Source organism: Spirosoma radiotolerans (assembly GCF_000974425.1).
In the GTDB taxonomy this organism is placed as follows: Bacteria; Bacteroidota; Bacteroidia; order Cytophagales; family Spirosomataceae; genus Spirosoma; species Spirosoma radiotolerans.
In genome coordinates this window covers 6,186,199-6,241,348 of sequence record NZ_CP010429.1, presented here as the reverse complement: position 1 = coordinate 6,241,348, position 55,150 = coordinate 6,186,199, and the positions used below count along the sequence as shown (strand labels likewise).

General features: G+C 49.4%; 66 protein-coding genes, 1 pseudogene and 1 riboswitch (2 of these 68 running past the window's edge). Of the genes and pseudogenes, 34 read left to right on the top strand and 33 right to left on the bottom strand.

Annotated features, from left to right (window positions below):
- From rpsE to rplC, 18 genes are all read right to left on the bottom strand, one after another.
- Positions 1–117 carry the beginning of a 30S ribosomal protein S5 gene (rpsE, locus tag SD10_RS25330; protein WP_012930225.1) on the bottom strand. 402 nt of this gene lie to the left of the window's left edge, so 117 of the gene's 519 nt are visible here — the first part of the coding sequence; its start codon is at positions 115–117; its stop codon lies off the left edge, out of view.
- Between the two features lie 3 nt (positions 118–120).
- Entirely contained in the window at positions 121–474 is a 354-nt protein-coding gene (gene rplR / locus SD10_RS25325) for a 50S ribosomal protein L18 (protein ID WP_046577838.1), read from the bottom strand.
- 105 nt (positions 475–579) lie between these two features.
- Positions 580–1,137, bottom strand: coding sequence for a 50S ribosomal protein L6 (gene rplF, locus SD10_RS25320; RefSeq protein WP_046577836.1), 558 nt, complete (start codon positions 1,135–1,137; stop codon positions 580–582).
- A 13-nt stretch (positions 1,138–1,150) separates the two neighbouring features.
- Complete coding sequence (rpsH, locus tag SD10_RS25315; RefSeq protein WP_046577835.1) at positions 1,151–1,549, bottom strand: 30S ribosomal protein S8; 399 nt, start codon at positions 1,547–1,549, stop codon at positions 1,151–1,153.
- Positions 1,550–1,639: 90 nt separating this feature from the next.
- On the bottom strand, positions 1,640–1,909 hold the full coding sequence (rpsN, locus tag SD10_RS25310; protein ID WP_046577832.1) for a 30S ribosomal protein S14: 270 nt from the start codon (positions 1,907–1,909) through the stop codon (positions 1,640–1,642).
- A gap of 23 nt (positions 1,910–1,932) precedes the next feature.
- Complete coding sequence (gene rplE, locus SD10_RS25305) at positions 1,933–2,487, bottom strand: 50S ribosomal protein L5 (RefSeq protein ID WP_046577830.1); 555 nt, start codon at positions 2,485–2,487, stop codon at positions 1,933–1,935.
- 20 nt (positions 2,488–2,507) lie between these two features.
- Complete coding sequence (rplX, locus tag SD10_RS25300; protein ID WP_046577828.1) at positions 2,508–2,879, bottom strand: 50S ribosomal protein L24; 372 nt, start codon at positions 2,877–2,879, stop codon at positions 2,508–2,510.
- 4 nt (positions 2,880–2,883) lie between these two features.
- A complete protein-coding gene (gene rplN, locus SD10_RS25295; protein ID WP_012930232.1) occupies positions 2,884–3,252 on the bottom strand; it encodes a 50S ribosomal protein L14 in 369 nt (122 codons plus the stop codon).
- 3 nt (positions 3,253–3,255) lie between these two features.
- Positions 3,256–3,621 carry a 30S ribosomal protein S17 gene (gene rpsQ, locus SD10_RS30395; RefSeq protein ID WP_052731294.1) on the bottom strand — a complete coding sequence of 122 codons (366 nt, stop codon included), beginning with the start codon at positions 3,619–3,621 and terminating at the stop codon, positions 3,256–3,258.
- A 12-nt stretch (positions 3,622–3,633) separates the two neighbouring features.
- Complete coding sequence (gene rpmC, locus SD10_RS25285) at positions 3,634–3,828, bottom strand: 50S ribosomal protein L29 (RefSeq protein ID WP_046577826.1); 195 nt, start codon at positions 3,826–3,828, stop codon at positions 3,634–3,636.
- A 21-nt stretch (positions 3,829–3,849) separates the two neighbouring features.
- Positions 3,850–4,281, bottom strand: coding sequence for a 50S ribosomal protein L16 (rplP, locus tag SD10_RS25280; RefSeq protein ID WP_046577824.1), 432 nt, complete (start codon positions 4,279–4,281; stop codon positions 3,850–3,852).
- Positions 4,282–4,367: 86 nt separating this feature from the next.
- Entirely contained in the window at positions 4,368–5,273 is a 906-nt protein-coding gene (rpsC, locus tag SD10_RS25275; RefSeq protein WP_046577821.1) for a 30S ribosomal protein S3, read from the bottom strand.
- A gap of 6 nt (positions 5,274–5,279) precedes the next feature.
- A complete protein-coding gene (rplV, locus tag SD10_RS25270; protein WP_046580146.1) occupies positions 5,280–5,672 on the bottom strand; it encodes a 50S ribosomal protein L22 in 393 nt (130 codons plus the stop codon).
- 70 nt (positions 5,673–5,742) lie between these two features.
- The gene (gene rpsS, locus SD10_RS25265; protein WP_018618700.1) at positions 5,743–6,021 is read right to left on the bottom strand and encodes a 30S ribosomal protein S19; all 279 of its coding nucleotides are present in this window, start codon (positions 6,019–6,021) and stop codon (positions 5,743–5,745) included.
- Between the two features lie 9 nt (positions 6,022–6,030).
- Positions 6,031–6,855 (bottom strand): 50S ribosomal protein L2, encoded by an 825-nt coding sequence (gene rplB, locus SD10_RS25260; protein WP_046577817.1) that lies wholly within the window; start codon positions 6,853–6,855, stop codon positions 6,031–6,033.
- A 30-nt stretch (positions 6,856–6,885) separates the two neighbouring features.
- The gene (gene rplW / locus SD10_RS25255; protein WP_012930240.1) at positions 6,886–7,173 is read right to left on the bottom strand and encodes a 50S ribosomal protein L23; all 288 of its coding nucleotides are present in this window, start codon (positions 7,171–7,173) and stop codon (positions 6,886–6,888) included.
- Between the two features lie 17 nt (positions 7,174–7,190).
- Entirely contained in the window at positions 7,191–7,820 is a 630-nt protein-coding gene (gene rplD / locus SD10_RS25250; RefSeq protein WP_046577816.1) for a 50S ribosomal protein L4, read from the bottom strand.
- A gap of 3 nt (positions 7,821–7,823) precedes the next feature.
- A complete protein-coding gene (gene rplC / locus SD10_RS25245) occupies positions 7,824–8,444 on the bottom strand; it encodes a 50S ribosomal protein L3 (protein ID WP_046577814.1) in 621 nt (206 codons plus the stop codon).
- A gap of 846 nt (positions 8,445–9,290) precedes the next feature.
- Here rplC and SD10_RS25240 point away from each other — a divergent pair.
- Positions 9,291–10,235 carry a sugar phosphate isomerase/epimerase family protein gene (locus SD10_RS25240; protein WP_046577811.1) on the top strand — a complete coding sequence of 315 codons (945 nt, stop codon included), beginning with the start codon at positions 9,291–9,293 and terminating at the stop codon, positions 10,233–10,235.
- On the opposite strand, the gene SD10_RS25235 is transcribed toward SD10_RS25240, so the two are convergent.
- Positions 10,232–11,005 carry an SDR family oxidoreductase gene (locus tag SD10_RS25235; RefSeq protein WP_046577804.1) on the bottom strand — a complete coding sequence of 258 codons (774 nt, stop codon included), beginning with the start codon at positions 11,003–11,005 and terminating at the stop codon, positions 10,232–10,234. The two genes, SD10_RS25240 and SD10_RS25235, sit on opposite strands and share 4 nt — an antisense overlap.
- A gap of 48 nt (positions 11,006–11,053) precedes the next feature.
- On the opposite strand from SD10_RS25235, the gene SD10_RS25230 reads away from it, so the two are divergent.
- The 8 genes from SD10_RS25230 to SD10_RS25195 all read left to right on the top strand — a co-directional run bounded on the left by SD10_RS25230 (position 11,054) and on the right by SD10_RS25195 (position 21,395).
- Positions 11,054–12,397 (top strand): M16 family metallopeptidase, encoded by a 1,344-nt coding sequence (locus tag SD10_RS25230; RefSeq protein WP_046577802.1) that lies wholly within the window; start codon positions 11,054–11,056, stop codon positions 12,395–12,397.
- A 204-nt stretch (positions 12,398–12,601) separates the two neighbouring features.
- Complete coding sequence (locus SD10_RS25225; protein ID WP_046577799.1) at positions 12,602–13,981, top strand: M16 family metallopeptidase; 1,380 nt, start codon at positions 12,602–12,604, stop codon at positions 13,979–13,981.
- Between the two features lie 63 nt (positions 13,982–14,044).
- Positions 14,045–14,254, top strand: a riboswitch (cobalamin riboswitch).
- A gap of 90 nt (positions 14,255–14,344) precedes the next feature.
- Positions 14,345–16,294, top strand: coding sequence for a TonB-dependent receptor plug domain-containing protein (locus tag SD10_RS25220; protein ID WP_227699067.1), 1,950 nt, complete (start codon positions 14,345–14,347; stop codon positions 16,292–16,294).
- On the top strand, positions 16,291–17,349 hold the full coding sequence (locus SD10_RS25215; protein WP_046577796.1) for a YncE family protein: 1,059 nt from the start codon (positions 16,291–16,293) through the stop codon (positions 17,347–17,349). Before SD10_RS25220 ends, SD10_RS25215 begins: the two co-directional genes overlap by 4 nt.
- Positions 17,346–18,077 (top strand): Dph6-related ATP pyrophosphatase, encoded by a 732-nt coding sequence (locus SD10_RS25210; protein WP_046577791.1) that lies wholly within the window; start codon positions 17,346–17,348, stop codon positions 18,075–18,077. The genes SD10_RS25215 and SD10_RS25210 overlap by 4 nt, the downstream gene beginning before the upstream one ends.
- 181 nt (positions 18,078–18,258) lie before the next feature.
- Positions 18,259–18,789 carry a gluconate 2-dehydrogenase subunit 3 family protein gene (locus tag SD10_RS25205; protein WP_046577789.1) on the top strand — a complete coding sequence of 177 codons (531 nt, stop codon included), beginning with the start codon at positions 18,259–18,261 and terminating at the stop codon, positions 18,787–18,789.
- A 39-nt stretch (positions 18,790–18,828) separates the two neighbouring features.
- Positions 18,829–20,541 (top strand): GMC oxidoreductase, encoded by a 1,713-nt coding sequence (locus tag SD10_RS25200; RefSeq protein WP_046577788.1) that lies wholly within the window; start codon positions 18,829–18,831, stop codon positions 20,539–20,541.
- 188 nt (positions 20,542–20,729) lie between these two features.
- A complete protein-coding gene (locus SD10_RS25195) occupies positions 20,730–21,395 on the top strand; it encodes an outer membrane beta-barrel protein (RefSeq protein ID WP_046577786.1) in 666 nt (221 codons plus the stop codon).
- Between the two features lie 222 nt (positions 21,396–21,617).
- Here SD10_RS25195 and SD10_RS25190 read toward each other — a convergent pair whose 3' ends face one another.
- The gene (locus tag SD10_RS25190) at positions 21,618–21,854 is read right to left on the bottom strand and encodes a GlsB/YeaQ/YmgE family stress response membrane protein (protein ID WP_046577784.1); all 237 of its coding nucleotides are present in this window, start codon (positions 21,852–21,854) and stop codon (positions 21,618–21,620) included.
- 195 nt (positions 21,855–22,049) lie between these two features.
- Between SD10_RS25190 and SD10_RS25185 the strand changes: the two genes are divergently transcribed.
- Both SD10_RS25185 and SD10_RS25180 read left to right on the top strand, forming a co-directional pair.
- On the top strand, positions 22,050–25,172 hold the full coding sequence (locus tag SD10_RS25185) for a PVC-type heme-binding CxxCH protein (RefSeq protein ID WP_046577781.1): 3,123 nt from the start codon (positions 22,050–22,052) through the stop codon (positions 25,170–25,172).
- A 120-nt stretch (positions 25,173–25,292) separates the two neighbouring features.
- Positions 25,293–26,237, top strand: a complete 945-nt coding sequence (locus SD10_RS25180; protein ID WP_046577779.1) for a hydroxypyruvate isomerase family protein — start codon at positions 25,293–25,295, stop codon at positions 26,235–26,237.
- Positions 26,238–26,318: 81 nt separating this feature from the next.
- Here the strand turns inward: SD10_RS25180 and SD10_RS25175 are convergent, their stop codons facing one another.
- The 3 genes from SD10_RS25175 to pnuC form a co-directional block, all read right to left on the bottom strand.
- Positions 26,319–26,621 carry an isoamylase early set domain-containing protein gene (locus SD10_RS25175; RefSeq protein ID WP_046577778.1) on the bottom strand — a complete coding sequence of 101 codons (303 nt, stop codon included), beginning with the start codon at positions 26,619–26,621 and terminating at the stop codon, positions 26,319–26,321.
- A gap of 256 nt (positions 26,622–26,877) precedes the next feature.
- Positions 26,878–27,288: a lipocalin-like domain-containing protein gene (locus SD10_RS25170; protein ID WP_046577776.1), complete on the bottom strand. Its 411-nt coding sequence runs from the start codon at positions 27,286–27,288 to the stop codon at positions 26,878–26,880.
- 78 nt (positions 27,289–27,366) lie between these two features.
- A complete protein-coding gene (pnuC, locus tag SD10_RS25165) occupies positions 27,367–28,041 on the bottom strand; it encodes a nicotinamide riboside transporter PnuC (RefSeq protein WP_046580144.1) in 675 nt (224 codons plus the stop codon).
- Between the two features lie 78 nt (positions 28,042–28,119).
- On the opposite strand from pnuC, the gene SD10_RS25160 reads away from it, so the two are divergent.
- The 4 genes from SD10_RS25160 (at position 28,120) to SD10_RS25145 (ending at position 31,795) form a co-directional block, all read left to right on the top strand.
- Positions 28,120–29,313, top strand: coding sequence for a Gfo/Idh/MocA family protein (locus tag SD10_RS25160; protein ID WP_046577775.1), 1,194 nt, complete (start codon positions 28,120–28,122; stop codon positions 29,311–29,313).
- A 107-nt stretch (positions 29,314–29,420) separates the two neighbouring features.
- Positions 29,421–30,203: an SDR family NAD(P)-dependent oxidoreductase gene (locus SD10_RS25155; RefSeq protein ID WP_046577774.1), complete on the top strand. Its 783-nt coding sequence runs from the start codon at positions 29,421–29,423 to the stop codon at positions 30,201–30,203.
- Between the two features lie 19 nt (positions 30,204–30,222).
- Positions 30,223–30,726 (top strand): GNAT family N-acetyltransferase, encoded by a 504-nt coding sequence (locus SD10_RS25150; protein WP_046577772.1) that lies wholly within the window; start codon positions 30,223–30,225, stop codon positions 30,724–30,726.
- Between the two features lie 40 nt (positions 30,727–30,766).
- Positions 30,767–31,795 (top strand): methionine synthase, encoded by a 1,029-nt coding sequence (locus tag SD10_RS25145; RefSeq protein ID WP_046577771.1) that lies wholly within the window; start codon positions 30,767–30,769, stop codon positions 31,793–31,795.
- Positions 31,796–31,851: 56 nt separating this feature from the next.
- On the opposite strand, the gene SD10_RS25140 is transcribed toward SD10_RS25145, so the two are convergent.
- Positions 31,852–32,460: an acyl-CoA thioesterase gene (locus tag SD10_RS25140; RefSeq protein ID WP_046577769.1), complete on the bottom strand. Its 609-nt coding sequence runs from the start codon at positions 32,458–32,460 to the stop codon at positions 31,852–31,854.
- A 167-nt stretch (positions 32,461–32,627) separates the two neighbouring features.
- Entirely contained in the window at positions 32,628–32,954 is a 327-nt protein-coding gene (locus tag SD10_RS25135; RefSeq protein ID WP_046577768.1) for a HesB/IscA family protein, read from the bottom strand.
- A gap of 146 nt (positions 32,955–33,100) precedes the next feature.
- Here SD10_RS25135 and mce point away from each other — a divergent pair, with 146 nt between their 5' ends.
- From mce to SD10_RS30335, 4 genes and pseudogenes are all read left to right on the top strand, one after another.
- Positions 33,101–33,532 (top strand): methylmalonyl-CoA epimerase, encoded by a 432-nt coding sequence (gene mce / locus SD10_RS25130; RefSeq protein ID WP_046580142.1) that lies wholly within the window; start codon positions 33,101–33,103, stop codon positions 33,530–33,532.
- A 6-nt stretch (positions 33,533–33,538) separates the two neighbouring features.
- Positions 33,539–35,188, top strand: coding sequence for a M1 family metallopeptidase (locus SD10_RS25125; RefSeq protein ID WP_046577766.1), 1,650 nt, complete (start codon positions 33,539–33,541; stop codon positions 35,186–35,188).
- 62 nt (positions 35,189–35,250) lie between these two features.
- A pseudogene (locus SD10_RS29245) lies at positions 35,251–35,379 on the top strand (AAA family ATPase); the annotation flags it as partial.
- Between the two features lie 125 nt (positions 35,380–35,504).
- Positions 35,505–35,633, top strand: a complete 129-nt coding sequence (locus SD10_RS30335; RefSeq protein ID WP_262507336.1) for a hypothetical protein — start codon at positions 35,505–35,507, stop codon at positions 35,631–35,633.
- Positions 35,634–35,708: 75 nt separating this feature from the next.
- Here SD10_RS30335 and SD10_RS25120 read toward each other — a convergent pair whose 3' ends face one another.
- Positions 35,709–36,113, bottom strand: coding sequence for a hypothetical protein (locus SD10_RS25120; protein WP_046577764.1), 405 nt, complete (start codon positions 36,111–36,113; stop codon positions 35,709–35,711).
- 245 nt (positions 36,114–36,358) lie between these two features.
- Here SD10_RS25120 and SD10_RS25115 point away from each other — a divergent pair, with 245 nt between their 5' ends.
- Entirely contained in the window at positions 36,359–37,735 is a 1,377-nt protein-coding gene (locus SD10_RS25115; protein WP_046577763.1) for a cystathionine beta-synthase, read from the top strand.
- Between the two features lie 64 nt (positions 37,736–37,799).
- Here SD10_RS25115 and rsgA read toward each other — a convergent pair whose 3' ends face one another.
- Both rsgA and SD10_RS25105 read right to left on the bottom strand, forming a co-directional pair.
- Positions 37,800–38,726: a ribosome small subunit-dependent GTPase A gene (gene rsgA, locus SD10_RS25110; protein ID WP_046577761.1), complete on the bottom strand. Its 927-nt coding sequence runs from the start codon at positions 38,724–38,726 to the stop codon at positions 37,800–37,802.
- Positions 38,727–38,820: 94 nt separating this feature from the next.
- On the bottom strand, positions 38,821–40,083 hold the full coding sequence (locus SD10_RS25105; protein ID WP_046577758.1) for a 3-deoxy-D-manno-octulosonic acid transferase: 1,263 nt from the start codon (positions 40,081–40,083) through the stop codon (positions 38,821–38,823).
- A 60-nt stretch (positions 40,084–40,143) separates the two neighbouring features.
- On the opposite strand from SD10_RS25105, the gene SD10_RS25100 reads away from it, so the two are divergent.
- Entirely contained in the window at positions 40,144–40,452 is a 309-nt protein-coding gene (locus SD10_RS25100) for a hypothetical protein (RefSeq protein WP_046577756.1), read from the top strand.
- A gap of 54 nt (positions 40,453–40,506) precedes the next feature.
- Positions 40,507–40,836 carry a bacillithiol system redox-active protein YtxJ gene (gene ytxJ, locus SD10_RS25095; protein ID WP_046577754.1) on the top strand — a complete coding sequence of 110 codons (330 nt, stop codon included), beginning with the start codon at positions 40,507–40,509 and terminating at the stop codon, positions 40,834–40,836.
- A gap of 91 nt (positions 40,837–40,927) precedes the next feature.
- On the opposite strand, the gene folB is transcribed toward ytxJ, so the two are convergent.
- From folB to SD10_RS25080, 3 genes are all read right to left on the bottom strand, one after another.
- Positions 40,928–41,278, bottom strand: a complete 351-nt coding sequence (folB, locus tag SD10_RS25090; RefSeq protein ID WP_046577751.1) for a dihydroneopterin aldolase — start codon at positions 41,276–41,278, stop codon at positions 40,928–40,930.
- Positions 41,279–41,436: 158 nt separating this feature from the next.
- Complete coding sequence (locus tag SD10_RS25085; protein ID WP_046577749.1) at positions 41,437–42,354, bottom strand: DivIVA domain-containing protein; 918 nt, start codon at positions 42,352–42,354, stop codon at positions 41,437–41,439.
- Positions 42,355–42,473: 119 nt separating this feature from the next.
- Complete coding sequence (locus SD10_RS25080; protein ID WP_046577748.1) at positions 42,474–43,373, bottom strand: WD40 repeat domain-containing protein; 900 nt, start codon at positions 43,371–43,373, stop codon at positions 42,474–42,476.
- A 70-nt stretch (positions 43,374–43,443) separates the two neighbouring features.
- On the opposite strand from SD10_RS25080, the gene SD10_RS25075 reads away from it, so the two are divergent.
- A complete protein-coding gene (locus SD10_RS25075; RefSeq protein ID WP_046580140.1) occupies positions 43,444–44,073 on the top strand; it encodes a 4'-phosphopantetheinyl transferase family protein in 630 nt (209 codons plus the stop codon).
- A 115-nt stretch (positions 44,074–44,188) separates the two neighbouring features.
- Here the strand turns inward: SD10_RS25075 and SD10_RS25070 are convergent, their stop codons facing one another.
- Positions 44,189–45,064 carry a transglutaminase-like domain-containing protein gene (locus SD10_RS25070; protein WP_046577747.1) on the bottom strand — a complete coding sequence of 292 codons (876 nt, stop codon included), beginning with the start codon at positions 45,062–45,064 and terminating at the stop codon, positions 44,189–44,191.
- Between the two features lie 129 nt (positions 45,065–45,193).
- Between SD10_RS25070 and galE the strand changes: the two genes are divergently transcribed.
- The 7 genes from galE (at position 45,194) to SD10_RS25035 (ending at position 51,489) form a co-directional block, all read left to right on the top strand.
- Positions 45,194–46,234 carry a UDP-glucose 4-epimerase GalE gene (gene galE / locus SD10_RS25065; protein WP_046577745.1) on the top strand — a complete coding sequence of 347 codons (1,041 nt, stop codon included), beginning with the start codon at positions 45,194–45,196 and terminating at the stop codon, positions 46,232–46,234.
- Between the two features lie 64 nt (positions 46,235–46,298).
- Positions 46,299–47,360: a dTDP-glucose 4,6-dehydratase gene (gene rfbB, locus SD10_RS25060; RefSeq protein WP_046577743.1), complete on the top strand. Its 1,062-nt coding sequence runs from the start codon at positions 46,299–46,301 to the stop codon at positions 47,358–47,360.
- 98 nt (positions 47,361–47,458) lie between these two features.
- Positions 47,459–48,319, top strand: a complete 861-nt coding sequence (gene rfbA / locus SD10_RS25055; protein ID WP_046577742.1) for a glucose-1-phosphate thymidylyltransferase RfbA — start codon at positions 47,459–47,461, stop codon at positions 48,317–48,319.
- 398 nt (positions 48,320–48,717) lie between these two features.
- Entirely contained in the window at positions 48,718–49,122 is a 405-nt protein-coding gene (locus SD10_RS25050) for a hypothetical protein (protein ID WP_046577736.1), read from the top strand.
- Between the two features lie 204 nt (positions 49,123–49,326).
- Positions 49,327–49,824, top strand: a complete 498-nt coding sequence (locus SD10_RS25045) for a hypothetical protein (protein ID WP_148562509.1) — start codon at positions 49,327–49,329, stop codon at positions 49,822–49,824.
- 131 nt (positions 49,825–49,955) lie between these two features.
- The gene (locus SD10_RS25040) at positions 49,956–50,768 is read left to right on the top strand and encodes a sensor histidine kinase (RefSeq protein ID WP_046577732.1); all 813 of its coding nucleotides are present in this window, start codon (positions 49,956–49,958) and stop codon (positions 50,766–50,768) included.
- Between the two features lie 61 nt (positions 50,769–50,829).
- Entirely contained in the window at positions 50,830–51,489 is a 660-nt protein-coding gene (locus SD10_RS25035; RefSeq protein ID WP_046577730.1) for a response regulator transcription factor, read from the top strand.
- Between the two features lie 9 nt (positions 51,490–51,498).
- Here the strand turns inward: SD10_RS25035 and SD10_RS25030 are convergent, their stop codons facing one another.
- Positions 51,499–52,287, bottom strand: coding sequence for an SDR family oxidoreductase (locus SD10_RS25030; RefSeq protein WP_046577727.1), 789 nt, complete (start codon positions 52,285–52,287; stop codon positions 51,499–51,501).
- A 148-nt stretch (positions 52,288–52,435) separates the two neighbouring features.
- Between SD10_RS25030 and SD10_RS25025 the strand changes: the two genes are divergently transcribed.
- The 4 genes from SD10_RS25025 to SD10_RS25010 all read left to right on the top strand — a co-directional run.
- Positions 52,436–53,017, top strand: coding sequence for a LemA family protein (locus SD10_RS25025; protein WP_046577725.1), 582 nt, complete (start codon positions 52,436–52,438; stop codon positions 53,015–53,017).
- 68 nt (positions 53,018–53,085) lie between these two features.
- The gene (locus tag SD10_RS25020) at positions 53,086–53,520 is read left to right on the top strand and encodes a TPM domain-containing protein (RefSeq protein ID WP_046577720.1); all 435 of its coding nucleotides are present in this window, start codon (positions 53,086–53,088) and stop codon (positions 53,518–53,520) included.
- Positions 53,521–53,527: 7 nt separating this feature from the next.
- Positions 53,528–54,376, top strand: coding sequence for a TPM domain-containing protein (locus tag SD10_RS25015; protein WP_227699065.1), 849 nt, complete (start codon positions 53,528–53,530; stop codon positions 54,374–54,376).
- Between the two features lie 125 nt (positions 54,377–54,501).
- Positions 54,502–55,150: the 5' portion of a carbohydrate binding family 9 domain-containing protein gene (locus tag SD10_RS25010; RefSeq protein ID WP_082111688.1), read on the top strand. 1,706 nt of this gene lie beyond the right edge of the window; the window shows 649 of its 2,355 coding nt (coding positions 1–649); its start codon is at positions 54,502–54,504; its stop codon lies beyond the right edge, outside the window.

The following is a 55,150-nucleotide window of genomic DNA, read 5'->3' as shown; positions in this document are numbered from 1 at the left end:
CGAGAAGCTGAACCGGCGACCACCTTTTACCACCTTCGCTACGCGGTTGATGGCTACCACCTTTTCTTTAAGGTCGGCTTCGTTAAATTTTGTCGGTCTTGCTGAATTGATGTTCATCGCTTAGAACTTAAGGCCTCCCTCGCGGGCTGCATCGGCCAATGCTTTTACTTTACCGTGATATAAGTAGCCATTACGGTCGAATACAGCTGCGCTGATATTCTTGGCAACTGCTTTCTCGGCCAACCGCTGGCCTACTTTCTTCGCCGTTTCGACGGTATTCCCTTCGGCTTCGCTTTTCAATTCAACCGATGAGGCAGCCGCCAGTGTGTGGCCGCTTACATCGTCGATTAACTGCGCGTAAATCGCTTTGTTAGAGCGGAAAACAGATAGACGGGGACGCTCGGCTGTGCCAGAAACTTTCGCCCGGATACCAAACTTGATCCGCTGTCTTCTTTCTTGTTTATTCGTTGCCATGTTATTTGATTCCGACCAAATAGGCGTTTAAAATGTTTTTGGTTTCTGATTTCCGATTTATCGCCGAGCAGGTCAGCCATAAACCGAAAATGGAAAACCACTTTATTATTTCTTCGAAGAAGATTTACCAGCTTTCCGGCGAACTTGCTCACCGATGAAGCGGATACCTTTGCCTTTGTATGGCTCAACTTTACGCAACGAACGGATTTTTGCGGCTACGTCACCCAAAAGTTGCTTGTCTGAACCTTCCAGATATACTTTCGGGTTCTGACCTTTTTCCGTTACAGCTGTAACTTTGATTTCGGCTGGAACAGCTAAAAACACATTGTGTGAATAGCCAAGTTGCAGTTCGAGAATGTTATTGGCAACAGATGCTTTATAACCAACCCCGATTACTTCCAGATCGAGTTTAAAGCCTTCGCTTACGCCAGTTACCATGTTGTTGACCAGCGACCGATACAGGCCGTGCAGTGCTTTATGGCGCTTCTGCTCGGTTGGGCGGCTTACTTGGATATGACCGTCTTCAATGGCTACCGAAATGTCCGGGTCAACCGATTGGGTCAAGGTGCCTTTAGGCCCTTTCACCGTAACGACGTTCTGATTGTCAACAGACAACGTAACGTTGCTGGGTAGGGCGATTGGTTTCTTACCTATGCGTGACATCGTTCAGTTCGGATTAATATACGTAACACAATACTTCTCCACCAACGTTCAGCGTCTTCGCTTCTTTATCAGTCATCACGCCTTTGGAGGTAGAGATGATTGCTACACCCAATCCGTTCAGGATACGTGGCAGATTATCGGCACCCCGATACTGACGCAGACCTGGGCGGCTGATGCGTTGTAGGTCAACGATAGCAGGCTGCTTCGTCGTTGGGTTGTACTTCAGCGCAATCTTAATTGAGCCTTGCGGGGTGCTGTCGTCGAACTTATAGTTCTGGATGTACCCTTTCTCGTACAAAACCTTGGTAATTTCTTTCTTTATATTCGAAGCAGGGATCTCTACTACCCGGTGCTTAGCCCGGATGGCGTTTCTAACACGAGTCAGAAAGTCTGCTATTGGATCTGTATTCATTCTTAGCGTTGCGTTACTTGCAAACCCCTCTTTTTGAGAAAGTTCGCAAAATTACGGAAACTGAATTACAAATAGAAATGGAATCTGGAATTACCAGCTTGCTTTAGTTACACCTGGAATTTTACCGGCCGATGCCATTTCCCGGAATGTTACCCGTGAAATACCAAACTTGCGCATGTAGCCCCGAGGACGACCCGTTAATTTGCACCGGTTGTGCAAACGAACAGAGGACGAATTTTTAGGCAGTTTATCCAGACCGATGTAGTCGCCGGCAGCTTTTAAAGCAGCCCGCTTTACAGCGTACTTAGCCACTAGTGCTTCGCGTTTCCGTTCCCGTGCTTTTATTGATTCTTTTGCCATTGTCTTAACCTTTTTGTCGGTTGTTATTTATCACTTTTAGCAAACGGCATACCCATTGCTTTCAGCAACTCGTAACTCTCATTATCCGTGTTGGCAGTCGTCACAAATGTGATGTCCATTCCCGAAATACGAGCTACTTTATCAATGCTGATCTCAGGGAAGATGATCTGCTCCTGTACACCGAAGGTATAGTTGCCACGGCCGTCGAACCCTTTGTCACTAATGCCTTTGAAGTCACGAACGCGGGGCAGCGATACCGCCGTTAGCCGGTCCAGAAATTCATACATCTTCACACCACGCAGCGTAACTTTCGCACCGATGGGCATTTTCTCCCGCAGTTTGAAGTTCGAGACCGCTTTCTTCGACAATGTCGGAACGGCTTTCTGACCCGTGATGGTCGTCAATTCTTCCACGCCCACGTCCACCAATTTTTTATCGGCGACAGCGGCTCCAATACCTTTGTTGATGACAATTTTAGTTAGTCGGGGCACTTGCATGATCGACTTATACTGAAACTTGTCCTTCAACTGAGGTACGATTTCGCTTAGATATTTTTCTTTCAGTCTTGGCGTTGCCATTTTCTTAGACCTGCTTAAGGTTATTTACGACCCGCGTCGGCGGACCGATCAGGAATAAAGTTGCCTGTCTTCTTGGAGAAGCGCTGCAGCTTTCCCTTTTCGTTTACTTTACGACCCGTGCGGGTAGGTTCGCCGGTAGCTGGATCAACCAGTTTGAGGTTGCTGATGTGGATCGATCCTTCCGTTTTTTCCAGACTCCCCTGCGGGTTAGAAGCCGTTGGCTTCAAGTGTTTGGTAATCATAGCGACGCCCTCAACCCGAGCGCGATCTTTTTCTACGATCACTTCTTTCACTACACCGCGCTGACCTTTCGAGTTACCACCAATCACGACGACGGTGTCGCCTGATTTGATATGGAATTTGTGCTTCGGTAGCGTTATTTTCTTCTCCATTGCCTTACAATACTTCCGGGGCTAACGATACGATTTTCATAAACTGCTTCTCGCGCAATTCACGAGCTACGGGTCCGAAAATCCGGGTGCCGCGTGGTTCATCGTTGTTATTGAGCAATACGGCGGCATTGTCTTCGAAGCGGATGTAGGATCCATCTTTACGACGCACTTCCTTCTTGGTCCGAACAACAACGGCTTTCGACACCGTACCTTTTTTCATATTACTGGACGACAGAGCCTGTTTCACCGTCACGACAATCTTGTCACCGACTGATGCATACCGCTTGCCTGTACCGCCCAGGACGCGGATAACCAGCACTTCCTTCGCGCCACTGTTATCGGCTACTCCTAATCTTGATTCTTGCTGTACCATGGCTTACTTCGCTTTTTCGATGATTTCGACTAAACGCCAACGCTTATTTTTGCTCATTGGGCGGGTTTCCATAACACGAACCGTGTCACCGATACCGCACTCATTTTTCTCGTCATGAACCGTCAATTTTTTCGTCTTGTTCATGAACTTGCCATACATCGGGTGCTTCACTTTACGATCAATCGCAACAGTGATGGTTTTCTGCATTTTATTGCTGGTTACCCGTCCGATACGCTCTTTCCGAGCGTTGCGCTCCGAAGCCGCTGCGGCAGTGCTCGTTGCTGGAGCAGTTGCTGTCGGCTGATCTGTTGCTGCTGCCGCCGGAGCTTGTTGGTCTACCTGCGGTGCTGGTGCTTGTTGCTCTTCCATTGTCGTGTCTTATTAGGCTTGCCGCGATTTAACCGTCAGTTCTGTGTTCAGACGAGTAATCCGTTTCCGGCTCTCGCGGATGCGCATTGGATTCTCAATTGGAGATACCGCATGAGCGAACCTTAGTTTCAACAGTCGGTCTTGTTCAGCACCTAGCTCGGTACGTAACTCGTCGGCCGACAATCCTTTTAAATCTTCTTTTTTCATTTTGTTCGTCGCTTAGGGGTACTATTCTTCGCCTTGCTCCTGATAATCACGCCGGACAACAAATTTCGTCCGAACTGGCAATTTCTGAGCGGCCAGGCGCAGGGCTTCCATACCCGTTGCCAGATCAACGCCCGTTGTTTCGAACATAATCGTACCGGGCTTTACTACGGCTACCCAGTATTCTGGGGCACCCTTACCTTTACCCATCCGAACTTCGGCTGGTTTCTTGGTGATGGGTTTGTCGGGGAAAATGCGAATCCAAACCTGACCTTCGCGTTTCATCGCCCGTGTTACTGAAATACGAGCGGCTTCAATCTGGCGGGCGGTGATCCGACCCGGTTCCAGCGATTTGATGCCGAATGTACCGAAGGCAATTTCATGACCGCGTGAAGCGATACCTGGAATCCTGCCTTTATGCTGTTTACGGAATTTAGTTCTTTTTGGCTGTAACATAGCTCTAAAAGTTAGCGTCGATAGTGGTTAGTTGTTAATCAAGAGTAGTAAACTAATGACTGTGGACTGACGACTGACGACTGAATTTATCGTCTTGGACCACCGCCACCGCGGTTACCACCCTGACCACCACCGCCACCGCGGTTGCCACCCTGGCCGCCTGAATTGCCACCACGGTTACCACCCTGGCCACCACCTGCATTGCCACCACGACCACCCCGATCATTACCGCCACGGTTCCGGCCACCCCGGTCATTGCCATCACGGTCGCCACGAGGGCCACGGCGATCGCCACGATCATTGGCTGCCGCTGTACGCTCACCGGCTTGCGCCTGGCTCATCATAGCTGCTGGAGACAGATCACGCTTGCCATACACCTCGCCTTTGAAAATCCACACTTTGATGCCGATTTTCCCGTAAACGGTTTGGGCTTCAGAGATAGCGTAGTCGATATCAGCACGCAGGGTGTGAAGCGGTACGCGACCTTCTTTATACTGCTCTGAGCGGGCAATTTCAGCACCACCCAAACGACCAGATACTTTCACCTTGATGCCTTGTGCACCTACCCGAATCGCTGATTGGATAGCCTGCTTCATAGCACGACGGAATGAAATACGAGCCTGTAGTTGCTGAGCGATTGCTTCGCCAACTAGTTTAGCATCAATTTCAGGGCGTTTAATTTCGAAGATATTGATCTGGACATCTTTGCCCGTGATCTTCTTCAGCTCTTCTTTGATCTTGTCAACTTCACCACCACCTTTACCAATAACGATACCCGGACGAGCCGTGTGAATGGTTAGGGTTACGCGCTTCAGGGTACGTTCGATAACGACCCGCGCAATGGCGCCTTTAGGGATACGGGCAGAGATGTATTTCCGGATTTTCTCGTCTTCAACAAGTTTGTCCGCAAACTCTTTACCGCCGTACCAGCTCGACTCCCAGCCCCGAACAATACCAAGTCGCAGGCCAATTGGATTTATTTTTTGTCCCATTTCTGTCTATTGTTCGTTTTCAGGGGTAGAAACTTCAGCCTGAGTCAATACAGTGTCCGCTGCGCTGTCAACCACAAGGGTAATGTGATTTGACCGCTTACGAATCCGGTGACCACGACCTTGTGGTGCTGGACGCAGACGCTTCAGCATCGGACCACCATCAACAAAAATCGTTTTTATATAAAGATCCGCATCTTCGATACGGGCATCTTCATTTTTTTGCTGCCAGTTGGCAACGGCCGACAAAAGCACTTTCTGCAATACGTCGGCACCAGCCTGTGGCTGATATTTTAATAGACCCAACGCCCGGCTAACGCGTTGACCACGAATGAGGTCAGCAATTAACCGCATCTTGCGGGGAGACGTGGGCACATCTTTAAGTTTTGCTACTGCTTCCATTTGTTTGGTTTTGGTTTTCAGTTCACGGTTCACAGCTTATTAAAACCGTAAACCGAATACCGTAAACTGCTTATCGTTTGCCCTTGTCTTTCTTTGCGGTGTGTCCCCGGAAGTTGCGCGTTGGCGAGAATTCGCCGAGCTTGTGACCTACCATGTTCTCCGTTACATAAACCGGGATAAACTTGTTGCCGTTGTGCACAGCGAAGGTATGGCCTACGAAATCCGGCGAAATCATCGAACGACGCGACCAGGTTTTGATGACCGATTTCTTGCCCGAATCATTCTGCGTCTGGACTTTGTTGTCTAAACGAAAATCAATATAGGGGCCTTTTTTGAGTGAACGTGCCATTGTTATCTGTTACTTTTTGCGTCGGCTAATAATCATGCTTTCAGATGCCTTGTTCTTGCTGCGGGTCTTCTGACCTTTAGCGAACTGGCCATTACGTGAACGTGGGTGGCCACCGGATGCCCGGCCTTCACCACCACCCATTGGGTGATCGACTGGGTTCATAACGACAGCACGAACGCGGGGACGGCGACCTAACCAACGGTTACGACCCGCTTTACCCACGACAACGTTCATGTGATCGGGGTTGGATACCGAACCTACCGTTGCCATGCCAGCGCTTAAAACCCGGCGTGTTTCGCCCGAAGGCAAACGCAGGATAGCGTATTTGTCTTCACGACCTACTAGTTGGGCGTATGTACCAGCCGAACGAGCCATAGCACCACCTTTACCGGGTGTCAACTCAATGTTATGAACGATCGTACCAATTGGCATCAGAGCCAGAGGAAGTGCGTTACCAACATCAGGAGTCGACCCTTCGCCCGACCGGATGGTCTGGCCTACGGTAATACCCTGTGGTGCGATGATGTAGCGTTTTTCACCGTCAGCATATTGCACCAAAGCGATGCGTGCTGTACGGTTTGGATCGTATTCTACAGTCAAAACTTCGGCAGGCTGGCCGACTTTATCGCGCTTGAAGTCAATAATGCGATATTGCCGCTTATGACCTCCTCCAATGTAGCGCATAGTGCGGTGACCTTCGTTATTACGGCCACCGGTTCTCTTAATGGGCTCCAGCAGGCTTTTTTCTGGCTTGGAGGCTGTTATTTCCGCAAAGTCGGGTGCCACGCGAAAACGTGTACTCGGCGTTATTGGTCTTAGTTTTTTAACTCCCATGACTGATTAATTGGTAGAGCAGTGCTCGGTTTACAGGTCAGCGTAGATATCAATTACTTCGCCTTCGGCAACCGTAACAATTGCTTTCTTAGTGGTTGGGGTCTTACCCGATACAACACGTCCGTTGATGTTCTTGCTGCGTTTCTTTCCGTATACCCGGAATGTATTAACAGCTTCAACGTTTACGCCATACATTTTCTCGATGGCTTTGCCGATCTCGAGTTTGTTGGCTTTTAGTTCAACCTCAAAAGCATATTTGCCTTGCTTGTTAAGGCCCGTCATTTTCTCGGTGACGATTGGTCGTTTCAGTACGCTCATGATTAATTTGCTCCCGATTATCGGTCGAACAACGTTTGAATGGTTGACAGGGCTTCTTCGCTAATGAGCAGTTGATCAGCATTCATCAGATCGTATGTGTTAACCTGCGAAGCAGTCGTAACTTTCGTCTTCTGAACGTTCCGGCTCGACAAAACAACGTTTGTGTTTACATCGGGCAGGATAAGCAGCGTTTTCTTACCCGTTACATTCAGATCACTTAAGAACTGGATGTAGTCTTTCGTGCGGGGAGCTTCCAGCGAAATGCTGTCAATAATGGAAATCTTCTCAGCTTTCGCTTTTACAGCATAGGCTGACTGGCGGGCCAGCGATTTCACTTTTTTGTTCAGTTTGAAGCTGTAGTCGCGGGGACGGGGACCGAAGATAGTACCACCGCCCACAAATACGGGCGATTTGGCGCTACCGGCGCGGGCGCCACCTGTACCTTTTTGCTTTTTCAATTTACGCGTCGAGTGTGCATTTTCAGCCCGCTCTTTCGCTTTGTGCGTTCCTTGCCGTTGGTTGGCTAAGTACTGTTTCACGTCGAGATAAATCGCGTGTTGGTTCGGTTCGATACCGAAGACCGCTTCCGGAAGCGTGACCTTTTTGCCTGTGTCCTCGCCTTTGCTGTTATATACGATTACTTCCATGACCTACTTCTCGATAATAACGTATGAATTTTTGGCTCCTGGAATTGAACCGCTAACAACGAGCAGATTTTGCTCAGGCAGAACGCGCAATACGCGAAGGTTTTGAACCTTCACTCGGTTACCGCCCGTACGGCCGGCCATCCGAAGACCTTTGAACACACGCGATGGGAACGAACAGGCACCAATCGAACCTGGGTGACGACCCCGGTTGTGCTGACCGTGCGTTTGACCGCCAACCCCAGCGAATCCGTGACGTTTCACAACGCCTTGGAAACCACGACCTTTTGCTGTTCCGACTACATCAACGAAGTCAGCTTCTGCAAATACATCGGCTACCGTAAGTGTTGCGCCTAAATCAAGCGTTTGTTCGAATTCTTTGAATTCAACCAGTTTGCGCTTAGGCGTGGTACCCGCTTTTTTGAAGTGGCCCAACTCCGGCTTGTTGCTGTGCTTTTCTTTTTTGTCGCCATAACCCAGTTGCACAGCCGTGTAGCCATCTTTCTCGACGCTACGGACTTGAGTTACGACACAGGGACCCGTCTCAATCACTGTACATGCCAGAGCCTGCCCGTCCGCATTGTACACGCTGGTCATCCCGATTTTCTTGCCAATTAAACCAGACATTTGTGTTTGTTTAAAGTAAGCAGGTAAAAAATAGGTAATCCTTTTTTCCGTTCGGACCTTCCGAATCGGGCCGCAAAGGTAGGCAAATATTCGAACGAATCCTATATCTGCTTAACAATCAGGCCCCGAAACGACATAAAAAAAGGTCGGGCGCACAGCACCTGACCTCAAATGGCAGACAATACGATGCAATGCAAGGTTTGTTTGCCGAAAAAGTCAGATGTGGTTTCTACTAAATCGTATCGATTTTAGCGGACCTTCACCCTCGTATGTCGTTATCTCGATGTTCCGAGTTTGGGAGTGCAAAAGTATGAAATAGTTTGGAGAAACAGAAAATTTATTTTAAAGAAAGTTTTTTAGGTACTATACAAGTCAAGTATCGGGTATGGATGGTGTGAATAGGCGTTCGGTCGCTATGCGATCAGCGAATGGAAGCGCTTGCCCGAATGCTACAAACCTTTCGTCGCTAACGCGACTGTACATAATTGTATGTAAGGCGGAGTAGTTGTAAACATTTCCGATCTCTAGATTGCTTACGCGACTAAATGGTACTACACTTAGTCAATCAGGCTTGGTTTAGTGGTTAACCTTATTGTCGCGTTAGCGACCTAATGTTTGTAGCAAAAATTGCTCCCAACCATGTCTATCTAAGTCGCGTAGCGACGTAACTCTAAAGAACCATGGCTCCAAGCCCTGCATCATTAATATGGCTTGCATTAGCTAGGGTCACTCGTTTGTGTTGTTTGACGCATGAGAACTACACAAACGTAAAACAGTAGGTTTATGTACTTTTTACGTTTACTACGCATTAGACAATTCCTAAAACGCCTGAATCCAGTTTGCTTCATGTCTCAATCCATAACCCGTCGTCAAACGCTGGCGGCTCTGACTGCCTCGGTAGGGGCAACACTATCGACTAACTCGCTGGCCGCTGGGACATCACCAGCCGCTCAATCTCCATTTACGATCTGCCTCAACATGAGTACAATTAGGGGGCAGAAACTCGGATTCGTAAAAGAGCTGGAAGCCGCTTCTAAGGGAGGATTCCGGTCGGTCGAAATATGGATTGAGACCTTACAGACGTACCTGAAATCGGGCGGAACAACGGCCGAGGCCCGAAAAATTCTTGCCGACCTGGGCATAAAAATTGAAAATGCTATTGGCTTTGCACCGTGGATCATTGATGACGAAGCGGCCCGTGCCAAAGGGCTGTCTCAATTAAAAAACGAGATGGAAATGCTGGCCGAAGTGGGTTGCAAACGCGTAGCAACGCCACCAATCGGTGCCCAATCGCCCGGTAGCCCTAAAATAGATCTGTACAAAGCTGCCGAACGGTATCGCGCTATTCTGGAAGTTGGCGATAAAACCGGGGTTGTTCCTCAGTTAGAGTTATGGGGGTTCTCGCCGAACCTGAGCCGGTTGAGCGAAGTTATGTTTGTCGCCATTGAGAGTGGGCACCCGTCAGCCCGGGTGTTGCTAGATATCTATCACCTTTATAAAGGAGGCTCGGGCAATGTAAGCCTGCCCTTGGTTGGTAAACCGGCCATTGAGGTATTCCACGTAAATGACTACACGGCCGATTTCACCCGTGAGAAAATAGTCGATGCTGACCGGGTGTTTCCAGGCGATGGCGTTGCGCCGATTCGCGAAACGCTGAAACTCATCAAGCGCAACGACCAGCCGATTGTCGTATCGCTGGAGGTGTTCAATAAAAATTATTACGCACAGGATGCCCTGACCGTAACGAAAACAGCGATGGCAAAGATGAAAGCGATGGTAGCCGGGCTTTAATAAGCCCAGGCCATCAGGCCGCCGTCTGCCGAAATTGTCTGTCCTGTTACATAGCCCGATGCAGGCATGCACAAAAAAGAAACGACGGAAGCTACTTCTTCCGGCTCGCCAACCCGGTTCATCGGCGTTCGTTTCAGGATACCCGCTAGTTTTTCAGGGTTAGTCAATACGGGTGTGGCCAATGGCGTTTTGATATACCAGGGCGCCACAGCATTTACCCGAATGCCATCGGGCGCCCACTCAACGGCGAGGTTTCGGGTGAGCTGGAGCATGGCCGCTTTGGTCATGCCGTATAGCGAGCCACTACTAGTATGCGCCAGCCCAGATACCGACGAAATCATCACAATTTTACCACCGATAGAGGATTCTCTTAAAAGTGAATAGGCTGCCTGGGTCAGTTCATACGCTGAGCGAAGGTTGGTATTCAGCACATGGTCATACTCGGCAGGGCTGTAGTCGGCAGTGGCTTTGCGAACATTCGTACCCGCATTATTGACCAGAATATCCAGGCTACCCCACGTTGTCTTCACCGAGTCAATAACCTGAGCAGCTACACCCGGCTGACTCACATCAGTGGCTATGCCTTCGACGGTATGGCCTTGCTGGCGATACTCGGTTAGTTGCCGCTGAAGCAGTGTGTTGTCGCGGGCAACGATAAATACCGATGCGCCCAGGTCCAGAAATTGCCGGACAATGGCTTCGCCGATTCCTTTAGTTCCGCCCGTTACAAGGGCGCGTTGGCCGCTAAGCGACCAGAGCGATTGGTTCATGAGCTAAAGGTCATTAATTTTAGCTTTTCTCCAAACTAAAACCACCTTATGAACAAACGAATAGGGCTTTTTGCTGTATTGGCACTCACTGCGGGTGTGGTATTAGCTCAGAATAAGCCCAAGGCAGAGGACGTGCAAACGTTCACGCTGAAAAACGGCATGAAATTCATGGTCCTCGAAGATCATTCCATTCCCAATGCCAATTTCTATTCTTTCTGGAAAGTTGGCTCCCGCAACGAGGTTCACGGCATAACGGGTTTGTCGCACTTCTTTGAGCACATGATGTTCAACGGGGCTAAAAAATACGGTCCCAAGCAGTTTGACCGGGTTATGGAGGCCAACGGCGGTTCGAACAACGCCTATACAACGCAAAATACGACGGTGTATACCGACTGGTTCCAAAGCGGAGCCCTCGAAACGATCTTTGACCTGGAGGCCGACCGGATTCGTGATCTGGCCATCGACCCGAAGATGGTAGAGAGTGAGCGGGGCGTTGTTCTCTCGGAGCGAAGTACCGGGCTGGAAAATAGCAATTATCGGGTTATCAGCGAGCTGGTACAGGCTACGGCCTTTGTGGAGCACCCGTATATGTTCCCCGTAATCGGTTTCGAATCGGACATAAAGAAGTGGACGCAGGCCGATCTGGAGAAATACTTCAAAACCTATTACTCGCCGAACAATGCCGTGGCGGTTGTGGTAGGCGACGTAACGGCTGCACAGGTAAAGAAACTGGCTGAGCAGTATATTGAACCCATTCCGGCGCAAAAACTACCTGACAGCCTGCGTACTGTCGAGCCGCCCCAGAATGGTGAACGGCGCGTGACGACGTATAAAGACGTAGCGACGCCTAACATTTTGCTGGCTTACCATACCCCTGCTACCCGCCACCCGGATTACTACGCGCTCGATTTGCTCAGTGGTGTGTTGAGTTCGGGTAACTCGTCGCGTCTGGTAAAGTCGCTGGTGCTTGATTCAACGATTGCGTCGCGGGCATTTACCAGTTTCGGCGAATCATTTGACCCAAGCCTGTTTTCAATCTATGCCATCGCCGGCAGTGGTACTACGGCGGAGCATCTGGAACGGTCGGTTTTGTATCAAATCGACAGGGTGATTGATGAAGGCATTACCGATGTTGAATTGCAGAAGCTGAAGAATCAAAAGCTGATGGAGTTTTACCGGACGATGGAGTCGATCAACGGAAAAGCGAACTCGCTCGGTACGTATGAACTGTTCTTTGGTGACTACAAGAAGCTTTACGAAGCTCCGGCACTGTATGAAAAGGTAACCAAAGAAGACGTTCAGCGCGTCGCCAAAACGTATCTCACCAGCCGTAACCGGACAGTTGGCTATCTGCTGCCAGAGCCCAAAACGAATCCGGTTAAAAACAATTAAAGAGCCTGCTTGTCGCATAGCGACCAACTGTTTGTAGATAAAGCCTATCCTCCGGTGGCTTATGATTACGTAGCGATCAAAGGGGGTTGAGAGGTTACATCATTAAGCAACTCATCAGGCTCATCTATCGGGTATAGCTATACACATTCTGTCGCTAACGCGACAACGACACCTAGTCTGATATATAGTCAATCAATAACACGGATGAAATACATAGTTACAATGCTCCTTGCTCTTATACTGGCTGGAGCTTCGTCGTGGGCGCAAACGTTCAAGGTGCCACCTTACCAGAAGTTCAAGTTAAAGAATGGCCTGACGGTTTATTTGATGGAGCAACATGAAGTGCCGCTCATCAATGTCTCGGCCGTATTCGACGCCGGGGCGGTGCAGGATGGCAGCCGGTATGGCCTGGCCAACATGACGGCGGAGGCTTTGCTGTTCGGTAGTTCGAAATACACGAAAGCACAACTGGAAGAAAAGATCGAGTATGTAGGTGCCAGCGTGGATACCTATGCCGGGAAAGAAGTAGCCAAACTGACCTCGTCGTTTGCGGTGAAAGATCAGGACTTACTGTTCGATATTATTCAGGATGTGCTCACGAAGCCTACCTTCGATCAGGCAGAATTCGACAAGTACAAACAGCGTCAACTGCTTCAGTTGATTCAGCAAAAAGAAAGTCCGAGGGGCGTGGTGGGCTCGTACTTCAACAAGTTTGTCTTTGAAGGTCATCCCTACGCGAATCCGCTCACCGGCACACCCGCGTCGGTATCAGCCGTTTCGGCCAGCGATGTTCGGCAGTTCTATCAGAAAAACTTTACAACCGACCGGGGCGCGATTGCCATTGTGGGCGATTTTAATACGGCGGCTATGAAAAAGCGCATTACTGACTTATTTGGTAACTGGAAAACGGCAGCAGCCACATCGCCTGCCCTAACAGACCCGACGGTTATGTTCGATAAAAGCCGGGTGTTGCTGGTCAATAAAGATGACGCCCGTGAAACTACATTTTTGATTGGTGGGAAAGGGATTACCCAAAATAACCCCGATTTTATTCCCGTTACGGTAGTCAATACGATTCTGGGGGGACGCTTTACATCCTGGCTGAACGATGCCCTGCGGGTCAATTCAGGCCTGACCTATGGCGCGAATAGCCGATTCAGTACGTTCCGGAAGAGCGGCACCTTTGCCATTTCAACCTTTACAAAAGTTAGTACCACTACGCAGGCCATCGACATGGCCCTGCAGGTACTCGATAGTTTGCATCGGACAGGCATCGACGAGAAAACGCTGTCATCTGCCAAAAACTACGTTAAAGCTGATTTCCCGCCTAGATATGAGTCGGCCAGCGAGTTGGCCAATTTGCTAACCGATATGTTCAGCCTTGGCTTCGATGAGTCGTTTATCAACAACTTCCAGAAGAACGTAGATGGGCTGACCGTCGCCAAGACCCGCCAGATTATCGACCAGTATTTTCCGAAAGACAAGCTTCAGTTTGTGTTGATTGGCAAAGCGGAAACCATTCGGGACAAAGTGAAAAAATACGGTACCATCACCGAGAAAGAAATTAAAGCAGAAGGGTTTTAACAAGTAACGCGACTGTAACGCGGACAGGATGTCCGCGTTACGTTAATTCCATAAATTACCCTACCTTTGCCTTGAGTTTTCGGTGCCTGATGCTGCTTCGTGGCAGCTTGTAAGGCTTAAAAGGGAAGTTGGTGTAAAGCCAATGCTGTCCCCGCAACTGTAAGTCTTTAGAAAAATCGGTTCAATCTACGTAACCACTGCGCTGAGCCTCAGCGTGGGAAGGTAAGAGCCGACGAGACGAGCCAGGAGACCTGCCGCAAACCATCCGTTGTTCTGGCGTTCGGAGGAAACGCCCCAATCGCGTGCTGATGGGCCACCAACTTGGCGGCCTAACGGTTCCGGGCACTCATTCGTATCATACTATTGAAACAGAACACCCTTCGCTGGTGGATTATTACCTTACTACTCGGCTTGCTTGCCGGGCGTAGTAGCAGCGCGCAAACAGATTCGTTAGCGCGGTCGACAACAGGTGTGTCCTTGTCGGCCGTAACCGTACGAGCCATTGCGCCCGAGCGGTTTTTAGCGGGCCAAAAATTTCAGCGGATCGACTCGGCAACGCTGATCCAGTTTCGCTTTGGGTCATTGACGGACTTGCTGTCGTTGAACACGCCCATAGCGTTCAAGAATTATGGTCCCGGCCAGCTAGCAACGGTGTCTTTTCGGGGAACATCGGCCAACCATACCGCCGTTCTTTGGAATGGGATCAACATCAATCAACCCAACCTTGGCCTGACTGATTTCTCGACGCTGCCCGTAGCGGGTTTCGATCAGTTATCCGTTCAGTATGGTTCGTCGGCGAGTGTTGTCGGTTCGGGTGCGGTAGGAGGGAGTATTCTGCTGGGAAGCAGTCCCGTTTGGCAACCGGGTATACACGTGACGGTTGGCCAGCAACTGGCTAGTTTTCACAATAATCAGACCCAGTTGGGTATACGGTACAGTGCCAGGTTAGGAGCCTCCTGGAAATTATCGGGGAAGACGTTCGCTTACCGGAACCAGTTCAATAATGCGTACCCATCCGCTGAACGCCGGAATTATTTTCTGGAACGGTCCACAACCGCGCAGCGGGGTTTTGTTCAGGATTTGTACTTTATGCACAACAGTGGTCGGCAGCTATCCGTCAATGTGTGGCTAACAGACAACGACCTAATTCTGGCACCGCAGGACACCATTGCCCGCGAACGGACACGCACCCAGTCGGCTCGATTTCTTACGACCTACGAAACCAACCATCTTACGCTGCGCCTGGGTTGGACGCATGATATTCTGGATTATGCCAAAAGTAATTTCGCGTTGCCCAGCCACACCCAAACCGACCGGTTTATTGGCCGGACCGAGCGTGAGTTCGTCTTAACCCCCGCTAAAGCCAGATGGGCACTGAACCTTAGGGTAGGTGGCGAGTGGTCGCATTACCGCACCCAAACGGATGGCTACATAAGCCCATTAATCGAAGAAGACCGAGGTGACTTGTATGCGTTGCTTCGGTTGCAGACTACCCGCTGGCTAGTGTCGGCCACTGTGCGGCAGGCATTTGTTACCCGATTTAATCCACCCCTTACGCCATCACTTGGCGCTGAATATCGGATTGTGCAACGTCCTGCCTTTGGTTTAACGGCTAAAGGAGCCATCAGTCGGAGTTACCGGGTGCCAACGCTCAATGAACGGTACTGGGCCGACTTAGGCAACCCCAATCTGCTACCCGAAAATGGATTCAACCTGGAAGCCGGGCTTGCATCGACCCTGGTATTTTCGGAACACCTCAACCTGACAGCCGAAGCAACCGTATACCGCAATCGGGTAGATAACTGGACGTACTGGAATCCGACGACCAACTATCATGTCGAGAATTTACAGCAGGTCTTAGCGCGGGGAGGAGAGTTAACAACCTCGCTCGCTTACGTTCGTAATGGTTGGCGGGCTGGTCTGAGGCTCGGTTATGCGCTTACGCGCTCATCGCAGGAGCGGGCCTATGATACCTACGCCGAAGACGTGATCGGGAAGCAACTGGTCTTTGTGCCCATCCATACCGAAACGCTTAATGCCTACATCCAGCGTGGCCAAACACGCCTGTCGGTGCAAACACAAGCCAGTTCGCGCCGGTACACTACCTTCGACAATAGCCAGTTTTTTAAGGGCGTTGCCTTAACAAATGTACTGCTTGAAACGACGACCAAAGTCGGCCCGGTGCCCATTCGGGTACAGGGGCAGGTTAATAATGTATTCGATGCGCTTATGTTCAGTGTAAAGCGGAATGCGTTGCCGGGTCGTAACTGGGCACTCAATGTACTTATCAATTTTCCATCTAATAAATCATGAAATACCAAGTAACAAAAAGCATTGCGCTTAGCTTGCTGGCCTTAAGCGTCTGGAATTGTAAAACCACTGATCCTGAACCAACACCTTACGAGTCAGGCATACTCATATTAAATGAAGGTAATTTCTCCCAGAACAACGGGACAATTTCGTTTCTCTCACGGACGGGCAACACCGTTGCTACCAACATTTTTCAGGCTGCTAACCCCTCAATGTCGTTGGTTGGCGGAGTGCAAGGATATACAGAGGTAAACGGGAAGGGGTTGATTTTGGTCGACAACATGTCTGCTGCCCAGGATAAGGTTGAAATTGTTGAGGCAGGCACGTTTAAGTCCCGCGCTACGCTGAAAACGCCCGATATTGAAAACCCACGCCAAGTTATTGCCGCAGGCCCAAACAAAGCTTACGTTAGTTGCTGGGATGTATCTGGAGACTTCAACGCAGGTACTTTCTATAAAGACCCCGGTTATATAGCTGTCGTCGATCTGAATACAAGTACACTCGTTAAGAAAATTCCAGCCGTGAAAGGCGTTGAAAAAATGGTTGTTGCTGGTAGCGAAGCGTTTGTTGGGAGCAATGCTTACAGCGGGAATAAAACGCTGTTAATCATTGACCTGAATACCGATACTGAAAAACAACGTGTTGACTTTGGCTCATCTCCTGAACCCATTGCGCTCGATGCCAATGGTAAATTGTGGATACAAACAGGTAACGATCTTGTTCAATTCAATCCTTCGGATCGGACAATTGCCAAACGACTGACGTTTGCAGCTACACCCGGTTCCGTTACGATCAGCCCCGACAAAAGGGCATTCTATTACACGCTGAGTGGCAAGACATACCGTCTGCCGATTGAAGCAACGGCTGCCACAGCGGCTAACCAGGTTATCGCCAGATCGTTTTCTTCACTCGGTATTGATCCACAAACTAATCGTATTTATGGAAGTGTGGTTCCGTCGCAGGCGCAGACAGGCTATGTCGTGCGTTACGAGTCAACCGGCGCGTTAGTTGACTCAGTAAAAGCTGAAATTGCGCCTTCAGGATTTTATTTCCGATGAGCCGACAGCGGGCCATCATGAACTGGAGCGGGGGCAAAGATTCGGCTCTCGCGCTATATTATAGTCTCCAGTCGGGTCGATGGGATGTAGAGACCTTGTTGACGAGCGTTAACGATGCCTATGGCCGAGTAAGCATGCATGGCGTTCGAATAGAGTTGATGACGGCTCAGGCTGATCGGCTGGGGATTCCGTTACGGTTACTCCGATTGGCGGGCAATGTGTCTATGGAAGAGTATGATGCGCAAATGCAGATGGAACTGCTGGAACTGACAAAACAGGGCTGTACGCATTCCATCTTCGGCGATATTTTTCTGGAAGACCTTCGCGCTTATCGCGAAACGCAGTTGCAGCGGGTAAATCTGTCAGGAGAATTCCCCCTCTGGCAGCGGAACACAACCGAGCTGGTTCATGAGTTTGTGGATTTGGGTTTTCGGGCTGTGCTTGTGTGCGTGAATGAAAAGCAATTGAATGCCGAGTTCATCGGGCGGGAGCTGGATCTGGACTTGCTGAAAGACCTGCCCAGAACAGTCGACCCGTGTGGTGAGAACGGCGAGTATCATTCTTTTGTGTATGATGGCCCTACTTTCTCCCACCCCGTTTCCTTCACAAAAGGCGAAGTTGTTCACCGAACCTTTACCCGCTCCGGCGGTACTGATACGCATACCAGCCAGACCGATGTTCGGTGGGACACTGGCTTCTGGTATCAGGACCTGCTTCTCAACGAGTAAAGTCACCTTGAGTAAAAATACGTTAAAGCCTGAAGGCGTGTTACGGTTCTAAATCGTGGCACGCCTTCAGGCTTTAGAGTAAACTCAACCAAAGCCTTCGTTTTGTGGCTTTATTTTCATATTATTATAGGAAATTTTACCAACTGAGGCCTTATAGAGCCAAAACAGTATTCATCACTTTATGAAACGTAGAGAAGCCATACAACAAGCGGCCTTACTGATGGGCGGGATCCTATCAGCACCGACTCTGGCTGGTGCCATGGGCCGTGTGACCAACATGGGCCCGAGCGTTGCCGTCTCGCCTGATCAGGAAGCCCTGCTGGCTGAGGTTGCCGATGTCATAATTCCAACTACCACGACGCCGGGAGCCAAGGCCGCCGGTGCCGAAAAGTTTATAGTTCGGGTCATGCGCGACTGCTACCCGAAAGCGGATCAGGAGAAATTCTATGCTGGTCTGGCGAAGTTAGATGCCGATAGCAAAACCAAGTTCAGTAAAGGCTTTGCCGCTCTTGACACAGCTCAGAAAAATGAGATGGTCAAGCAAACCATGACGGAAGACAAGCCATTTTTCCTGCGCATGAAAGAGCTAACGACGACCGGCTATTTTACTTCCGAAATCGGTGCTACAAAAGCGCTCGAATACCTGCCCGTTCCTGGTCAATTTAACGGTTGTATGCCCCTCAAACCTGGTCAGAAGGCATGGGCATTGTAACAAACCTGTGTCCTTCAATAATTTTTACCCCACAAGATAATGTATCTCAATATTGATTCTATAAAAGACCAGACTTACGATGCCATTGTGATCGGGTCGGGCATATCGGGCGGCTGGGCATCGAAAGAACTAACCGAAAAAGGGCTGCGGGTGCTGATGCTCGAAAAAGGTCACCAGCTCGAACACGTCACCGGTTACGAGTACGCCACCAAAGACCCCTGGGAAACCAAGTATAACGGTCGGCTTACCGAAGCTCAGAAGGAATCGCACCCAAAACTGGCCCGCGATTACCCATATAATGAGATGACCCAGAATTACTGGATGAATGATTCGGATTCGCTCTATAAAGAAGTGAAGCGATTCGACTGGTACCGGCCAAATATTGTGGGTGGAAAGTCCATTATGTGGGGGCGGCAATCGTATCGGCTGAGTGATATTGACTTTGGGGCCAACGAAAAAGATGGCATTGCCGTCGACTGGCCAATCCGGTACAAAGATGTGGCTCCCTGGTATTCCTACGTCGAGAAATTCGTCGGCATTTCGGGGGAGAAACTGAATCTACCGCAATTGCCCGATAGCGAGTTTCTGCCACCCATGGAGATGTACTGTGTGGAAAAAGAAGTGCGTAAGCGGATTGAAAAGAATTTTCCCGGACGTACGATGACCATTGGTCGGGTGGCTAACCTGTCGAAAGCGGGTCAGGCGCAGCTAGGCGTTGGCCGTGCGCCGTGCCAGTACCGAAACAAATGTTCGCTGGGTTGCCCATACGGTGCGTATTTCAGTACCCAATCCTGTACACTTCCTCCGGCAGCCAAAACGGGCCGTTTGACGCTTCGGCCCGATTCGGTCGTTACGGAAGTTATGTACGACGAAAACAAGAAAAAGGCAACGGGTGTCCGGATCATTGATGCCGTGACGATGCAACCTAAAGAGTATTATGCCAACATCATTTTCGTTTGTGGCAGTACATTGGGATCGACAACGGTACTGCTGAATTCAAAATCGGATCGCTTCCCCAATGGATTGGGCAATGATTCGGGCGAGTTGGGCCATAACCTGATGGATCACCACTTCCGGATTGGGGCGTCGGGCGAATGGGAAGGCGATCTGGACAAATACTACATCGGTCGTCGGGCAAACGGTATTTACGTACCACGTTACCGAAATATTGGTACCGACAAGCGCGATTACATACGCGGATTCGGGTACCAGGGTGGCGGCAGTCGGCAGGGCTGGCAGCGCAACATCGCTGAAATGAGCTTTGGGGCTGATTACAAAGAGGAACTCACCAAGCCCGGCCCGTGGACAATGGGCTTAGGCGGTTTTGGCGAGACCTTGCCGTATCACGAAAACCGGATGTATCTCGACAAGAATGACAAAGACAAATGGGGTATGCCGCTCGCCGTCTTCGACGCTGAGTTGAAAGAGAACGAGAAGAAAATGCGAATCGACATGATGAACGATGCCAAGGAAATGCTGGAATCGGCTGGGGTCAAGAACGTAAAAGCCTATGACCGGGGGTCTTTTCTGGGCATGGCCATTCACGAAATGGGAACCGCCCGTATGGGCCGTGATCCTAAAACATCCGTCGTAAACGCCAATAATCAGCTTCACGCGGTTAAGAACGTATTCGTAACGGATGGTTCCTGTATGACGTCTGCTTCCTGTGTAAACCCGTCGTTAACGTACATGGCGCTAACGGCGCGGGCGGCTGATTTCGCTGTTAAGGAAATGAAACGGAAAAGCATTTAAGGAGTGATCATAAAGAAGCCCCCGCTGTACTGGTTTATCAGGATGGCGGGGACTTTTTTATGTACGTACTTATGCGGTTCGAATCACATGAATAGCGAACTTCATTTATATTGCCTGGCGCTGTGGAGGTTAACCGATAAAAAACGGAGCGGACAAAACTTATAGAGCAACCAATAAACGTTAATCGTATGAAAACTCTGACTTTTCTGTTTGTGATTAGCAGTATGACAATTGTGTTTGGACAGCATAAATTCGCGTTATCCGTTCAACTGGCTCCTATTTACACCCATGCTAGCTCGAAAGTAATTTTTCCATTTGCTGATCCGTCTAATCAACTACCTACTACTGAATTTAGGGCTGTTTCCAGTGGACTTAGTTACTCAGTTGGCGTTGCGGCCCGCTATGCTTTCTCCCCGAAATGGTCAATTGGAGCAGGCATTTGGGCTACGCATGCGGCAGTTGGTAAAAGTGATTATTTGCTGAATGGCACCCCCTATACTGTTCGCTATCAGTACAACCACCCTTTTTCCAATCTCTATAAAGCGCCTTTATTGATTAACTACCAATCGTCAACCAAACGACTGTCGCCTTACTTTTCGGCAGGCGCCACCTTTGATTTCAGGGGAACCAGCTACGTCGATATAAATGGAAATGGGGAATTAGTCCCCGTAAAATTTGGTAAAGGTGTGGTTGTTACTCCTCTGCTGGGAGCTGGCGTAATCTATGGGCTTACAGAACATCTATCTTTAATTGCTCAACCGACGATCCAGTATACTATTGAATCGCACCCGTCGTACTCTTACTTCCACGCTTATCAACTAAGCTTACAGACTCAACTCATGTATAAGTTTTAAACGAGTTGCTGTTGACACAGTACTCAATAGGTCAATACGAGTAAAAGCCGGAAAATAAGCCAAATGGAAATTCTACGATTCAGGCCGAGCAGGCAGAATCCTGCTTCATAAAGCAAAAAAGGGTTAGCCAACCCGACGGTAGCCAACCCTTTTACTTCATCCTGAAAACTCACCTGTCAACAGCGGTGTGAGTAGACAATGGTTAGCTGCATTGTTGTTTATCTATAACAGCCGACCCACAAAAATCAATAGGACAGCACCGCCCACAGCAATCAACAAATTCATAAATAAGCCATCATTATCGGGGTCGTTGCCAAGCTTACGGGCAACAAATCCCCCAACAAACCCTCCCACAATTCCGAGGATGATGTTCACAAGAGCCGAGTTGTGGCTGTCCATCAGCCGACTCGCAATATAACCGGCAATGCCCCCAATTAGAATAGAATACAAAAAGCCCATAGTCTTAATAAGTTAAAGAGTGATAAAGGTGACGGTGCAATGCTACACAAAAGATTGAAATTGTACTATAGGGAGAATAATTTGCGAAAAGAATATAGCTGTAAACGGGTATAAATTATCAGTAATTTCATTTTACAGGGTAGGCATTTCCTGTATCAGTTAATAGCTAACACGCTCCTCTATTGGGCTGACTGTATGACTAATTTTTTATCACCCAAACGCTCGGCCCTCGCACGCCGGGCAATCGCACTATCAGCCGCTGGTTTGGTAATTGGTGGTGCTTTTGTCGGAGCTTATCAGAATCGAAACCTGAATGGAGCTTCCAACCGGTATCTGACAGGCCTATTCGCTCAACTTGGCGACGACGACAAACACGATCCAAAGTATGCTGTCGGTAGTTTGAACGTAGCACCCGGTCTGGAAGCAACCCTGTTTGCCGCTGAGCCAATGCTGGCCAACCCAACCGATATTGACGTGGATGCTCGTGGCCGGGTTTGGGTTTGCGAAGCCTATAACTATCGCCCCGCCATTAATGGCAATCCAACCCGCAAAGAAGGCGATCGCATTGTGATTCTGGAAGATCAGAATGGCGATGGAAAAGCCGATGTGTCGAAGGTGTTTTATCAGGGAGCCGATATTGAGTCACCGCTCGGCATTTGGGTGCAGGGCAACAAAGTGATTGTGTCGGACAGTCCGAACGTTTGGGTCTTTACCGACGAAAACGGAGACGATAAAGCTGATAAAAAAGAACTGCTCTTTACGGGTATCGGTGGTGAGCAGCATGATCATGGTATGCACACGTTTGTCTTCGGACCCGACGGCAAGTGGTATTTCAACTTCGGCAATGAGGGTGGGCAACTTAAGGACAAAGACGGTAACCCAGTCGTCGATGTAGCTACCGGCAAGACGATCGATAAGCAGAATTTCAAGATGGGCATGGTCTTCCGTTGCGATCCCGATGGGAAAAACGTAGAGGTATTGGGCCAAAACTTCCGCAATAACTACGAAGTAGCCGTTGATTCGTACGGCACCCTGTGGCAATCGGATAATGACGACGATGGTAACAAGGGCGTTCGGATCAATTATGTTATGGAATATGGCAACTATGGATACACCGACGAAATGACGGGCGCAGGCTGGCAGGCCAACCGGGAGAACATTGAGCCCGAAATACCAAGACGGCACTGGCACCTTAATGATCCCGGTGTTGTACCTAACCTCCTGCAAACTGGGGCTGGTTCGCCAACGGGCATGATCGTGTATGAGGGTAAGCTGTTGCCGGAGGTTTTTCGGAATCAGATGATCCATTGCGATGCCGGCCCGAATGTCGTCCGGTCGTATCCAGTACAAAAAGACGGAGCAGGGTATAAAGCCGAGATTGTCAATGTATTGGAAGGGGCTCGTGACCAGTGGTTCCGGCCGGCCGATGTATGTGTGGCACCGGATGGCTCATTGATTATTGCCGACTGGTATGACCCCGGTGTGGGTGGCCACCAGGCGGGCGATCAAAGTCGGGGACGCGTTTACCGGGTAGCACCACCAAACTCGCCGTACAAAATGCCTAAGGTGGATCTGACAACGACCGAGGGCGCTATCGAAGCTCTGCAAAGCCCAAACATGTCTATCCGCTATGCTGGCTGGCAGAAACTGTCTGGCATGGGTAAAAAAGCAGAAAAAGAATTGGCTAAACTTTATAAAACATCGGCTAATCCCCGGATGCAGGCTCGGGCGCTGTGGTTGCTGAGTAAAGCAGAGAAAGGACCGAAATGGATCGAAACAGCGTTAAAAAGCGATAATCCTGATCTGCGCATTACGGGCCTCCGTGCCGCCCGCGAACTCAAATCAGACATTATTCCCTACATAAAGCAACTTGTCAACGACCCTGATCCGCAGGTGCGTCGGGAGTGTGCTATCGCACTACGCCGAAACCAGAGCGCCGAGGCTCCGGCACTGTGGGCGCAACTGGCCAGTCAATATGATGGCAAAGACCGTTGGTATCTGGAAGCGCTGGGTATAGGCGCTGATTCTAATTGGGATACATATTACACCGCCTGGGTGAAGCAGATGAGCAACGAGCGTAACGACGCCCCGGCCTTAGCCAATGCGGGTGGTCGTGACATCGTGTGGCGTGCCCGTACCAAGGAATCCGTGCCGATGCTGGCCAAATTGGCAGGTGATCCGGCCGTTGATATAAACCAGCGGTTGCGGTATTTCCGGGCGTTTGATTTTAATCCGGGCGCTGTTGAAAAGTCCAATGCTTTGCTGGGTATTTTGCAGGCAAACAGTGGCTCCACGGAGGTTACCAAACTTGCTCTGCGTCACCTTGACCCGGCTTTCGTGAAAAACTCCCCTGTAGCAACAAATGCCCTGAATAAACTCATGACCGATGTATATGGTACACCCGAATACATTGAATTGGTCATGCGTTTCGAACCCGTATCCGAAAATGCGCATCTGGCCAAGCTGGCGGTTCAGAAACCATTGGAAGGCGTGGGGCGAGATGCGGCCCGGCAATTACTCAAGCAGCAAGGCAGCCCTATGGTCTGGGATGTACTTAATGGCAGTGATCCGGAAGCTGCGGCTAATATGCTGGTCGCTTTGCGTCGGGTGGGCAACAAAGAGTCTATTGATATTTTAAAAACGGTAGCATTGGACGAGAAACGGTCTGCGGCCTTACGTAAAGAAGCGACTCGTTCATTAGGAGGTAGTGCAGAAGGAGCCGATATGGTCGTGGCCTTACTTAAGTCTGGCGATATTAAAGGCGATTACAAAAAAGCAGCCGTGCAGGGTGTGAGTAACGACTGGCGAAAAAACATTCGTCAGCAGGCCGCTAGCTTCCTGGATGGCGGCCAAAGTGCCGAAGGGAAGAAACTGCCCGCCATAAACGAACTACTGGCGATGAATGGCGATGCGGCACGCGGTGTTTCTGTTTTCAAGAACAACTGTAGCATTTGCCACCAGGTCAACGGCGAGGGTATGGACTTTGGCCCCAAGCTGTCAGAAATTGGGTCTAAATTGCCCAAGGAAGGCCAGTATCTGGCTATTTTGCATCCCGACGCTGGTATTAGCTTTGGCTATGAGGGCTGGGCGGTGAAATTTAAAGACGGTAGTACCATGACAGGTATTGTATCCAGCAAAACCGAGACGGATCTGCAAATGAAGTTTCCGGGTGGCGTTGTGCAGAATTACAAAATGTCGGATGTCGTTTCGATGAAACAGTTGGATACCTCCATGATGCCATCGGGTATACAGGAAGCCATGAACACGCAGGAATTAGTCGATTTAGTGGATTATTTATCAAGTTTAAAAAAGAAATAGAACCGAGATTTAGTTGATTTTTCTGATTGATTATGGCGTATGCTTTTAGCGGAAGCTTTATCTTGACAAGCATAGTCCATCCGCAAAATCACACAAACTCTGGTTCAGACAACCTCACATATGCAACGACGTAATTTTGTAAAATCAACAGTTGGCGCGGCTGGCTTAAGCTTGGCGGGTGCCGCCGTAACCGGTGAGTCGGTAGCAGGCAACTGGCAGTCAGATTCACTGGCTAAAAACACGTTTAAACTTAAATACGCCCCGCACTTTGGGATGTTTGAGAACAGCGCCGGTAAAGACCTCATCGACCAGCTCAAGTTTATGGCCGATATGGGTTTCACGGCGATGGAAGACAATGGAATGATGGGCCGTGAACCCGCTATGCAAACCAAAATTGGGGAGGAAATGGCTCGTCTGGGAATGACGATGGGTGTATTTGTCCTCGACAAAGGCGGTAATTCACAGAATACGCTGGCTGCCGGAAAGCCCGAATATATTGACATTTTCCTGAACGGCTGCCGGAAAGCCGTTGAAACCGCCAAGCGTTGCAATACTAAATTTACTACGGTTGTACCGGGGGATTTCGAGCGGAATCTGCCCATTGGTATTCAAACGGGTAACGTCATTGATGCCCTGCGCCGTGGGGCTGACATTCTGGCACCAGCGGGCCTGACGATGGTGCTTGAACCCCTAAGCGATTCGCCGAATCTATTCCTGCGTACATCGGATCAGACCTACGAAATTTGCCGCGCCGTAAATAGCCCTTCCTGTAAGATTTTGTTTGACATCTACCACATGCAGAAAAATGAGGGCCATATTATTCCCCACATCGACTGGTGCTGGAGCGAGATTGGCTATTTTCAGATTGGCGATAACCCTGGTCGTAATGAGCCAACGACGGGTGAAATTAACTACAAGAATATTTTCAAGTACGTTTATCAGAAGCAAAAAGCTGCGGGTAAAGACTTTATTTTTGGCATGGAGCACGGAAAATCGCAGAAGGGTAAGGAAGGGGAAGTCGCCCTGATCAAAGCTTATGTCGATTCCGATAGCTTTACGGTATAAAACGCATTAGGGTAAAACCATCAAGGGGTGAGCAGGCTTGTCGACAAGCCTGCTCACCCCTTGATGGTTTCAATTTCTTGCTTAGAGAACAACCACTGAGTTCTCTTCAAACGATACTCCGCTTGGAACGTATTTGTCAGCAGCCGTATCATTTGTCCATGTCGTACCATCCAAAACGTAACGGAACTGGTATTCGCCACCAACGGGCAGTTCAACCGTAGTTTTGTAAGAACCATCTTTCTGTTTTTTCAGGGCCTGGGCATCCCAGCCATTGAATTCACCGGCCAGAGCGACCGTTTTAGCACCATTGACGGCTTCGGCCGACAATTCAAATGTTACTTTCGCAAGAGGCTTGCTTTTGAGGAATTGTTTGGCAACTGCCATAGGGGTTCACTGTTTGGTTTTCAATACAAAGTTATAATGCAAAACTGGTAATATAATAGTTATCAGTACGTTAAGGATAAATATTCTTATTATATTTATAATTAATATATCTTGTTTTATAATTAGCTATCTAAAAAACGTACTATTTTACAGTAGTATTTAAGTTAGTCTATCAATTTATTGGTAATAGACCGAATAGCCACAAGCCACTCGAAAAATTAAGTTCTGAAAGCCTGACGAAGAAGCTACATACGGCTTATCGTCTGATGAAAACATACTCGCCCGTACTATATGGATTTAAGACTAATCGGTTACCCGTTAACGATAACAGGGGTATGAGCTTGCCATTCATTGATGACATACAGGCAGCCATAATTCGTATATTATTTCCTTCTGTTTTGTAATTGCCGCCGAAGCAACCTAAAAAACTATACTCAACCGGCTTGGTATTTTCGTAAAACTCGTTGAATTCACCGGCATAGTTGAACGTGATAAATACACCTTTATTGGAAGGTACATCAACCGTCATGCACGTTGAACTGCTGGCTGGTTTGCAATAAGTAATCAACCGCCAGGTACCTATAAGATTATTAGGCGATACGGTATCATCCGATTTTGAGCAGGCCAGAACGAGTAACAGAGAAAGCAGAAGTACAACGTGTTTCATGAGGGCGTTCGTAACTTTTTGAGTAGACCCTCAATTGCCCTTGTTGGTTGTAAGGCAGCACTTTAAAAGCGAACGAGGTTAATGTGTAGTTTGCTCTACCGAATACGACCGGTATTCACGGGTCCAGTGCCAGGCACCCTGGAAAGCGATTAGGCAAAAAATTGCGTATTCGACCCCAACCAGTTTTACCCCTTTGGTAAAATACATGAAGGTGCTGATGATGTCGACAAGCAGCCAGATCCACCAGCATTCGAGCTTTTTATGAATCATCATAAATGTGCCGATAATACTCATTACGGTCGTGAACGAATCGAGGTAGGGGAAGGCGCTGGGTTGACTGAACAATATGGGAAACCAGATGTGCAGATTTTGAGCAAGAGCGCCTAGTACACCTGTAGCTACCAGCCCCCCGAGCAACACCAGAACCAGCGGTCGTCCTATAAGCCGGGTAATACGGAGTTCGTTGTGCTGATCGGCCTCCTGGGCCTTGGGGTGGGTCCAGCGCCACCAGCCTTGCAGGTTCGTTATGAAAAAGAAGACCTGCAAAAACATGTCGGGGTAAAGCTGGATCTGAAAGAACAAAAAGAAAAATAGCAGGACACTGGCGGCCCCGATTGGCCAGCTCCAGACGTTGGCGCGGGCCGCGAGCCAGGTTGCTATTGACCCGGATAAAACCCCGAAAAATTCGAGGTAACTCATGGGGTAATCCCACAGCGTAAAAAAAATGGTATGGATATCGAAAAACTCGACCATGAGTAAAAAAATACGGTGGGCGTCCTCTACTTTAACTGTGCGAAAGTACGGATTAACCATTTATCTAACCTCTCAACTATGCAACGTATTGCTATGCTCGGGGGCGGCTTCATTGGCCGCTTCTATGCCGAATCCATTCATGGCCAGCGCAGCCGGGATAAAGTTGTTGCCATTTATGCCCGCCGGGAAGAAACTGCCCAAAAATTTGCGACAGATTATGGATGTGATTTTGCGTCGACCGATATGGAAGAGGTCATTGCGCATCCCGATGTAGATATGGTTTGTATTGCGCTTCCCAACAACATTCACGAAACGGCGGTCAACCTCTGCGCCAAACACAAGAAATCGGTGGTTTGTACGAAACCCCTTGGCCGTACGGCCGATGAAGCGTTGCGGATGATGCAGACGGCTGAAGAAGCGGGCATTTTTGCCGGTTACCTAGAGGACTTATGTTACACACCTAAGTTTTTGAAAGCGCTGGACAGTGTTAAAAACGGAGCCCTTGGCCGAATTCTGTGGGCTAAATCCCGCGAAACACACCCCGGACCGCACTCCGACTGGTTCTGGGACAAAGAGCAGGCGGGGGGCGGCTGCATGCTCGATTTAGGTTGTCACTGTGTCGAAATTGCCCGAAATTTTATCGGTAAGGATGTGAAGCCGGTAGAGGTGATGTGCTGGGCCGCTACGCAGGTGAAACCCATTGACGCCGAGGATCACGCCATTGCCCTGGTGAAATACGAAAACGGCGCCATCGGACAGTTTGAAGTGAGCTGGGCTTTCCGGGGCGGTATGGACCTCCGCGACGAAGTAATGGGCACCGAAGGCACCATCTGGATCAATAACTTTCTACGAACCGGTTTCGAAATGTACAGTTCGGGCAAAGGGGCTGATTATGTGGCCGAAAAAGCCGAATCCAACACGGGTTGGCTATTTCCGGTTGGCGACGAGGTGAATGACCTGGGCTACAATCACATGTTTACGGACATGTTCAAATCGCAGGAAGAAGGCCGTGAACCCGCCGAGACGTTTTACGATGGCTACGTAGTGAATGCCGTTCTCGACGCGGCCTATAAATCAGCGGAAACGAAGCAGTGGGAAAAAGTAAACTTACCCGTCTGGCGCGGACAAGAGGGGCTTAAACCCGAATCTACGCTTGTCGAGTATGATGCGGATCACTACCTGATCAAACAGGAAATGACCCATGATGGCCGGAATAAGCTGATTTTGAAGGAGAAGGCCAGCGGGAAAATCATTGAGCGGGATTTGGCTTGAGCTAAGAATTTAGTGAGTACTGCTTGGACGCGTTAGTCAGCCTGTCGGGATGTTGCTCGTCATCGGCCAAATTCGTTTCTTGTGTACTAAAATCTACTTAGATACTTATGTGGCTGGAGTCTAAAAAAATCGTTGTGGTTGGCGGCACAACCGGCATGGGCCTGTCGGCTGCGCTGTCGTTTGTGCGTGAGGGGGCGCAGGTCGTTGTGGTAGGCCGAAATCCCGAAAGTTGTACCGTTGCTGAAAGGCAACTCGACGGCAATGGGCTGGCAATGTCGGGCGACGCATCTGATCCACAAACGGCCCCTAAAGCCATTGCCTTGTGTCAGCAGATTTTCGGCGGCTTCGACGGACTTTTCCACGTAGCAGGCGGCAGTGGCCGGCGGTTTGGCGATGGCCCCCTTCATGACCTTACGCTGGACGGGTGGAATTATACGGTCAACCTCAATTTAACCTCCCTGATGCTATCGAATCAGGCGGCCGTGCGGACATTCCGGGCACAGGGTAGCGGGGGAGTAATTCTAAACATGGGTTCAGTACTGGGCTCCAGCCCGTCGCCAACGTATTTTGCTACCCATGCCTATGCAGCCATGAAATCGGCGGTGATTGGTTTCACTAAGTCAGTTGCAGCTTATTATGCCAACGACAATATCCGGGTCAATGTATTGGCTCCGGCTCTGGTCGAAACGCCGATGGCGCAGCGTGCCACCCAGGATGAGCATATTATAGCGTTTACGAAAACCAAGCAGCCGCTCGGTGGTGGCCGCATTGGCCTGCCTTCTGATCTGGATGGTGCTGCCGTTTATTTCATGTCCGATTATTCGGCCTTTACCACGGGTCAGGTGCTAACCGTAGATGGCGGCTGGAGTGTGAGTGAAGGACAGATTTAACTTTGATTTAACTTTGCTTATGATTGAAACGCCACGCCTGACCCTTATTCCCCTCACGCTTGAGCAGCTTCATCTTCATCTTGCCAACAAGTATGAATTGGAGCAAACCCTGGGCTTGCAGAAAGGGTACCGGCAAGCTGTGGAGCCGGTGCGGAGCATTATCGTTTATTTCACTATACCTCGTTTGCAGGACCCTGCCCTCGATCCGCTTTTTCACACCATGTGGCTGGCCATTGACCGGGCGAAAAAACAGTTCGTAGCGGAAGCTAAGTTCAAGGGTGAGCCTGATGAAACCGGAACCATCGAGATTGGCTATGGAACATATCCGGGGCTGCATCGGCAGGGTTACATGACCGAGATGGTGAACGGAATGGTAACCTGGGCTCGTCAGCAGCCCGGTGTCCGGCGGGTGGTAGCAGATACCGAAGCAGAAAATGTAGCTTCCCAGAAAGTGTTGGAAAAAAATGGATTTCGATTGTTTGACCAGATAGAAAACATGCTGTGGTGGGAAATTAGTCTATGAAAAATCCCGCCCTCCTTTTCGAGCCTAAACCCCTACCATCTTGCAGCCCATTCCCATCAAAACTACCGTTGTCGGCTCGATGCCGTTTCCTGGCTGGCTCGAATTTTCCAGCCAGAATCTTTCGCAATTCGGACCGGCCGATATCAACGAAATGATTGAAGATGCCGTTGTGGCATCGGTTCATGATCAGGTTTCGGCCGGATTGGACGTAATTACTGACGGTGAGCAAACCCGGTTCGATTTCAATCTATCGTTTTACGGCTACATTAACGGCATTCAGAATAACGAAACCGAACTACGCCGGTTTGGTCCGCCCGCACACGATCAGCGTGGTAAGCACAACATCGTCGAACCACTAACCGCGCCGAAAGGACTGGGCGTCGTGGAGGAGTACCTGCGCCTGAAACGGCTTGCTCCCGAGGGACAAGGTCTGAAAGTGTCTATTCCTGGCCCCTATACGCTTAGTGGGCGGTTGTTGCCCGGGAGTTTGTACAAGGATCGCTGGGAAGTAACCGAGGCTTTGCTGCCCCTGGTGAATAAAGAGATTGCCGATTTAGTCGCTCTGGGCGTACCGGAAATCTGTGTCGATGAACCGTCGATGTCGTGCTATGCGTATCGCGAAGATACCCGGCGTTTTGTCGACATCTTTAACCGGACGGTAGCGCCGGGCGTGGGGAAAACCCGATTATCCATGCATCTCTGTTTCGGGAATTACAAAGGCCGGTCGGTGGGTAAAAAATCCATTGCGCCCATGCTCCCCGATTTTCTGGACATGACGGTCGATGAACTTCATTCCGAAATGACCATCCTGAATTTTTCGGAGGTAAATCTGCTGGCCCGGTTCGCTGAAAAATTCGATGTGGCCGTGGGCGTCATCGACGTAAAAAGCTACTACATCGAAACGCCGGAAGATGTGGCTGAACGCATTCGTAAATGCCTGCCTTACGTTCCGGCCGAGAAACTGGCCGTTGCCCCTGACTGCGGCCTGAGCCAAACGGCTCGCTGGGCCGCCAAACAAAAGCTAACCAACATGGTAGCCGGGGCTAAGATTGTCCGGGGCGAAATCTAAACCAGAATTTAGTTGATTCAACGGATTCTTCTGGTTCAGCCCGAGACACTTAACCACTATAGAATGATCTCGCGGTTTAAATCAGAGGAATCCGTTAAATCAAGTAAATCCTGGCTCATACTGTCTGATAAGGCACAACGTTCTTTTGTCAATTTGCCAATGTTTTCCTTAACCAGCATCCGCGTTTTGGCATTGTCAAAATGCTCGCTGTACGATGCCCGGAGTTCTTTACGCTTCATGGCCTCCAGGAAACGCCGGACATCGTCGGGTGTTTCGAGCAGGAGGGGAGGCACTTCAGTTGGCTGGTCTGAATCGTCTTTTGCTACCATTGTAAAATATGAGGTGTTAGTGTGTTTGACAGTGCCCGTTTTCACGTTCTCCGCAATGACTTTGATGCCCACCACCAGCGAAGTCCGGCCTACGTAATTGACCGATGCCAGTAAGGAAACTAATTCGCCTACATCGACTGGCTGCCGGAAATTCACTCCATCGACGGATACCGTTACGCAATACTGGCCCGCGTGTTTGGCCGAACAGGCATAGGCGACTTTATCCATCAGCGACAGCAAGATGCCCCCGTGTACGCGACCGCCAAAGTTGGCATACGATGGAATCATCAACTCAGTAAGCGTTGTGCGTGAATGGCTAACGGGTTTGGCTGTCATCTGAAACCGGAATTTTTATAATTTTTCTGGATTTATCTTGCTGCGCAATCTAACAATCTCCATAATACCCTGGGCTTTGGGCCAATAAAAAAAGCCGCTACATAGCGGCTTTTCAAAATCATATCAATCAAAAAATCAATAAAATCCCGCAGGGCCGCCTGTGCGATTTAGACGGCAAAACTCTCTCCGCAACCACACGTACGGGTTGCATTAGGATTTTTAAACTGGAAGCCTTTCCCATTCAAACCGTCCGAAAAATCAAGCTCAGTACCCGCCAGATAGAGTAAGCTCTTGCGATCTACCAGAATCTTAATGCCTTTGTCTTCAACAAGATGATCGGTGGGTTGCTGGGTTGCATCGAACTGAAGATCATACATCAACCCGGAGCATCCACCACCTTCTACAGCTACGCGGATGGCCGTATTTTCGGCAAGACCGTCTTTCTGACGGAGTTCAACAATCTTGTTTTTGGCGATTTCTGAAACCGTAACCATAGTTGTAATCGAATCAATGTTAAGGCATATCAATGCTTTCTCTATAACTTTCGGCCAAACGGAAAAGTTCTTGTTCTATGTACCCGATAGCCTCTGGCCGTCGAAATGCTATTAATACCGGTAGCCAGGGGCTGTCGGGTCCGCCTATGCTAACCAACGTTGAACACATCGGTATTGCCGTCCGCGACCTGGCGGTATCCAATAACTTATTTGCCAAACTGCTGAACGTGCAGCCCTATAAAACGGAGACGGTTGCATCGGAAGGCGTAGTCACATCGTTCTTTACCGTAAATTCCGGTTCCGAATCACCGGGAAAGTCAACGAAAATTGAGCTACTCGAAGCAACCAGCCCGGACAGCCCGATTGCAAAATTTCTGGAGAAAAAGGGGGAAGGAATTCACCACATCGCCTTTGAAGTAGATGATATTCTTGCGGAGATGGAACGGTTGAAAGGTGAGGGTTTCACTGTGTTGAATGAAGTCCCCAAACGGGGCGCTGACAATAAACTAGTCTGTTTCCTGCATCCAAAGGGCACCAATGGGGTGTTGATTGAATTGTGCCAGGCGATAAAGGCGTAATAACGAATGAACAAACAGAAAAAAGGATTTTTAGTGGCCCTGCTGGCGCTGTTAACCGGTGTGGCTCATGCGCAACTGCCGGGCTATGCCGCCCGATTTACCCAGCCCGGCGTTGATGTGCAGCATTACGCGTTCGCACTCACCTTAAGTGATTCTACCAACCAGATTCAGGGGGAAACGACCATTCGCTTTACGCGTGCCGATGACCGGCAAACCGTTTGGTTCGACCTGATCAGCCCCCGCGATTCGTCCGAAACTGGCATGCGTGTTCGTTCGGTGAGCTTACCCGACGGGAAAACGGTTCCATTTAGCCAGCGTAACGACCGGGTATTTATAAACCTGGCTGCCGCGCCCAATCAATCCACCGAAGTGGTTATCCGATACGGAGGCACACCGGCCCGGGGCTTGATTATTAGCCAGAATAAGTTTGGCGAGCGAACCTTCTTTGGGGACAACTGGCCCAACAACGCCCGCAATTACCTCCCGGTCGTCGACCACCCATCCGACAAGGCAACCTGTTCTTTTGCGGTCAACGCGCCTGCTACGTACCGTATTATTGCCAACGGAAAACTGGTCAACGAAAGTAGTTTGCCGAACGGGCGCAAGCTGACTCGCTGGCAGGAAAATACGCCTATTCCAACCAAGGTAATGGTGATTGGCGCGGCTCATTTTGCCGTCGAAGAGGTTGGCGCGGTTGGTGGCGTGCCCGTGCAAAGCTGGCTCTATCCCAATGATAGCCAGAAGGGGTTTGTTGATTACCGCCCGGCCAAAGAGATTTTGCAATATTTCATTGATAAGATTGGACCGTATTCTTACGAGAAATTAGCCAACGTCGAGTCGACAACGATCTTTGGGGGCATGGAGAACGCCAGCTGCATTTTTTACAGCGAAAAAGTGATCGTTGGCAAGAAAGACTCCGACGTTGAAGCGTTGCTGGCTCATGAAATTGCGCACCAATGGTTTGGCAACTCGGCGACTGAAGCGGACTGGTCGCAACTGTGGTTGAGTGAAGGATTCGCTACCTATTTCTCGGCGCTCTACCTCGAACATGCTTATGGCAAGGACACGCTCAATGCCGTATTAAACCAGAACAAAGGCCAGATTTTTCGGTACACGGCGCTAAAACCAAAAGGCACAATCGTTGATTCGACATCCGCCAATTTGATGGACTTGCTGAACCCCAATTCGTACCAGAAAGGCGGCTGGGTGTTGCACATGCTGCGGCACGAACTTGGCGACGATCTATTCTGGAAAGGCATTCGGGCTTACTATGAGAAGTTCCGAAATGCCAATGCCCAGACCAGCGATTTGCAGGCTGTCATGGAAAGCGTTTCGGGTAAGAAATTAGGCCCCTTTTTTCAACAATGGCTCCACCAGCCGGGCTATCCCGAAATCGTTTGGGGATCGAGCTACGATGCCGCCAAGAAAGCCCTGGTAATCGACGTTCGGCAGGCGCAGCGCAGTGGCTCGCTGTTCGTTGTACCGCTCACGTTCAGCATCCGTGGCGCCAATGGCCGCGAAACCAGCCGCACCGCCCGCCTGACCATGACCGGGCAAACCCAAACGTTTACTGTCCCATTAGCCGCCAAGCCAGCCTCGGTCGTTATTGATCCCGACAACACCGTCCTAATGCGAGCTGTCGAAATGGGTAAGTAAATCGGTATCTTGCTTGTGAATTTATGTGCCAAACAGCCAAAGGTTGTTTGTGTATCAGGCCTATTGCTTCAACTACGACAACCAGGCTCAAGCGCGTTTCCATCCAGAATTTCAAGAGCCTCAAGGACGTCACGCTCGACCTTCAAAAAGTCAATTTGTTAATTGACCCGAACAACTCGGGCAAGACGAATTTGGCTGGTTTATCAAGCCTATAAGGTTATTTTTTTCCGAAAAAGCCTCTCCAAATTGTTTTGAGAGTAAAGCACAGGCAGAATTAAAGCGGCTGTTGTATGGAATGAAAAATAATGGACCAAATATGTCGATTGTAGCAGAAAAGATTGCTTTGTCTGCTGACTTCTATGAACTCGCTAAGCAGTCCCGCAGCTTTGCGCACTTCCACAATCAGATTACCGACTTCCTGGCTCAGTTCAGCAATCAAGCATAAGATTTATCCGAACACAGCAACGCCACGGTCTTAAGAATTCTTAAGCCGTGGCGTTGCTGTGAAAATACCCATCGCTTAATTCAACGAGATCGTGCGTGTTGCCGACTCGACAGGCTTTGTGCTCAACGTAACCGGTTGAATCGTTACGTCGTTACCCGATACGATTTCAACTTTGTACGTACCGTCTTCCAGAGCAGATAAGTCAAATTGAAACCGAAAGCTTCCTTTGTTTTTGCTGACGGGTTGTTCTGCCAATAACTCACCTTTTTCATCTTTTAGCCGAACAGTTATTGGCTTGCCTGGCTCACGTCCAACGAATACGTTAAGCTTGCCAGGTGTCGACGAGGGGAAGACGGCGGCCTTAAATGAGTTTGTGGTGGTTGGCTTAGTCGGTACAGTTGGAACACGGGTAGCTGTAGAGGCTAAGGTAACGGTGCTCAGGAGCAGAGCTGCGATCAATGTTTGTGCAAAAATTTTCATGATTTTTATAGTATTTGTTGGTTTTAAAAAAGAACAAGTCAAAGGTATGCCGCTGCAATGCATTGATAAATAAGCGTTTGCATAGACTGCCTGAAATACTCAATGAATGGTATAAATTGCCACTTCAATCGTTTTGCACGTAGTTGACCACATGGCCACCAAAAAAAGGCTGCAAACGAACGCTTGTATTAGACCGTTTACTAGACAAACAAAACCACAGACTGCCCGAATGGGCGCCAACAGGAATGAACTACTATAACTCCATCATAGACACCATTGGCAACACGCCCTTGGTGAAGCTTAACAAGGTTACCAAAGGCATTCGGGGGACGATTCTGGCAAAGGTTGAATACTTCAACCCTGGCAACTCGGTTAAAGACCGCATCGCCATTCGAATGATCGAAGACGCCGAAGCGCGGGGTGTATTAAAACCCGGCGGCACCATCATTGAAGGAACCAGCGGCAACACAGGTATGGGCCTGGCGCTGGCCGCTATCGGGAAAGGCTATAAATGTATTTTTACGATGGCCGATAAACAGTCGCAGGAAAAGATTGACATTCTGCGGGCGGTGGGCGCAGAAGTAGTTGTGTGTCCAACGAATGTGGCCCCCGATGATCCGCGCTCGTATTATTCCGTCGCCAAAAAGCTGAATCGAGATATTCCCAATTCACTTTATCCGAATCAATATGACAACCCTGCCAATACAGCTGCCCATTACGAAACGACTGGTCCCGAAATCTGGCGCGATACCGACGGGAAAATCACCCATTTTGCCGCTGGCGTTGGTACGGGCGGCACCATATGCGGCACCTCGAAATTCCTGAAAGAGCAGAATCCCAATCTAGTATCCATTGGGCTGGATACTTATGGCTCGGTATTCAAAAAATACAAGGAAACCGGCCAGTTTGATGAAGGCGAAATCTATCCCTACCTGACGGAAGGCATTGGGGAAGACATTCTTCCGCAAAACGTCGATTTCAGTGTCATCGACTACTTTGAGAAGGTAACTGACAAGGATGCGGCTATCATGGCCCGTCGGCTTTCGCGGGAAGAAGGATTGTTTGTGGGCTGGTCGTGCGGAACGGCCGTACATGGCGCGCTGGAATGGGCGAAAGAACACCTCACCGACGAGGATGTGATGGTGATTTTGTTGCCCGACCACGGTACGCGCTACCTTGCCAAAATTTACAACGACACCTGGATGAAAGACCACGGGTTTCTGGAAGACCGTGCGTTCAAAACAGCCCGCGACATTGTTCATCACAAGACAGGCCAGTCGCAGCTCACAACGATTGGAGCCGGTGTCTCGGTCAGTCAGGCCATTCAAGTACTGAACCGGTACGGGATTTCGCAGATTCCGGTTACCGACGAAGGCGGCCACATCGTCGGGAGTCTGACCGACTCAACGGTGCTGAATCGGCTTATCGACGATCCGGCTGTCAAAGATCATCCAGTCAGTGAAGTCATGGACAAGCCGTTCAAATTCGTTGGTCTCGATAATACCATCGACGCTTTGTCGTCCTTGATTGACCGGGACAACAAAGCCCTTCTGGTGCGCGATGAGCGCGAGCAGGTGCACATCATCACGCAAGCCGATCTGCTGGCCGCAATGACAAATTGATGTATGATATAGGGTGTATGATGTGTAACTAGCAATGGCATATCATACATCCTATATCCTTAACCTACCGTCTATTATCTCCGCCTTCCATCATGCTCAGGTAGCTCATGTATCGGCTTTCGGCAATGTCGCCTTCGCCAACGGCTTCTTTGATGGCACAGCCGGGCTCGTTTATGTGTAGACAGTTATTAAACCGGCATTTGTTTAGCCGGTCGCGCATTTCGGGAAAGTAATGGCCAATTTCGGTTTTCGACGTATCCATCAGCCCCAGCTCTTTAATACCCGGCGTGTCGATGATGTAGGTATTAGGTGCCAGTTCGAACATTTCGGCGAAGGTGGTGGTGTGAACGCCTTTATTGGCAAAGGACGACACTTCGTTTGTGCGCAGGTTCAGGTCGGGGGCAATGGCGTTTACCAGCGACGATTTTCCCACACCCGAATGACCCGCCACCAGCGTTACCTTCTGATCAAGCAGCGCCCGAAACTCGTCTACCCCTTCGTTTTCCGTGGCCGATGTTGACAGACAGTTGTAACCAATGCGCTCGTATAACTCGATAATCTCCTGCTGAAAAGCCAGACCATCTTCGCTCAGAATGTCGACTTTGTTGAAGACAATCGTTGTGGGAATACGGAATGATTCGGCCGAAACCAGAAATCGGTCGATGAAGCCGGTGGAGGTACGAGGCATAGCCAGCGTTGCCAGCAGCACTGCCTGATCGATATTGGCCGCCAGCATGTGCCCGTGCGCTGTTTTATGAACCGACTGCCGAATGATGTAATTCTCGCGGGGGGCAATATCGGTAATAATAGCCGTGTTTTCGGCTTCATCCTCAACGTCAAATAGCACCCGGTCGCCCACAGCAATCGGATTTGTGACCTTCAGACCTTTCAATTTGAATTTTCCCTTTAGTCGGCCCTGGAAAATATGTCCGTCTGGGTTACGAATTTCGTACCAGGAACCGGTGGACCGTAAAACTAAGCCGTTTTGCAATGTTTAATGAGAGAAAGAGTGAAAGAGTGAAGCCGGGCCGCCGGTGCGGAGTGACGGAGTAAATTTGTTCTCGCCAGACTAGGCGCTCTTTCGCTCATTCACTCCGCACCGGCGGCCCGCTTTCACTCATTAATTTCCGTACAACTTCCATAACCTTCGTTGTTGCTCCAATGTTCCGCTGCACGTACTGGCAACTGATCTGACTGGCTTCTTCGGCATTTTCATACTGTTTGCTGAAGTCGGAGGATAGTTCGGTAACACTGCTGATTGGAAACGCGGCACCTTCATTGACCAGATCGACGGCTTCCTGAAATTTGGCAAATTCCGGTCCAAAAAATAACGGCATGCCAAAGGTCGCGGCTTCCAGAATATTATGTAATCCCTGCCTAAACGCCCCGCCGATGTAGGCAAACTCGCCGTATTGATAGAGCGATGAAAGCATACCGACGTTATCAATAATCAGGATATCGGCTGTAGCAGGAGCGCCATCAGCTATTTCGGAGAAACGAATGGAGCGTTTCGTCAGTTGACTTCGCCACCGTTCGATTTCCTCATCCTGAATTTCGTGCGGAGCAATAATTACTTTTAGCGGACTTGTGAACGAATTCAGAAAAGGTATTAAAACGGCCATATCTTCAGGCCAGGCGCTGCCGACAACCAATAGTGGACTAGTTTTCTTGAACGCTTCCGCTATCGGAATGGACTTTTTGGTCGTAACAACCTGCGCCACCCGATCAAAGCGTGTATCACCCGCGAGCGTTACGTTGGTGATGTGGATGCTGGACAACAGGAAGACCGATTCTTGGTTCTGTACCAGAATATGATCAAAGTAGTGAAGCATATTCCGGTAAAATTGGCCCCAGGGCTTGAAAAAAAGCTGATCTGGGCGGAAGATCGCCGAAAACAAAACGACGGGTACCTGAGCCGCTTTTAAAGCACGGAGGTAGTTGTACCAGAACTCATATTTAATAAAAAACGCAATTTGGGGACGCGCTAACTCGATAAATTGCCGGGCATTAGCGGGTGTATCGGCAGGCAGATAAACGATGTAATCGGCACCCTCGTAGTCTTTTCGGACTTCGTAACCCGAGGGCGAAAAAAACGTTAGCAGAATCTTGTAATTGGGATATTGTGTCCGGAACGCTTCGATAACGGGACGTCCCTGTTCAAACTCACCTAAAGATGCTGCATGGAACCAGGCAAGTGGCTTTTTGTTTCCGGCTAGTTGCTGCTGTAATTTGCGGGCCCAATCGTGCCGGCCATCGACCCACAGGCGGGCTTTAGGTATGAAAGGAGCTACCAAGCGCAGCAGCGTTTGATAGGCGACAATGCCCGTGTTATAGAGTCCTGAAAACAAGCGAACAGAAGGTTGGTTATACTACAAAGCTACACACTCATTTTTTAACTAAAGACCACCATGCACTCTTACGAAACACTCACTGAAGCTCTTGAGGGCCTGCGCCAGCAGGGATTTACTCAGGATTATAATCTCAAATCAGATCATTTGCATTGCCAGCCTGACGATATTCAATTACGGCCCGCTGACTTCGATGTGGTTGATGTATACCGGTTTGAAGGAATGACCGATCCTGGCGATGAATCCGTTTTGTATGCCATTGAAGCAAAGAATGGAAACAAAGGTGTACTCGTTGATGCCTATGGTGCCTACTCAGAGTCGATCTCACCGGAGATGGCTAAAAAACTGCAATACACCGCTGAAAACTAACGAACTTTTAGGTGCCGAAATGAATTTACTGTCAATAGAAAGTATGTTGATACAATGAACTGGAATAAACTGACAAGTGACACTCAGCTTGACACGATCAAAGAAGAGTCGGCAAAGCAGCCTGTGTTGATTTTTAAACACAGCACGACTTGTTCTATCAGTGCCATGGCGCTCAGCCGGATGGAGCGCAATTGGAACGACCAGCTTGGGGTAAAACCTTACTACCTCGACTTGCTGGCCAATCGGCCTATTTCGGCTCAGATCGAGAACGAATTTGGCGTTGAGCACGAATCGCCCCAGGTATTGCTGATTCGGAATGGCGCCTGTGTTTATGATGCCTCGCACATGGGAATTTCCTTTGCAGGCGTACAGCAGGCTGTTTAAGGTAGTAACAAATAAAAGGCATTAAGTGAGAGAAGGGCTGACGCGTTCGCTACAACGTTCGTGTCAGCCCTTCTCCCGTTATATTGGGCACTCACTCCTTGAGCGTTATTTTTGCCCGGTGGCAAACGCCCCCAATGGGCGGATTGAACTTGGAGACACTCACTTCGACCGCTTCCAGCTCGCTGTAGGTCGTGCGGATTTCCTGGATAATCTGGTGGGCAATGTGCTCCAGCAATCGGGCGGGTTGCTTCATCACAGCCGCCGTAATCCGGTACAAATCCTCATAATTGACCGTAGCGCTCAGGCGATCTCGCCGGGCCGCTTCCGAAAAGTCGGCGGTAACAACAATATCGACCGAATATTTATTGCCGATTTTTTGCTCCTCGTCGTAAAAGCCGTGGTATGAAAAAAACTCAAGGCCTTCTAAGGCAATTGTTCCCATGGGTTGTCTGATGATGAAACACCCCGATCTTCCCGGTTACCGTAGCAATGGGGAGAAATCGGGGTGCTTCCGTACTTTACGAGTTGTGTGTTATCCAGAAAGTGTCTGTATTTGCGAAGCCGGATTGACAAATACGACGTCACAATGCCGATACCAACTTAAATCTGATCGAAAAAGGAGCCGCTTTTCTTTGCGGTAACCTCTTCGGGTACGTCTTCCGTAGCCGGCTCTGCCTCGGTTGTATTTACCTCAGTCAAAACGGGTTCAGGGGCCGTTTCGTTAGTAGCAACTTCGGCTTCAGCAGCAGGTTCAGTTGTCTCGTGTTGCGGAGAATGAAGCGCTTCGCCAAGTTTTTCGGTTACCGATTCGTCGACCGGAATAGATTCTGGAACGGACGTTTCACGCTCGATCAACTCCGGAAGCTCCGCGGTTGTGTGTGCCTGTCCATTGGATTCATGTGACGAGTCGGCCGGGTTTTCATTCTGTGATTCCGGTTCTGTCAAGTCGTCCTGAATCTGAGACGTCACCTCGTCGATTTTCCCTTTTAGGTTCTGTTTGGCAAACTTCTTTTCAAACCGGTCGACACTATCAACGGCGTTACTAGCCAGTGTACGAATTTGAACCGCTAAATTCTCTTTGTAGCTTTCCAGCGCTTTGAAATCGTGCTCCAGGGATTTGATGTCGTTCAGGATATTGTCTTTCAGATAGCGGGCCTGGTTTTCGGCATCCTGAACCATCAGGGCCGAGCGTTTACGGGCATCGGCTATTATTTCGTCGGCCTGATGCTTGGCTTCGTCGACATATTTTTCTCCTGCCTTATTAGCTTGATCGGTGATTTGCGCGCTTGTATCTTCGGCTGTTTTAAGCGTACGAAACAGGGTCATTTCTACCTCTTTCAACTTGCCTAGCTCTTTCTCGGCTATTTCAAGCTGCATCTTCAACATTTTATATTCGCCAGTTAAGCGTTCCCATTCCTGAGACAACGAAACAAGAAATGCGTCAACGTCTTCTGGTCTGTAGCCGCGCAACCCTTTTTCAAACGTGTGTTGCCGGATTTCAATAGGCGTAATTTTCATTGGTGCGCTAAGGGTTTTGTGTACTTCTAGTAACCATGTAAAGGTGAATTAACGTCCTTAATACCTATTTTACAAAAAACGGGCCGAAAAAGAGGGGAATCCTACTTAATCTAGCTATTTTAACTCAATTTCCATACCGAAATCGTTCGATCGTCGCTGGCTGAGAGCAAGAATTCATTGTAATCTGTCCAAAGCACCTTATTGACAGATGTGCCATGGCCGGCGTGCCTGGCCCGGTCAACAACTTTCAAGAGCCTGTAAGAATCGGCATCCCAAATCTTTATGGATTTGTCCATGCTGGCCGTAGCCAGCAGCGTGCCCGATGGGTTGAATGCCAGGTGGTTGATGGCAAACAGATGGGCGACAATGTCCTGTTGCAAGGTATAGCCCTGCTCCACATCCCAGACTTTCAGGTGGGCATCGCGCCCGGCCGTAATCAGGTGCTGAAAATCCGGCGAATAGGCAACGGTGAAGATGGAATTGCTGTGCGCCTGAATAACCCGTTTGAGTTCGTAGGTTGTGAGATCAAAAATACGCACGACGTTATCGCTGTAGCCAACGGCCAGTTCGCGTTCAACCGGATTTATGGCCAGGCATCGCGCCGACTGGTCCGATGCTTTGATGTGTTTCCTGACCACCAGCGGGTCTGTGGTAACAACCGCCACAACGCCATCCGAGAGCGCTACGAATGCGTCAGTTTTATGGAATTTGATGTCGAAAATGGCAGCCGATGTTAGCTTCAACGAAGCGGTTTCCTGCTTCCTGACTGGATCAATGACGTGGACGCCTTCATGGTTCTGACCAACCCACAAAAGCCCGCTTGTGGGATGCAGGGCTAAGGCGTAGATAGAGCTGGATACTTTGGCAATCAATTGGCCCAGATCAGGGCGATTCAACTGCCATTGAACCACCTGGCCATCACCACCCGCCGAAAAAAACTGTTCAGCCAGGGGGGCTCGTTCGAGCGTGTAAACGGGGTCGCGGTGCCCACCGAACGTATCTATTTTTTCTACTATCACAGATTGACAAAACAAGTTGTGATCAAAGGTCGTTAATCCTTTCTTTTTCTCGAACGACTTCCGACTTTTGGTGGTGACTTTTCAGATAGACATTACCAGCGACTGTGTAGCCCGGCTTCAGGCTATCACCGAAGATGAATCGACGTTGCGGGCGGGGTTGCCGCTAACGATGTCGGAGCAAGAGGATTTGGCCGGCATCAGTCATCCCTCTCAGCGTGTTGAATGGCTGGCGTGCCGGGTCGCGATTCGGCAATTGACCGAGTCGCAGGGAATGCCCTATTGGGGACTGCAAAAAGATGAGTTCGGGAAGCCCTACCTGATCGACTCCCCCTGGCATATTTCCCTGTCGCATACGGCTGGCTGGGCGGCTGCGGTATTGCACCGATCACGGCCGGTTGGCATCGACATTGAGCCGATTCGAGAGCAGTTCAGGAGGGTGGTGCCGCGTGTTTTGTCGGAGAGTGAAATTACCCACGCCGGGGGCGAGCCTAACCGGCTGGCGGTTTACTGGTGCGCCAAAGAAGCGTTGTATAAACTTTATGGAAAGCGCCAGCTCACGTTCCGGGAGCATTTGCACATCGAACCCTTCGCCGACGGAGCCTCCCATTTGATTGGTCACGTGCGTCTGCCAGACCATAAAGAGCAACTGATTATTCAGTGCTTTCAGGCCGGGCCCGGCCTGCTGGCCGTAGCGTATTGATTAAGGAGGCATTCAAATGAATACCCAACGGTAAATTTAGTAACCACAGAGAACACAGAGCTTAAATCAGCTAAAGAGTAGCCGTTTACCTCTGTGTTCTCTGTGGTTACTAAATTTACCGTTGGGTATAATCCGAGAGCGGCAGTCCGTCGCCATCGTCCCGAACCGTATTCAGGATTTGTTCCACTTCGCGAACCCGTTCCGTATCGCCGTTTTTCTCGAACGCCAGCGTCAGGTTTCGAAGCACCCGCCGAATGATGTCGGCATTTGTACAGGGTTGATAAAAGGTATCTAACCGTTTGATGTTTAGCTGGTCGATGTACTGATCAATATCTTTCGTCGTAAAGACCAGACCCCGGTTAAACACATTGATATAAAACTGAACGCCACTGCTGTTTTTATACGTCAACACAAACAGGTTGGGCAGGTTAACGCCGTATACGGGCAGGTTCAACCGCTTGGCAATGAGCATATAAAGTACACAAAGCGTAATGGGGTTGCCCCGTCGCGATTCGAGTACCTGATTGATCATGGAGTTGGCCGGGGAGTGGAAATGCTTGGTATTCGGAGCAAATTTTAATTTCGAGAAAAAAGCACTGTTCATGGCTTTGATCTGCTCATCGGGGTGCATATCCGCTTTAAAATCGACCCAAACATCGTAGTACAACTGCTCTACCTCCTGTTTTAATCGGTCGAGTGAAAGGTCAGGGTATTGATAGGTGGCTACGATCCAGAGGCCTTCCAAAAGGTCCATTGCCCCCCCATTTTTCCAGTCGCGCATCCGATCCAGAACGGATTCATACTGAAGATCATGAATAATTTCCTCAATTCGTTTTTGCAGATCGGGATTGAAACTCCCTTCCCATTCGGATTCTAAAAAAGGGATCATTTGACCACCCATTTGTCGAATTCGTTGTTCAACGTGTTCAACGACTTCCCGGTCTTCGTCGTCCAGAAGCGAGATAAGGGCTTTCAATTCGTTGTCGTTCATTAGTTTGTGTCGCTTTAACAGAGTACCCCAGAATAAAAACTGTTTCCGAAACCTCCTGAATATACTACTTTTGTGCTGTTATAGGAGTTGCTATGCTAAAATAGCAACAAAAATTTTATAAAAAACGGTTTGACTTCCTCAGGCAATTCTCCCAAAATTCTGGTAACCGGTGGCGCCGGATTCATTGGCTCGCACACGGTTGTATCGCTGGTCAACGCTGGTTTTGAGCCGGTCATTGTTGACGACTTTTCCAATTCTGAACGCTCCGCGCTTGACGGATTGCGGGCGATTCTTGGTCATGACGTAACCTGTTATCCGGTCAATTGCAACGACGCCACTGCCCTGGAAGACATCTTCCGTAAGGAGAGTCCAACGGGTGTGATTCATTTTGCGGCTTTTAAAGCGGTGGGTGAATCGGTGGCTCAGCCGCTGAAATATTACCGCAACAATCTGGATTCGCTGCTGCTGCTCCTGGAGTTGATGCCTGCCTACGGGGTAAAGAATTTCGTATTCTCCTCGTCCTGTACAGTTTATGGACAGCCGGAGCAGTTGCCTGTAACGGAAGAAACGCCCCGCCTGCCAGCGCAGTCGCCTTATGGAAATACAAAGGCTATTGGCGAGGACATCATTCGGGATGCCGTGCATGCGAAGATACCCGTTAAAGCGCTGGCGCTCCGGTATTTTAACCCTATTGGGGCGCACCCGTCGGCAGAAATCGGCGAACTACCCCTGGGTGTTCCGGCTAATCTGGTTCCCTTCATTACGCAAACCGCGGCTGGTATCCGGCCAAGCCTGACCGTATACGGTGATGATTACAATACGCCAGACGGAACCTGTGTGCGGGATTATATTGATGTGATGGATCTGGCCGATGCGCACGTGCAGGCGTTGAAAAAGCTCATCGACGCGCAGGATGCTTCTTCCTACGATGTGATCAATATTGGCACGGGCCGGGGCGAAACCGTTCTGAATGTGATAAAAACGTTCGAACAGGCCACTGGCGTCAAAGTAAACTATAGCATCGGTTCTCGCCGGGCTGGTGACGTTGAGCAGGTGTATGCCGATGTCAGTAAAGCCAATCGTGTGTTGGCGTGGCAGGCTAAGCGCTCACTAGCCGAGTCATTACGCGATGCCTGGCAGTGGCAACAGAAACTAAGTTCAAAACAATAAGGTAGTGGTGAGTTTGCCTTTGTGATGCCGTAATGGTACTGACTATAAAATAGATACGTATAACATGAAACTTCTTATTACTGGTGGTGCCGGATTTATTGGTTCGCACGTTGTTCGGCTGTTCGTCACAAAATACCCTGAGTATCAGATTTATAATCTTGATGCACTGACTTATGCCGGTAATTTGGCTAACCTGTCGGATATCGAGCACGCACCAAACTATACCTTTATTAAAGGCGATATCACCGACGCTAAGTTTCTGGAGGATATGTTCGCTGAATTGTCGCTGGATGGCGTCATTCACCTGGCGGCAGAGTCGCACGTTGACCGGTCCATCACTGATCCAATGTCGTTTGTGATGACCAATGTGGTGGGTACGGTCAATCTGCTCAATGCGGCTAAAAATAGCTGGGCTGCCAGTGCATCAGGTTTTGAGGGGAAACGGTTCTATCACGTGTCAACCGATGAGGTATATGGTTCGCTTCACAACCCCGAAGACTTCTTTACCGAACAGACGCCCTACGATCCACAGTCGCCTTATTCGGCATCGAAAGCGGCTTCCGACCACTTTGTGCGGGCCTACGGCAACACCTATAAATTACCGGTTGTGCTGTCAAACTGCTCGAACAACTACGGCCCAAATCACTTCCCCGAGAAGCTGATTCCACTGATGATTCACAACATACAGAGCAACAAACCGCTGCCCGTATATGGCAAAGGCGAAAACGTGCGCGACTGGTTGTATGTGGTTGATCATGCCCGGGCTATCGACGCCGTTTTCCACAAGGGAAAAGAAGGCGAAACCTACAACATTGGCGGGTTCAATGAGTGGAAAAACATTGACATTGTGAACCTGCTTTGCCAGATCATGGACCGCAAGCTTGGTCGGCCGGAAGGCACGTCGGCTCAACTCATTACCTATGTCACCGACCGGGCCGGGCACGATCTGCGCTACGCCATCGACGCGCATAAAATTATGAACGAGCTCGGCTGGCAGCCATCGCTTCAATTTGCGGAAGGGCTCGAAAAAACCGTCGATTGGTTCCTGGCCAACCAAACCTGGCTGGATAACGTCACCTCGGGCGCCTACCAGAGTTACTATCAGGGAATGTATGCGAATAGATAATAAAGAGTGAAAGGGCCAAAGAGCGAATGAGAGAACAACGGCTGGCCGCTTTTTCACTCATTCACTCTTTCGCTTTCTCACCATTCACTCACTAAAAAATGAAAGGAATTATACTCGCCGGAGGCTCCGGCACACGTCTTCATCCGCTTACGCTGGCTGTATCCAAGCAATTGATGCCTGTGTACGACAAGCCGATGATCTATTATCCGTTGTCGATTCTGATGCTGGCGGGCATTCGTGATATTCTCATTATCTCGACTCCCCACGATCTGCCGCATTTTGAAAAGCTGCTCGGCGATGGTTCGCGCATTGGCTGTATGTTTAGCTATGCCGTTCAACCCAGCCCCGATGGTCTGGCGCAGGCGTTTATCATTGGTGAAGAGTTCATTGGCGACGATAAGGTGGCGCTCGTTCTGGGCGACAACATATTTTACGGCTCTGGTTTGTCGAAACTGCTTCAGGCCAACAACGATCCGGATGGGGGCGTCGTTTATGCCTATCAGGTGCATGATCCCGAACGCTACGGCGTCGTGGAGTTTGACGATGATTTCAACGTGCTGTCTATCGAAGAAAAGCCCGAAAATCCTAAGTCACACTATGCGGTGCCAGGCTTATATTTTTATGATAACGACGTTGTTCAAATCGCTAAGAATATCAAACCATCGCCCAGGGGCGAGTTAGAGATTACGGATATTAACCGAGTATACCTGGAGCAGGGTAAGCTTAAAGTGGGCGTGCTGGACCGTGGAACAGCCTGGCTCGATACGGGTACGTTTGAGTCGTTGATACAGGCTGGTCAGTTTGTTCACGTCATCGAAGAGCGGCAGGGACTGAAGATTGGCTGTATCGAGGAGATTGCTTACCGCATGAAGTTCATCAATGCAGAGCAACTCGGTACAATTGCCCAGCCGTTGGTGAAGAGCGGGTATGGTGCCTATCTGTTGAGCCTGTTGAAATAGACTACATCAGTCAGGTTTATAAACAGCTACTATAAAAAACGCCGGAGCAACTGCTTCGGCGTTTTTTCGTAAACCTAACCTATGAGAAATGTCTTGGCCAACGGCGGTGCATGTCATTAGCTACACTACAAAGGTAGGGCAAGGTTAACGAGTCGGTGAGCGCAAAAACACCGGTTTTCAGACCCAAAAATGAAACAGGCAGAAGTCCGCATTTTGGTACGTAGTTCTACGTATTGGCAAATATTTTATATGGTTTAACTAGTTGGTTGTCAGTAAAATTTAACATTTACTGATTTCTGTTTACAACTTGTGGACAAATACCGCTATCGTAATTTAGACCTGCTTTCCGGTTTTATCCATCCAGACATTAGCCTGTATTATTTCGAACCTCTTTTTTTATGAACGTTTTTACTAAAAATGCAGGGCGCATTCTCGACCCTCAGGAAACAAAAGCCATGACGGGCGCCTACCAGGAGCGCAAACTGGAAGTAGGTCTGTCTAAAGATGAATATATTCGTTCAGAATATTTTGGTATCAACCAGGTTCAGCATTTGCTTAATCAACCCGGCTGTATCGGGCTCCGCATTCACCATGCCAAGCGCTGGGAAGATGCTGATGGCAAGCCCACCGAGCCCGGCAAAGGCCAGCTTGTCCCGCGCGTGCTGTTGACAGGTGTCGATGCCAAAGGGAAAGATATGCCTGTTTACGCTGACAAGTCAGGTATGAAAGACATGCCGGATGGAGATGACGGAGAAATGGCACTGGGTGATGGGTACACATGTCCACAGCATTGTCCAAAATAGTTTGTACAGTAATTATTTCTACTAATGATAGAAAGGCTTCTGCATTTTTTTGAGCGATATCCTATCGATTTAATTTCTCATTTAAGTAGTTGTCTTCCTATTGCAGTAGGTCTCGTTCGGTTTCAGAGTATGAAGCTAAGCGTCAAGTATGTTTGGTGGTTATTTGTCTTTTTTTTTGTAAAAGATACATACTCACTCATACACATGTTCTTTATCCCTAATACGCTTTATATACAGAATTTAGAAGTTATTGCTGAAGCAGTTATCGTAGGGGTAATCTATTTTTACGAGTTCGAAAAACCCATACAAAAAAGAATAATTTTATTACTTACGGTTATAGTCACTTTTGTTAGTATTTACTCTTACAGTAGTACTGATGTTTCGTCAGTTAGCCTTTCTGTATTCAGGTTCTTTCTAATTATCCTTTCGCTAAGCTATTTCAATAATGTGCTGAGTGATATGCGTGTAAGTAAAATTACGAAGCATAGCTTGTTTTGGTTTTCTTCAGGGCTTTTGATTTATTCTACTGGCACTTTTTTCATTATGCTGTTTAGCGAATATTGGTATAGAGGTGTTGATAAAGTCTCTGCTGAAGTATTCGATAAATACTGGAATGCAAGTCAACTATTGTTTGTTATTTTCTGTCTTTTCTCTTCTGTTGGCTTGTGGTTTAGTAAATACGATAAAGAAAATTTTATTTAGTTAAAAGGCAAAAGGGCGTGGTAAAAATAATTATTGCCATTTACCATTCACTCAATTCTCATCGTTACGCATTGACATTCGGTTATATATTTTTGAACTTTACTGATACGGCTTCTTTATAGCTAGTGATAATGTCGATAGACTCCGGTTTTGTGATTGCCGTCGGTACGGCTGTGTTGCTGATAATGGCTGTGTTCATTATCATCTTCGTCGCCTATTACCAGCAAAAACAGGCAAAACAGCAACTGGCCTACAAGGAAATGCAGGCGCAGCACCGGCGCGACTTGATGGCTGCCACGTTTCGGGGGCAGGAGGAAGAACGAAAACGGCTGGCCGAAGACATGCACGATGGCATTGGTACTATGTTATCGGTGACGAAAATGAGTCTCAACCAGTTGGAGCGGCAAGTGGGGGGCGATGTGCAACTGAGCTTTCAGTTTCAGAAAACCCGCTCGATGATTGATGAAACCATGACCAATGTTCGGCGAATCAGCCGAAACCTGGTACCTACCACGCTTGAGCGGTTCGGCTTGCTGGCCGCCCTGGAAGAACTGGCCGACCGCGCTACCGACACCGATGTTGACATTCAGCTGGCCTACACCGAGCCCGAAATGCCATTTCCGCCTGCTTTGGATCTGATGCTTTACCGCATTGCGCAGGAATTAGTCAACAATGCCATTCGGCACGCCCGCGCCCGGCACATTACCATTCAATTATTCAGTGTCAATAATGAAGCGCGCCTATCGGTGATTGACGATGGCATTGGCTTTGATTTTGACGCCGTAACGGAAAATAAACAGGGAGGTCTGGGCCTGCGAAATATCGAAAGCCGATTGAGTGTGGTCAACGGCCACGTTACATTCGATGTTGCGCCGGGCCGTGGGTCTCAGATTCATGTACAGGTGCGCTTGCACGACGCGCAACCTGTTGATTTATTGAGTTAATTTGTTTTCCAAAGCCGCTTTCTTTACTCCCACAATCCCTATTCCTAACTCCTCTTCTGTTATGCGAAAAATTAAACTGGCTCTCTGCGACGATCATACTTTGTTCAGGGTCGGCATGTCGACTATACTTGGGCAGATTCATGATTTCGAATTAGTGATGGAAGCGGCCAATGGGCAGGAGCTGATCGATAAAATTGCCCGCAAATTGCCGGATGTCGTCCTGCTCGACTTACAGATGCCGGTGATGGATGGCACCGCTACTGCCGACTATCTGCGGGATAATTTCCCCCTCATCAAAATCGTCGTGTTAACCATGCACGACGAAGACCGGATGGTGCTTCACTTGCTCGAAAAGGGCGTGAGCGGCTACCTGCTGAAAGATGCCGAAGCCGGAGAGGTCGAAAAAGCCGTTCGGAAGGTAATGGACGAAGGCGTTTACCTGAACGAATTCGTGTCGAAGGCCATGCTGCGTAAGATGACCAACAAAACAACGGTAGCCAAGCCAATCAACTCGTTCTACAACAGTAAAATCCTCCTTTCCGAGCGCGAAAAAGAAGTCCTGATGCTCATCTGCGAAGGCCTTTCCACGTTGGAAATTAGCGAGAAAATATTCCTGAGCCCGCGCACCGTCGAAGGACACCGCTTACGTATTCTGGAAAAAACCGGCACTAAAAATACGGCGGGCATGGTTGCCTACGCATTTAAAAATAGCCTGGTTTAGAAAGCCGCGTTAAAGACTCCCCGTCTTGCCGCCATCTACCGGAAGGTTAATTCCATTGATGGAGGCTGCTACGGGTGTACACAAAAAGGCGATGGCTGCGCCTACTTCTTCGGCCGTAACGAATCGCCCAGTTGGGATTTCGGCTTCCATCTGTTTGGCGGTTTCGTCTTCCGATTTACCAGATGCCTTTGCGCGCATGGTCAGCACGGAGGCTAAACGAGCTGTTTGTGTGTAACCCGGTAATACATTATTAACCGTAATGCCAAAGCGGGCAATCTCCAGCGACAGCGTTTTCGCCCACTGCGCAACGGCTCCTCGAATGGTGTTCGAGACGCCTAGCCCCGCAATGGGTTGTTTGACGGAGGTTGAAATAACGTTGACGATTCGGCCGAAACCGGCTTTCTTCATTGCCGGGAAAACAGCCTGTACCAGCGCTTGATTCGTTAGCAGATGATTATGAAATGTTTGCACAAATTCATCGGCCTTGGCGTCAATCAGTGGTCCTCCCGGAGGACCGCCCGTGTTATTAACTAAAATGTGTACCTCCGGAAATTGGGTTAAATACTGATTGACAGCGGTTATAGCGGCCCCTGATTGGCCAAAGTCGGCTACCAAATAACGGTGGGTTTGCCGTTGTGACGTATCCAAATCCGCCAGAGTTGTCCTAAGCGTTTCCTCATTCCGGGCTATCAATACGATGGTAGCGCCGAGTAGCGCCAGTTCAACGGCCGCAGCGCGACCAATTCCCTGCGTACTGCCGCAAACGAGGGCAGTTTTTCCGGTTAACGTTAGATTCATACCAAAAGAGTAGTTTCGTTCATACCGATCATCAATACAAACTACGGCCAAAATAGCTAAAAAAACCTCTGGCGTAGTTTTACGTTTACAAAGTATTAGTTTTGGACAACTTTGCATCCAACATCAACCATTTGCATTTAAACAGACCATGTCAAAGACATTAATTATCGTAGTGGTTATTGCCCTCGCTTTGGGTATGTACGGCTGTAGTTCTTATAACGGGTTGGTTCAGACAGACACGAACGTTCAGGAAAAATGGGCGCAGGTTCAGACCCAATACCAGCGTCGCGCCGATCTGATTCCTAACCTGGTACGGACGGTACAGGGGGCAGCTAACTTCGAGAAAAGTACCCTGACGGCCGTTATTCAGGCCCGAGCCAGCGCAACGCAGGTGAAATTTACGGCTGACCAGTTGACACCCGAAAACGTTCAAAAATTTCAGGCGGCTCAGGATCAGTTGAGTGGCTCGCTGTCGCGCTTGCTGGCGGTGGCCGAAAGCTACCCGAACCTGAAAGCGAACCAGAATTTCTCGGAGTTGCAGGCTCAACTGGAAGGAACTGAAAATCGGATCGCCGTTTCCCGTAATGATTTCAACGGCGCTGTAAAAACCTATAACCAATCGGTGCGGTCGTTCCCGAACAACATCTTTGCCGGTATCTTTGGCTTCCCTGTGAAAGGTTTCTTCGAAGCGTCGCAGGCTGCTCAAAGCGCCCCAACGGTTCAATTCTAATGCGTTTAAAGTGCGGGGCCTGGAGATAAGGTTGATTGACCTGCTTCAGGCTCTGTGCTCTATGCCCTATGCAAACTAACCCCTTCACGCCCGACGAACAAAAGCGCATTGTGGAAGCCATTCGGCAGGCCGAGAAAGCTACGTCGGGCGAAATTCGGGTGCATGTTGAACCGCATTGCGCTAACGCTGACCCAATACAACGGGCTATCGAGGTGTTTGCACACTTAGGCATGCATCAAACTAAGGAACAGAATGGGGTGTTGTTTTACCTCGCCTATACCGACCGGAAATTCGCCGTACTGGGCGACAAAGGGATTGATGCTAAAGTACCCAACGACTTTTGGGGAAGCACCAAAGACCTGCTTCGTAGCCATTTCGCTACCGGGAAGTACGCCGAAGGACTAAGCCTGGGTATCGAACGCGCCGGGCAACAGTTAAAACAGTACTTTCCTTACGCCAGCGACGACACCAACGAACTCGCCGACGATATTTCGTTTGACTGACACTGCCGTGAACGTACTCACTTTTCTTGCACATACTAACCGACTGCTACGGCTCGGGTTTCTCTTCGTTCTCCTCGTTGTTTTACCCGCCACGCTACAGGCGCAGGATACGGCAACCGATACCGGAACATCCACCAATGCGGCCATTCCCGACAAACCAAATCCGCCCCGGTTGGTCAATGATTTTGTGGGTATTCTGAGTAGTACTGAGAAGGCGCAACTGGAACAGAAACTCCGTACGTACAATGACTCCACCTCAACGCAGATCACAATTGTCATTGTAAAAACGACCGAACCTTATCCAATTGGCGACTTTGCTTTCCAAGTAGGCCGCAAATGGGGCATTGGACAAGCCGGTAAAAACAATGGACTCGTGCTCGCCTGGGCAACGCAAACCCGCAAAATTTTTATCGCACCGGGTTATGGCTTAGAAGGTGCTATTCCTGATGCTATTGCCAAACGCATTATCACCAATACCATTGCACCTGCCTTTAAACAGGAGCAGTACTACCAGGGTCTGGACGAGGCTACGACGGAAATCATCCGGCGTGCCAGTGGCGAATATAAAGCCGATCCTGATACCAGCAGCGATGAGGGGGGCGGGTCGTTTGTGTTCATCCTCATTATTGCTGTCATCATTATCTTCATGATAATCCGGCGAAACCGGGGTGGTGGTAGCAACAACAGCCGTGGTGGTGGCTGGGGCGGGCCTATCTTTTTCCCAACATCAACCTATTCGGGCTGGGGCGGCTCCGGAGGTGGCAGCAGTTGGGGAGGGGGCGGAGGCAGCGGTGGCGGCTTCGGTGGCTTTGGCGGTGGTAGTTTCGGTGGTGGTGGCGCTGGTGGCGATTATTAAACAGGCTACTAGTGGCTAGTACAGGATGATCTGCCAGTAAATGCGCTTAACGAGCCGTTCAACGAAAAAATAGTCCAGAATCGGATGACCGAACCTATTTTTGCCGGTTAAGTCATTCACGCTGTATGCTTCCCGGTATTGGTCGTTACGCTTTACTTTTCTTACTTTTTCCATTTTTTGTAGTAGCTCAAACAAATCCGGTTGCGCCAAACACGGCTCAGTCAGATGTTGTTCAGCCTGATTCAACACATGGCAGTGGCATTGAGCAGGATGGAATAGAGGAGACAACGGCCACCGGCCAGTCCGTTATTTTTACGCCTTCGGCAAAGCGCAGAACCATTCAGGCTGTTGAAATCAAGGATAAACTAAAAATTGATGGCCGGTTAGACGAAGCCGATTGGCAACAGAGTAAGCTTGTTCGGCGGTTTGTACAGGTCGACCCGCAACAAGGCCGCCCGGCTACGTTTGGTACCGATGTTCGTGTGTTGTTTAACCGTCAATACTTGTACATCTCGGCTGTTAATCACGATACGCTTGGTCGGAAAGGACTGCGGGTTCCCAATTTTAAGCGGGATTTCAATAGTCGGTCGCACGATTTATTCGGCGTGTCCATCGACGGGTTTAACGACCGACGCAATGCCATGACCTTTGTCGCCAATCCGCACGGCACACAGCGCGATTTACTTTCCTTTGACGATTTACTGTACGACGAGGATTGGGACGGTTTCTGGAAAGTACGGACCAGTCGTACGAATTCGGGATGGGTTGCCGAAA

Excerpts from the sequence above, each read along its gene's own strand:
- SD10_RS25020 (WP_046577720.1), top strand. The coding sequence starts at position 53,086 with ATGCAAACTAACCCCTTCACGCCCGACGAACAAAAGCGCATTGTGGAA.
- SD10_RS25225 (WP_046577799.1), top strand. The coding sequence starts at position 12,602 with ATGAAATACATAGTTACAATGCTCCTTGCTCTTATACTGGCTGGAGCT.
- SD10_RS25135 (WP_046577768.1), bottom strand. The coding sequence starts at position 32,954 with ATGGTTACGGTTTCAGAAATCGCCAAAAACAAGATTGTTGAACTCCGT.
- SD10_RS25035 (WP_046577730.1), top strand. The coding sequence starts at position 50,830 with ATGCGAAAAATTAAACTGGCTCTCTGCGACGATCATACTTTGTTCAGG.
- ytxJ (WP_046577754.1), top strand. The coding sequence starts at position 40,507 with ATGAACTGGAATAAACTGACAAGTGACACTCAGCTTGACACGATCAAA.
- SD10_RS25160 (WP_046577775.1), top strand. The coding sequence starts at position 28,120 with ATGCAACGTATTGCTATGCTCGGGGGCGGCTTCATTGGCCGCTTCTAT.
- SD10_RS25150 (WP_046577772.1), top strand. The coding sequence starts at position 30,223 with ATGATTGAAACGCCACGCCTGACCCTTATTCCCCTCACGCTTGAGCAG.
- folB (WP_046577751.1), bottom strand. The coding sequence starts at position 41,278 with ATGGGAACAATTGCCTTAGAAGGCCTTGAGTTTTTTTCATACCACGGC.
- SD10_RS25125 (WP_046577766.1), top strand. The coding sequence starts at position 33,539 with ATGAACAAACAGAAAAAAGGATTTTTAGTGGCCCTGCTGGCGCTGTTA.
- rplR (WP_046577838.1), bottom strand. The coding sequence starts at position 474 with ATGGCAACGAATAAACAAGAAAGAAGACAGCGGATCAAGTTTGGTATC.
- SD10_RS25230 (WP_046577802.1), top strand. The coding sequence starts at position 11,054 with ATGAACAAACGAATAGGGCTTTTTGCTGTATTGGCACTCACTGCGGGT.
- rpsN (WP_046577832.1), bottom strand. The coding sequence starts at position 1,909 with ATGGCAAAAGAATCAATAAAAGCACGGGAACGGAAACGCGAAGCACTA.
- SD10_RS25050 (WP_046577736.1), top strand. The coding sequence starts at position 48,718 with ATGAACGTTTTTACTAAAAATGCAGGGCGCATTCTCGACCCTCAGGAA.
- rpmC (WP_046577826.1), bottom strand. The coding sequence starts at position 3,828 with ATGAAAAAAGAAGATTTAAAAGGATTGTCGGCCGACGAGTTACGTACC.
- mce (WP_046580142.1), top strand. The coding sequence starts at position 33,101 with ATGCTAACCAACGTTGAACACATCGGTATTGCCGTCCGCGACCTGGCG.
- rplB (WP_046577817.1), bottom strand. The coding sequence starts at position 6,855 with ATGGGAGTTAAAAAACTAAGACCAATAACGCCGAGTACACGTTTTCGC.
- rpsS (WP_018618700.1), bottom strand. The coding sequence starts at position 6,021 with ATGGCACGTTCACTCAAAAAAGGCCCCTATATTGATTTTCGTTTAGAC.
- SD10_RS25085 (WP_046577749.1), bottom strand. The coding sequence starts at position 42,354 with ATGAAAATTACGCCTATTGAAATCCGGCAACACACGTTTGAAAAAGGG.
- SD10_RS25155 (WP_046577774.1), top strand. The coding sequence starts at position 29,421 with ATGTGGCTGGAGTCTAAAAAAATCGTTGTGGTTGGCGGCACAACCGGC.
- SD10_RS25040 (WP_046577732.1), top strand. The coding sequence starts at position 49,956 with ATGTCGATAGACTCCGGTTTTGTGATTGCCGTCGGTACGGCTGTGTTG.
- SD10_RS25180 (WP_046577779.1), top strand. The coding sequence starts at position 25,293 with ATGCAACGACGTAATTTTGTAAAATCAACAGTTGGCGCGGCTGGCTTA.
- rplX (WP_046577828.1), bottom strand. The coding sequence starts at position 2,879 with ATGGAGAAGAAAATAACGCTACCGAAGCACAAATTCCATATCAAATCA.
- SD10_RS25120 (WP_046577764.1), bottom strand. The coding sequence starts at position 36,113 with ATGAAAATTTTTGCACAAACATTGATCGCAGCTCTGCTCCTGAGCACC.
- SD10_RS25170 (WP_046577776.1), bottom strand. The coding sequence starts at position 27,288 with ATGAAACACGTTGTACTTCTGCTTTCTCTGTTACTCGTTCTGGCCTGC.
- rpsH (WP_046577835.1), bottom strand. The coding sequence starts at position 1,549 with ATGAATACAGATCCAATAGCAGACTTTCTGACTCGTGTTAGAAACGCC.
- SD10_RS25235 (WP_046577804.1), bottom strand. The coding sequence starts at position 11,005 with ATGAACCAATCGCTCTGGTCGCTTAGCGGCCAACGCGCCCTTGTAACG.
- SD10_RS25240 (WP_046577811.1), top strand. The coding sequence starts at position 9,291 with ATGTCTCAATCCATAACCCGTCGTCAAACGCTGGCGGCTCTGACTGCC.
- rplV (WP_046580146.1), bottom strand. The coding sequence starts at position 5,672 with ATGGAAGCAGTAGCAAAACTTAAAGATGTGCCCACGTCTCCCCGCAAG.
- rplF (WP_046577836.1), bottom strand. The coding sequence starts at position 1,137 with ATGTCACGCATAGGTAAGAAACCAATCGCCCTACCCAGCAACGTTACG.
- rplD (WP_046577816.1), bottom strand. The coding sequence starts at position 7,820 with ATGGAAGTAATCGTATATAACAGCAAAGGCGAGGACACAGGCAAAAAG.
- SD10_RS25190 (WP_046577784.1), bottom strand. The coding sequence starts at position 21,854 with ATGGGCTTTTTGTATTCTATTCTAATTGGGGGCATTGCCGGTTATATT.
- rfbA (WP_046577742.1), top strand. The coding sequence starts at position 47,459 with ATGAAAGGAATTATACTCGCCGGAGGCTCCGGCACACGTCTTCATCCG.
- SD10_RS25205 (WP_046577789.1), top strand. The coding sequence starts at position 18,259 with ATGAAACGTAGAGAAGCCATACAACAAGCGGCCTTACTGATGGGCGGG.
- SD10_RS25200 (WP_046577788.1), top strand. The coding sequence starts at position 18,829 with ATGTATCTCAATATTGATTCTATAAAAGACCAGACTTACGATGCCATT.
- rplN (WP_012930232.1), bottom strand. The coding sequence starts at position 3,252 with ATGGTACAGCAAGAATCAAGATTAGGAGTAGCCGATAACAGTGGCGCG.
- rplC (WP_046577814.1), bottom strand. The coding sequence starts at position 8,444 with ATGTCTGGTTTAATTGGCAAGAAAATCGGGATGACCAGCGTGTACAAT.
- SD10_RS25025 (WP_046577725.1), top strand. The coding sequence starts at position 52,436 with ATGTCAAAGACATTAATTATCGTAGTGGTTATTGCCCTCGCTTTGGGT.
- SD10_RS25030 (WP_046577727.1), bottom strand. The coding sequence starts at position 52,287 with ATGAATCTAACGTTAACCGGAAAAACTGCCCTCGTTTGCGGCAGTACG.
- SD10_RS25115 (WP_046577763.1), top strand. The coding sequence starts at position 36,359 with ATGAACTACTATAACTCCATCATAGACACCATTGGCAACACGCCCTTG.
- SD10_RS25070 (WP_046577747.1), bottom strand. The coding sequence starts at position 45,064 with ATGAACGACAACGAATTGAAAGCCCTTATCTCGCTTCTGGACGACGAA.
- SD10_RS25140 (WP_046577769.1), bottom strand. The coding sequence starts at position 32,460 with ATGACAGCCAAACCCGTTAGCCATTCACGCACAACGCTTACTGAGTTG.
- SD10_RS25100 (WP_046577756.1), top strand. The coding sequence starts at position 40,144 with ATGCACTCTTACGAAACACTCACTGAAGCTCTTGAGGGCCTGCGCCAG.
- rplW (WP_012930240.1), bottom strand. The coding sequence starts at position 7,173 with ATGAGCGTACTGAAACGACCAATCGTCACCGAGAAAATGACGGGCCTT.
- SD10_RS25195 (WP_046577786.1), top strand. The coding sequence starts at position 20,730 with ATGAAAACTCTGACTTTTCTGTTTGTGATTAGCAGTATGACAATTGTG.
- SD10_RS25185 (WP_046577781.1), top strand. The coding sequence starts at position 22,050 with ATGACTAATTTTTTATCACCCAAACGCTCGGCCCTCGCACGCCGGGCA.
- SD10_RS30335 (WP_262507336.1), top strand. The coding sequence starts at position 35,505 with ATGTCGATTGTAGCAGAAAAGATTGCTTTGTCTGCTGACTTCTATGAA.
- SD10_RS25210 (WP_046577791.1), top strand. The coding sequence starts at position 17,346 with ATGAGCCGACAGCGGGCCATCATGAACTGGAGCGGGGGCAAAGATTCG.
- rplE (WP_046577830.1), bottom strand. The coding sequence starts at position 2,487 with ATGGCAACGCCAAGACTGAAAGAAAAATATCTAAGCGAAATCGTACCT.
- rplP (WP_046577824.1), bottom strand. The coding sequence starts at position 4,281 with ATGTTACAGCCAAAAAGAACTAAATTCCGTAAACAGCATAAAGGCAGG.
- rfbB (WP_046577743.1), top strand. The coding sequence starts at position 46,299 with ATGAAACTTCTTATTACTGGTGGTGCCGGATTTATTGGTTCGCACGTT.
- pnuC (WP_046580144.1), bottom strand. The coding sequence starts at position 28,041 with ATGGTCGAGTTTTTCGATATCCATACCATTTTTTTTACGCTGTGGGAT.
- rpsC (WP_046577821.1), bottom strand. The coding sequence starts at position 5,273 with ATGGGACAAAAAATAAATCCAATTGGCCTGCGACTTGGTATTGTTCGG.
- rpsQ (WP_052731294.1), bottom strand. The coding sequence starts at position 3,621 with ATGGAAGAGCAACAAGCACCAGCACCGCAGGTAGACCAACAAGCTCCG.
- SD10_RS25215 (WP_046577796.1), top strand. The coding sequence starts at position 16,291 with ATGAAATACCAAGTAACAAAAAGCATTGCGCTTAGCTTGCTGGCCTTA.
- SD10_RS25045 (WP_148562509.1), top strand. The coding sequence starts at position 49,327 with ATGTTCTTTATCCCTAATACGCTTTATATACAGAATTTAGAAGTTATT.
- SD10_RS25175 (WP_046577778.1), bottom strand. The coding sequence starts at position 26,621 with ATGGCAGTTGCCAAACAATTCCTCAAAAGCAAGCCTCTTGCGAAAGTA.